The organism is Streptomyces sp. NPDC098781, assembly GCF_044759995.1.
In the GTDB taxonomy this organism is placed as follows: Bacteria; Actinomycetota; Actinomycetes; order Streptomycetales; family Streptomycetaceae; genus Streptomyces.
This window is the reverse complement of the sequence record NZ_JBIWAK010000001.1, coordinates 827387-882541: the sequence shown is the minus strand read 5'-3', so window position 1 is coordinate 882541 and position 55155 is coordinate 827387. Positions and strand designations below refer to the sequence as shown.

54 protein-coding genes and 1 pseudogene (2 of these 55 only partly in view) are annotated in these 55155 nt (G+C 71.8%); 25 read left to right on the top strand and 30 right to left on the bottom strand.

What is annotated here, in order from left to right; all coding sequences use genetic code 11:
- Window positions 1-720 carry the 3' portion of a polyphosphate kinase 2 gene (gene ppk2 / locus ACIQWG_RS03755; protein WP_404089813.1) on the top strand. The gene continues 84 nt to the left of window position 1, outside the view, so the window shows 720 of its 804 coding nt (coding positions 85-804); the start codon falls outside the window, past its left edge; the stop codon is at window positions 718-720.
- A gap of 9 nt (window positions 721-729) precedes the next feature.
- Here the strand turns inward: ppk2 and ACIQWG_RS03750 are convergent, their stop codons facing one another.
- The 4 genes from ACIQWG_RS03750 to ACIQWG_RS03735 form a co-directional block, all read right to left on the bottom strand.
- Entirely contained in the window at window positions 730-1611 is an 882-nt protein-coding gene (locus ACIQWG_RS03750) for a universal stress protein (protein WP_404089812.1), read from the bottom strand.
- Between the two features lie 123 nt (window positions 1612-1734).
- Entirely contained in the window at window positions 1735-4104 is a 2370-nt protein-coding gene (locus tag ACIQWG_RS03745) for a glycoside hydrolase family 65 protein (RefSeq protein ID WP_404090788.1), read from the bottom strand.
- Between the two features lie 49 nt (window positions 4105-4153).
- On the bottom strand, window positions 4154-4927 hold the full coding sequence (locus ACIQWG_RS03740; RefSeq protein WP_404089810.1) for an HAD family hydrolase: 774 nt from the start codon (window positions 4925-4927) through the stop codon (window positions 4154-4156).
- A 464-nt stretch (window positions 4928-5391) separates the two neighbouring features.
- Entirely contained in the window at window positions 5392-6246 is an 855-nt protein-coding gene (locus ACIQWG_RS03735; protein ID WP_404089808.1) for a LysR family transcriptional regulator, read from the bottom strand.
- Between the two features lie 157 nt (window positions 6247-6403).
- Here ACIQWG_RS03735 and ACIQWG_RS03730 point away from each other — a divergent pair, with 157 nt between their 5' ends.
- Complete coding sequence (locus tag ACIQWG_RS03730; RefSeq protein WP_404089806.1) at window positions 6404-7354, top strand: EamA family transporter; 951 nt, start codon at window positions 6404-6406, stop codon at window positions 7352-7354.
- A gap of 149 nt (window positions 7355-7503) precedes the next feature.
- Here ACIQWG_RS03730 and ACIQWG_RS03725 read toward each other — a convergent pair whose 3' ends face one another.
- Window positions 7504-9666 carry a SpoIIE family protein phosphatase gene (locus ACIQWG_RS03725; protein WP_404089805.1) on the bottom strand — a complete coding sequence of 721 codons (2163 nt, stop codon included), beginning with the start codon at window positions 9664-9666 and terminating at the stop codon, window positions 7504-7506.
- A gap of 332 nt (window positions 9667-9998) precedes the next feature.
- Here ACIQWG_RS03725 and ACIQWG_RS03720 point away from each other — a divergent pair, with 332 nt between their 5' ends.
- The 5 genes from ACIQWG_RS03720 (at window position 9999) to ACIQWG_RS03700 (ending at window position 13010) form a co-directional block, all read left to right on the top strand.
- Window positions 9999-10421 carry a CBS domain-containing protein gene (locus ACIQWG_RS03720; protein ID WP_404089803.1) on the top strand — a complete coding sequence of 141 codons (423 nt, stop codon included), beginning with the start codon at window positions 9999-10001 and terminating at the stop codon, window positions 10419-10421.
- A 25-nt stretch (window positions 10422-10446) separates the two neighbouring features.
- Window positions 10447-10668, top strand: coding sequence for a DUF6480 family protein (locus tag ACIQWG_RS03715; protein WP_404089801.1), 222 nt, complete (start codon window positions 10447-10449; stop codon window positions 10666-10668).
- Between the two features lie 300 nt (window positions 10669-10968).
- Window positions 10969-11961, top strand: a complete 993-nt coding sequence (gene dhaK, locus ACIQWG_RS03710) for a dihydroxyacetone kinase subunit DhaK (RefSeq protein ID WP_404089799.1) — start codon at window positions 10969-10971, stop codon at window positions 11959-11961.
- A gap of 46 nt (window positions 11962-12007) precedes the next feature.
- Window positions 12008-12607 carry a dihydroxyacetone kinase subunit DhaL gene (dhaL, locus tag ACIQWG_RS03705; RefSeq protein WP_404089797.1) on the top strand — a complete coding sequence of 200 codons (600 nt, stop codon included), beginning with the start codon at window positions 12008-12010 and terminating at the stop codon, window positions 12605-12607.
- Window positions 12600-13010, top strand: coding sequence for a PTS-dependent dihydroxyacetone kinase phosphotransferase subunit DhaM (locus tag ACIQWG_RS03700; protein ID WP_404089795.1), 411 nt, complete (start codon window positions 12600-12602; stop codon window positions 13008-13010). The genes dhaL and ACIQWG_RS03700 overlap by 8 nt, the downstream gene beginning before the upstream one ends.
- Window positions 13011-13090: 80 nt before the next feature.
- Here the strand turns inward: ACIQWG_RS03700 and ACIQWG_RS03695 are convergent, their stop codons facing one another.
- Window positions 13091-14293: an erythromycin esterase family protein gene (locus tag ACIQWG_RS03695; protein WP_404089793.1), complete on the bottom strand. Its 1203-nt coding sequence runs from the start codon at window positions 14291-14293 to the stop codon at window positions 13091-13093.
- A gap of 58 nt (window positions 14294-14351) precedes the next feature.
- Here ACIQWG_RS03695 and ACIQWG_RS03690 point away from each other — a divergent pair, with 58 nt between their 5' ends.
- Complete coding sequence (locus ACIQWG_RS03690) at window positions 14352-15131, top strand: MerR family transcriptional regulator (protein ID WP_404089791.1); 780 nt, start codon at window positions 14352-14354, stop codon at window positions 15129-15131.
- Window positions 15132-15141: 10 nt separating this feature from the next.
- Here ACIQWG_RS03690 and ACIQWG_RS03685 read toward each other — a convergent pair whose 3' ends face one another.
- Window positions 15142-15792, bottom strand: a complete 651-nt coding sequence (locus ACIQWG_RS03685; RefSeq protein WP_404089789.1) for a TetR/AcrR family transcriptional regulator — start codon at window positions 15790-15792, stop codon at window positions 15142-15144.
- A gap of 138 nt (window positions 15793-15930) precedes the next feature.
- Between ACIQWG_RS03685 and ACIQWG_RS03680 the strand changes: the two genes are divergently transcribed.
- The gene (locus tag ACIQWG_RS03680; RefSeq protein ID WP_404089787.1) at window positions 15931-16692 is read left to right on the top strand and encodes an SDR family NAD(P)-dependent oxidoreductase; all 762 of its coding nucleotides are present in this window, start codon (window positions 15931-15933) and stop codon (window positions 16690-16692) included.
- Between the two features lie 162 nt (window positions 16693-16854).
- On the opposite strand, the gene ACIQWG_RS03675 is transcribed toward ACIQWG_RS03680, so the two are convergent.
- Complete coding sequence (locus ACIQWG_RS03675) at window positions 16855-17550, bottom strand: glycoside hydrolase family 75 protein (protein WP_404089785.1); 696 nt, start codon at window positions 17548-17550, stop codon at window positions 16855-16857.
- A 502-nt stretch (window positions 17551-18052) separates the two neighbouring features.
- Here ACIQWG_RS03675 and ACIQWG_RS03670 point away from each other — a divergent pair.
- Both ACIQWG_RS03670 and ACIQWG_RS03665 read left to right on the top strand, forming a co-directional pair.
- Entirely contained in the window at window positions 18053-19039 is a 987-nt protein-coding gene (locus ACIQWG_RS03670) for a fibronectin type III domain-containing protein (protein ID WP_404089783.1), read from the top strand.
- 282 nt (window positions 19040-19321) lie between these two features.
- The gene (locus ACIQWG_RS03665; RefSeq protein WP_404089781.1) at window positions 19322-19858 is read left to right on the top strand and encodes a hypothetical protein; all 537 of its coding nucleotides are present in this window, start codon (window positions 19322-19324) and stop codon (window positions 19856-19858) included.
- Between the two features lie 69 nt (window positions 19859-19927).
- On the opposite strand, the gene ACIQWG_RS03660 is transcribed toward ACIQWG_RS03665, so the two are convergent.
- Together ACIQWG_RS03660 and ACIQWG_RS03655 are read right to left on the bottom strand one after the other, a co-directional pair.
- Entirely contained in the window at window positions 19928-20479 is a 552-nt protein-coding gene (locus tag ACIQWG_RS03660; protein WP_404089779.1) for a PadR family transcriptional regulator, read from the bottom strand.
- Between the two features lie 30 nt (window positions 20480-20509).
- Window positions 20510-22525, bottom strand: a complete 2016-nt coding sequence (locus ACIQWG_RS03655; protein ID WP_404089777.1) for an FAD-dependent oxidoreductase — start codon at window positions 22523-22525, stop codon at window positions 20510-20512.
- Window positions 22526-22684: 159 nt separating this feature from the next.
- On the opposite strand from ACIQWG_RS03655, the gene ACIQWG_RS03650 reads away from it, so the two are divergent.
- Entirely contained in the window at window positions 22685-23860 is a 1176-nt protein-coding gene (locus ACIQWG_RS03650; protein ID WP_404089775.1) for a M20 family metallopeptidase, read from the top strand.
- A gap of 28 nt (window positions 23861-23888) precedes the next feature.
- Here the strand turns inward: ACIQWG_RS03650 and ACIQWG_RS03645 are convergent, their stop codons facing one another.
- Together ACIQWG_RS03645 and ACIQWG_RS03640 are read right to left on the bottom strand one after the other, a co-directional pair.
- Entirely contained in the window at window positions 23889-24266 is a 378-nt protein-coding gene (locus ACIQWG_RS03645) for a hypothetical protein (protein WP_404089773.1), read from the bottom strand.
- A 121-nt stretch (window positions 24267-24387) separates the two neighbouring features.
- Complete coding sequence (locus tag ACIQWG_RS03640) at window positions 24388-25260, bottom strand: hypothetical protein (RefSeq protein WP_404089771.1); 873 nt, start codon at window positions 25258-25260, stop codon at window positions 24388-24390.
- Window positions 25261-25529: 269 nt separating this feature from the next.
- Between ACIQWG_RS03640 and ACIQWG_RS03635 the strand changes: the two genes are divergently transcribed.
- Window positions 25530-27608, top strand: a complete 2079-nt coding sequence (locus ACIQWG_RS03635; RefSeq protein ID WP_404089769.1) for a SpoIIE family protein phosphatase — start codon at window positions 25530-25532, stop codon at window positions 27606-27608.
- Window positions 27609-27756: 148 nt separating this feature from the next.
- Window positions 27757-28515, top strand: coding sequence for a hypothetical protein (locus ACIQWG_RS03630; protein WP_404089767.1), 759 nt, complete (start codon window positions 27757-27759; stop codon window positions 28513-28515).
- On the opposite strand, the gene ACIQWG_RS03625 is transcribed toward ACIQWG_RS03630, so the two are convergent.
- Complete coding sequence (locus tag ACIQWG_RS03625; protein ID WP_404089765.1) at window positions 28516-29340, bottom strand: putative protein N(5)-glutamine methyltransferase; 825 nt, start codon at window positions 29338-29340, stop codon at window positions 28516-28518. It lies immediately after the preceding gene.
- A gap of 354 nt (window positions 29341-29694) precedes the next feature.
- Between ACIQWG_RS03625 and ACIQWG_RS03620 the strand changes: the two genes are divergently transcribed.
- From ACIQWG_RS03620 to ACIQWG_RS03610, 3 genes are all read left to right on the top strand, one after another.
- Complete coding sequence (locus ACIQWG_RS03620) at window positions 29695-30300, top strand: sulfite oxidase-like oxidoreductase (protein WP_404089763.1); 606 nt, start codon at window positions 29695-29697, stop codon at window positions 30298-30300.
- A 10-nt stretch (window positions 30301-30310) separates the two neighbouring features.
- Window positions 30311-31066, top strand: coding sequence for a ferredoxin reductase (locus tag ACIQWG_RS03615; protein ID WP_404090785.1), 756 nt, complete (start codon window positions 30311-30313; stop codon window positions 31064-31066).
- Window positions 31067-31144: 78 nt separating this feature from the next.
- Window positions 31145-31729, top strand: coding sequence for a hypothetical protein (locus ACIQWG_RS03610; protein ID WP_404089761.1), 585 nt, complete (start codon window positions 31145-31147; stop codon window positions 31727-31729).
- Window positions 31730-31765: 36 nt separating this feature from the next.
- On the opposite strand, the gene ACIQWG_RS03605 is transcribed toward ACIQWG_RS03610, so the two are convergent.
- Window positions 31766-33145 carry an 8-oxoguanine deaminase gene (locus ACIQWG_RS03605; protein WP_404089759.1) on the bottom strand — a complete coding sequence of 460 codons (1380 nt, stop codon included), beginning with the start codon at window positions 33143-33145 and terminating at the stop codon, window positions 31766-31768.
- A gap of 103 nt (window positions 33146-33248) precedes the next feature.
- Between ACIQWG_RS03605 and ACIQWG_RS03600 the strand changes: the two genes are divergently transcribed.
- From ACIQWG_RS03600 to ACIQWG_RS03585, 4 genes are all read left to right on the top strand, one after another.
- Window positions 33249-34217: an acetylxylan esterase gene (locus tag ACIQWG_RS03600; protein WP_404089757.1), complete on the top strand. Its 969-nt coding sequence runs from the start codon at window positions 33249-33251 to the stop codon at window positions 34215-34217.
- 10 nt (window positions 34218-34227) lie between these two features.
- Entirely contained in the window at window positions 34228-34632 is a 405-nt protein-coding gene (locus ACIQWG_RS03595) for a nuclear transport factor 2 family protein (RefSeq protein WP_404089755.1), read from the top strand.
- A gap of 121 nt (window positions 34633-34753) precedes the next feature.
- Window positions 34754-35920, top strand: a complete 1167-nt coding sequence (locus ACIQWG_RS03590) for a serine hydrolase domain-containing protein (RefSeq protein WP_404089753.1) — start codon at window positions 34754-34756, stop codon at window positions 35918-35920.
- A gap of 130 nt (window positions 35921-36050) precedes the next feature.
- A complete protein-coding gene (locus ACIQWG_RS03585; RefSeq protein WP_404089751.1) occupies window positions 36051-36794 on the top strand; it encodes a GntR family transcriptional regulator in 744 nt (247 codons plus the stop codon).
- A 13-nt stretch (window positions 36795-36807) separates the two neighbouring features.
- Here the strand turns inward: ACIQWG_RS03585 and ACIQWG_RS03580 are convergent, their stop codons facing one another.
- Together ACIQWG_RS03580 and ACIQWG_RS03575 are read right to left on the bottom strand one after the other, a co-directional pair.
- Window positions 36808-37557, bottom strand: coding sequence for a class I SAM-dependent methyltransferase (locus ACIQWG_RS03580; protein ID WP_404089749.1), 750 nt, complete (start codon window positions 37555-37557; stop codon window positions 36808-36810).
- A gap of 5 nt (window positions 37558-37562) precedes the next feature.
- The gene (locus ACIQWG_RS03575) at window positions 37563-38120 is read right to left on the bottom strand and encodes a PadR family transcriptional regulator (protein WP_404089747.1); all 558 of its coding nucleotides are present in this window, start codon (window positions 38118-38120) and stop codon (window positions 37563-37565) included.
- Between the two features lie 70 nt (window positions 38121-38190).
- Here ACIQWG_RS03575 and ACIQWG_RS03570 point away from each other — a divergent pair, with 70 nt between their 5' ends.
- A complete protein-coding gene (locus tag ACIQWG_RS03570; protein ID WP_404089745.1) occupies window positions 38191-38589 on the top strand; it encodes a nuclear transport factor 2 family protein in 399 nt (132 codons plus the stop codon).
- Between the two features lie 73 nt (window positions 38590-38662).
- Here ACIQWG_RS03570 and ACIQWG_RS03565 read toward each other — a convergent pair whose 3' ends face one another.
- From ACIQWG_RS03565 to ACIQWG_RS03555, 3 genes are read right to left on the bottom strand one after another with little or no spacing between them, the layout of a single operon-like run.
- Entirely contained in the window at window positions 38663-39934 is a 1272-nt protein-coding gene (locus ACIQWG_RS03565) for an RNA polymerase sigma factor (RefSeq protein WP_404089744.1), read from the bottom strand.
- Window positions 39931-40272 carry a YciI family protein gene (locus ACIQWG_RS03560; protein ID WP_404089742.1) on the bottom strand — a complete coding sequence of 114 codons (342 nt, stop codon included), beginning with the start codon at window positions 40270-40272 and terminating at the stop codon, window positions 39931-39933. The genes ACIQWG_RS03565 and ACIQWG_RS03560 overlap by 4 nt, the downstream gene beginning before the upstream one ends.
- Complete coding sequence (locus ACIQWG_RS03555; RefSeq protein ID WP_404089740.1) at window positions 40269-41018, bottom strand: nuclear transport factor 2 family protein; 750 nt, start codon at window positions 41016-41018, stop codon at window positions 40269-40271. Before ACIQWG_RS03555 ends, ACIQWG_RS03560 begins: the two co-directional genes overlap by 4 nt.
- A 385-nt stretch (window positions 41019-41403) precedes the next feature.
- Between ACIQWG_RS03555 and rho the strand changes: the two genes are divergently transcribed.
- Window positions 41404-42558, top strand: coding sequence for a transcription termination factor Rho (gene rho, locus ACIQWG_RS03550; protein WP_404089738.1), 1155 nt, complete (start codon window positions 41404-41406; stop codon window positions 42556-42558).
- A 70-nt stretch (window positions 42559-42628) separates the two neighbouring features.
- Window positions 42629-43489, top strand: a pseudogene (locus tag ACIQWG_RS03545) (D-alanyl-D-alanine carboxypeptidase family protein); the annotation flags it as partial.
- Window positions 43490-43572: 83 nt separating this feature from the next.
- On the opposite strand, the gene ACIQWG_RS03540 reads toward ACIQWG_RS03545, so the two are convergent.
- The 11 genes from ACIQWG_RS03540 to crcB (ACIQWG_RS03490) all read right to left on the bottom strand — a co-directional run bounded on the left by ACIQWG_RS03540 (window position 43573) and on the right by crcB (ACIQWG_RS03490) (window position 54558).
- A complete protein-coding gene (locus ACIQWG_RS03540; RefSeq protein WP_404089736.1) occupies window positions 43573-44925 on the bottom strand; it encodes a glycosyltransferase 87 family protein in 1353 nt (450 codons plus the stop codon).
- Window positions 44922-46316, bottom strand: a complete 1395-nt coding sequence (gene mptB, locus ACIQWG_RS03535; RefSeq protein ID WP_404089734.1) for a polyprenol phosphomannose-dependent alpha 1,6 mannosyltransferase MptB — start codon at window positions 46314-46316, stop codon at window positions 44922-44924. The genes ACIQWG_RS03540 and mptB overlap by 4 nt, the downstream gene beginning before the upstream one ends.
- 218 nt (window positions 46317-46534) lie before the next feature.
- Window positions 46535-47476: a glutaminase gene (locus tag ACIQWG_RS03530; protein ID WP_404089732.1), complete on the bottom strand. Its 942-nt coding sequence runs from the start codon at window positions 47474-47476 to the stop codon at window positions 46535-46537.
- 51 nt (window positions 47477-47527) lie between these two features.
- Window positions 47528-48937, bottom strand: a complete 1410-nt coding sequence (gene aspA / locus ACIQWG_RS03525) for an aspartate ammonia-lyase (protein ID WP_404089730.1) — start codon at window positions 48935-48937, stop codon at window positions 47528-47530.
- A 116-nt stretch (window positions 48938-49053) separates the two neighbouring features.
- Entirely contained in the window at window positions 49054-50070 is a 1017-nt protein-coding gene (locus ACIQWG_RS03520; RefSeq protein ID WP_404090783.1) for an asparaginase, read from the bottom strand.
- 50 nt (window positions 50071-50120) lie between these two features.
- A complete protein-coding gene (locus tag ACIQWG_RS03515; RefSeq protein ID WP_404089728.1) occupies window positions 50121-51560 on the bottom strand; it encodes an amino acid permease in 1440 nt (479 codons plus the stop codon).
- Window positions 51557-52234 (bottom strand): FadR/GntR family transcriptional regulator, encoded by a 678-nt coding sequence (locus tag ACIQWG_RS03510; protein ID WP_404089726.1) that lies wholly within the window; start codon window positions 52232-52234, stop codon window positions 51557-51559. Before ACIQWG_RS03510 ends, ACIQWG_RS03515 begins: the two co-directional genes overlap by 4 nt.
- A gap of 179 nt (window positions 52235-52413) precedes the next feature.
- Window positions 52414-53253, bottom strand: coding sequence for an undecaprenyl-diphosphate phosphatase (locus ACIQWG_RS03505; protein ID WP_404089724.1), 840 nt, complete (start codon window positions 53251-53253; stop codon window positions 52414-52416).
- Between the two features lie 95 nt (window positions 53254-53348).
- The gene (gene crcB / locus ACIQWG_RS03500; protein ID WP_404089722.1) at window positions 53349-53723 is read right to left on the bottom strand and encodes a fluoride efflux transporter CrcB; all 375 of its coding nucleotides are present in this window, start codon (window positions 53721-53723) and stop codon (window positions 53349-53351) included.
- Window positions 53720-54100 (bottom strand): DUF190 domain-containing protein, encoded by a 381-nt coding sequence (locus tag ACIQWG_RS03495; protein ID WP_404089720.1) that lies wholly within the window; start codon window positions 54098-54100, stop codon window positions 53720-53722. The genes crcB (ACIQWG_RS03500) and ACIQWG_RS03495 overlap by 4 nt, the downstream gene beginning before the upstream one ends.
- The gene (crcB, locus tag ACIQWG_RS03490) at window positions 54097-54558 is read right to left on the bottom strand and encodes a fluoride efflux transporter CrcB (protein ID WP_404089718.1); all 462 of its coding nucleotides are present in this window, start codon (window positions 54556-54558) and stop codon (window positions 54097-54099) included. Before crcB (ACIQWG_RS03490) ends, ACIQWG_RS03495 begins: the two co-directional genes overlap by 4 nt.
- A gap of 255 nt (window positions 54559-54813) precedes the next feature.
- Between crcB (ACIQWG_RS03490) and ACIQWG_RS03485 the strand changes: the two genes are divergently transcribed.
- Window positions 54814-55155, top strand: partial view of an SRPBCC family protein gene (locus ACIQWG_RS03485; RefSeq protein ID WP_404089716.1) — the 5' portion only. Its footprint extends 138 nt past the window's final position; the window shows 342 of its 480 coding nt (coding positions 1-342); its start codon is at window positions 54814-54816; its stop codon lies beyond the right edge, outside the window.

The window sequence follows — 55155 nt, the reverse complement described above, 5'->3', positions numbered from 1 at the left end:
CAGGAGTGGGTGCGGGCGGAGGGTGCCCGGCTGGTCGTGATCTTCGAGGGCCGGGACGCCGCGGGCAAGGGCGGCACCATCAAACGCGTCACCGAACATCTCAATCCGCGGGTGGCACGGATCGCGGCCCTGCCCAAGCCGACGGAGCGCGAGCGCACCCAGTGGTACTTCCAGCGGTACATCGCGCATCTGCCGGCCGCCGGGGAGATCGTGCTGTTCGACCGCAGCTGGTACAACCGCGCCGGCGTCGAGCGCGTCATGGGCTTCTGCACGCAGGAGGAGTACCAGCTCTTTCTGCGCCAGTGCCCGATCTTCGAGCGGATGCTGACGGAGAGCGGGGTCCTGCTGCGCAAGTACTGGTTCTCGGTGAGCGACGAAGAGCAGCAGGAGCGTTTCCGCCGCCGGCTCGACGACCCGCTGCGCCGCTGGAAGCTGTCCCCGATGGATCTGGAGTCGATCACCCGCTGGGAGGAGTACTCACGGGCCAAGGACGAGATGATGGTGCACACCGACATCACCGAGGCGCCCTGGCACGTGGTGGAGAGCGACGACAAGCGCCGCGCCCGGCTGAACATGATCGCCCATCTGTTGAGTTCCGTCCCGTACCACGACGTCCACCCGCCGGTCATCGAGCTGCCGGAACGACCCGAGCCGAGCGGCTACCGGCGTCCCCCGCGCGACCTTCAGCACTACGTCCCGGACCACACGGCCGATCTCTGAACCCGAACGTCACTCGTGTCCGGAACGGACGACCGCCACCGGGCACTCGGCGTGGTGCAGCACCGCCTGACTGACCGAGCCCAGCAGCAGCCCGGCGAATCCGCCCCGTCCGCGCGCCCCGACCACCACGAGCCCCGCCTGCGCACTGGCCTCGATGAGGGAGTGCCGGACCCGGCCGCGCACCAGCCTGCGGTCCACCGCGACATCGGGGTACCGGTCGCGCAGCCCGCCCAGCGCCTCGGCGAGCACGCGTTCCTCCTCGTCGTGCAGCCGGCCCTCGTCGTACGTCACGAAGGGCGGGTCGGCGGGCGACTCGTAGGCGCGCTCGCTCCGGGTGCTCCAGGCGTGCAGGGCGACCAGGCCGACGCCGTGCAGGGAGGCGTGGGCGAAGGCGAACTCGACCGCCCCGCGGGCGGCGGGTGACCCGTCGACGGCCAGGAGGACGGGACCGGCGGGGTCGGGCCGGCGGCGCACCACCAGCACGGGGCAGGCGGCGTGCGCGGCGAGATGCCCGGCCGTGGAGCCGAGCAGCAGGGCGCCGAAACGGCTCAGGCCCCGACTGCCGACCACCGCCAGGGACGCGGTGCGCGACTCGATCTCCAGCACTTCCACCGGCTCCCCGACGACGATGTCGCGCGTGATCTCGACGCCGGGTGCCGTGTCGTGGGCGCTGCGCTCGGCCTTGACGAGCGTGCCGTCGATCAGCTCGCGCACCCCGGCGTCGCTCGGCTCCCAGGGCCGCCCGCCGGGCGGTATGTGCGCGAGCGGCCGGCCGAAGGCGTGCACCAGCCGGAGCCCCACCCCGCGCAGCCCTGCCTCGCGCGCCGCGACTTCCACGGCCGCCGTGCTCGACGGCGAACCGTCCACCCCTACGACCACCGGGCCCGTCATCGCGTTCCCCTTTCCGGACAGGATCCGCGAGCGCCGCACGGCTCCCCGCGGCCGTCCCGCCGCGGACCGCCGATCGCTGTCCTCCCAGCCTCCACCCACCGGCCGTGTCGCGCACCGGGCGGGTCAGTCGGGAAGGACCAGCCGGCCCTTCTCCCCCGGCTGGAGGAAGACCTCGCGCTCCGGGAGCCGTACGTCGATCGGTGAGGCGTCGGAGGAGGGGACCTCGATCTCCAGCAGTCCCCGCTCCAGGCGCAGCCGTACACCCCAGTTCCCCTGGTAGCGCAGGGCGAATCCGTAGGTGGACAGCTCGGGCAGGGGCACGGGGTCGAGCCACAGCGCCCCGTCGCGGGTCTCCAGGCCGGTCAGTCCGCGCTGCACCAGGTCGAGGGTGCCGGCCATCGCGCCCAGATGGATGCCCTCGCCGGTGGTGCCGCCCTGGACGTCGGCGATGTCGCCCTGGAGGGCCTCCTGTACGAACTTCCACGCCTCGGAGCGTCGGCAGCGGGCCAGCACCCAGCCGTGGACCAGGCCGCTGAGGGTGGAGCCGTGGCTGGTGCGGTGCATGTAGTAGTCGACGGTGCGCCGCCACATGTCCTCGTCGAGCGGGTAGCCCAACCTGTGGAACAGGTCGCGTAGTTCGGCGGGTGCGAAGAGGTAGCCGAGCATCAGGACGTCGGCCTGTTTGGAGGCCTGGTAGCGGTTGACGGTGTCGCCCTCCGCCTCCAGGATGCGGTCGAGCCGCCGGATGTCGCCGTACCGCTCGCGGTATCCGTTCCAGTCGAGCTCGGCGAGGTCGCCGTAGCCCGCGAACTGGCTGATCACGTCGCGGTGGAAGGGGACGTGGAGGGTGTGCGCCACGTCCTCCCACAGGGTGAGTTCGCCGCCGTCCAGGCCGGTGCGTTCGACGAGTTCGCGGCGGCGGGGCTCGGGCAGCGTGTCCAGCAGTTCCAGGGTGCGGGCGAGCACCCAGGACGCGGTGACGTTGGTGTACGCGTTGTCGTCGAGGCCCGGGTTCCCGGCGTCCGGGTACGCCTCGTGGTATTCGTCAGGGCCGACGACGCCCTTGATGCGGTAGCGGCCCAGGCTGTCGTCGTAGACGGCCTTGTCGGCCCAGAAGCGCGCGATCTGCAACAGCATCTCGGCGCCCTTGGTGTGCAGGAACTCCATGTCGCCGCTCGCCTCGCTGTACTGCCACACGTTGTAGGCGATGGCCGATCCCACATGGTGCTGGAGGTGGGAGTGGTCCGGCAGCCAGCGTCCCGAGCGCGGGTTGAGATGGAGCTGCTGTGTCTCCTCGCGTCCGTCGCTGCCGCTCTGCCAGGGGTACATGGCACCTCGCCGGCCGGCCGCGGCTGCCGTCGTGCGGGCCTGTTCGAGGCGGCGGTGGCGGTAGTGGAGCAGGGCCCGGGAGACCTCCGGGAAGTGCAGGTTGAGGAAGGGCAGGACGAACAGCTCGTCCCAGAAGACGTGGCCACGGTAGGCCTCGCCGTGCAGTCCCCGGGCTGGCACGCCGACGTCGAGGTCGGCGGTGTGCGGAGAGAGGGTCTGAAGGACGTGGAAGAGGTGCAGCCGCAGGATGAGGCCCGACTCGCCGGGGACGTCGAGCTCGGCGCGGCGCCAGAGCTGGCCCCAGGCGGTGCGGTGCGATCGGGCCAGCGCCTCGAAGCCCGGGGCCCGGCCGACCCGGTCGACGGCGGCGTGCAGCGGGTCGCTGATCGCCGGGTCGTGGGAGGTGTGCAGGGCGACGGCCTTGTCGACGGTGACGGTACGGCCGGGCACCATCTCGATCGTCAACCGCTGGATGACGGCTGGCAGTTCATGGCGGATCTGGACAGGTACCTCCGCGGTGAGCCGGGCCGCGAGGCCGATCCGGACGTCGGAGGTACGGGTGCGGCAGCGCAGCCAGACGGTGTCCGGGGCGGAGGCTCCGGTGTGGACGTGGGTCACATGGCGGCCGTCGAGGTCCCTATAGCGGGCCACACCGGAGTTGGTCACGCCGCCATCCAGGGCCGCCTCCACCTCCAGGGGTCCGGAGTATCCCTCGGAAGTGAACTCGGTACGTAGCGCGGCCATATGTGGGTCCGCCATATGCACCATGCGCTGCTGACGTACCGTCAACACACACTCGTTGCCGAGGTCGTAGCGCGTCCGGCGCTCCAACAGACCGTCGGGCAGGTGCAGCATCTGCCGGTGTTCGAGCACGGTCGCCGTGTCGGGGTCGATCCAGGGACCCTCGGGCAGGCGGAAACGCAGGGGCAGCCAGTTGGGGACGTTGACCATGTCCTCGTTCTCCACATGGCGCCCCGAGACATTGGAGATGAGCCGGTTGTAGATACCGGCCACATAGGTTCCCGGATAGTGGATGTCGTCAGCGGCACACTCGGGCAGCGCACCCCGGGTGGCGAAGTAACCGTTGCCGAGGGTGCACAGCGATTCACGAAGGCGTTCGTCGGCCGGCGTGTAGCCCTCGTACTCCCAGCTCCAGCCCGCCACCTCGGCCTCCGGGCCCGGCTCGTCCGTCACTTCGGCTCTCCTCCCGCCGTCACTTCGGCTCTCCTGACGCGCAGAGTTCTCCGAGGTCGCGTACGACGATGTCGGCGCCGTGCCGCAACAGCCGCGCACCCGTGTCCGCACCGGCGGCCCGGTCCACGCCGACCACCAGGGCGAACCCGCCACGCCGCCCGGCTTCCACGCCCGCGAGGGCGTCCTCGACCACGGCGGCCCGGTCGGCGGGCACACCGAGCCGGCCGACCGCCTCCAGGAAGAGATCGGGTTCGGGCTTGCCCGCGAGGCCCAGCCGGGCCGCCTCGCCGCCGTCGACGAGGGCGTCGAAGAGATCGAGCACCCCGGCCCGGCTCAGCAACTCTCCGGCGTGCCTGGAGGCGGAGGCCGCCGCGCGGGGCACTCCCTCGTCGCGCAGCGCCTGCACCAGCCGTACGGTCCCCGGGTAGGCGTCGACGCCGCGCTCGCGCAGCCGCTCGGTGAAGAGACGTTCCTTGTCCTGGGCCACGGCCCGCACCGTCTCGGGCGTCGCGTCGATGCCGCGCGAGACGAGGAAGGCCGCGGCGCCGTCGAGCCGGGACTTGCCGTCCACGTGACGCAGGTAGTCGTCCCGCACGTCGAAGGGTCGGCGCCGGTCGGGGTCGTCGGGCGGGTGGGCGCGCAGGAAGTCGTCGAAGGCGACCTTCCAGGCGGCGGCGTGCACCTTGGCCGAGTCGGTGATGACCCCGTCGGTGTCGAAGACGACGGCCCGCACGGCGCGCAGGGCGTCGGCGAGCGGCGTTCCGGCCAGGTCGGGGTCGAGGGGGCGACGCATGGTCACACCCGCCGCTCACGACGGACGGCGATCGGGCACGACGCGGTGTGACGTCGCGTGTGTTCGGCATGCGGTACGGCATCCGGGGGACGCCGGGCCGGGACGGCACCGCGGAACGCGAGGCGCACGGCCTCCTCACCTCCAGTCGACGGTCTCCCGCGCCCGGCGGGATCCGCTCATGGGTACCCGTCAAGCGTGCCTTGTTACCTCTCTGCCCCTGAAGTGCCGAACGGCCCTGGCGCGCCCGCCGCGCGCGTGGTCTGCTGGAGGTGACGGGAAGGACCCACACAGGCGCGGGGAAGCGGCTAGCGGCCGCGCACCGCGCAATCCGGATCCGCGAGAAGTGGATGGGGCCCTTCCCGCCCCCATGCGCCGGCGTTCCCGCTTTCCCGCGCCGGGCACCCCTCCTCACGCGCCGGTCTACCCCGCCCCCATGCGTGCGACCAGGCCTTCCTGGACCGGCTTCAGTCCCCCCGGTAGAGCGCTGTGAGCAGTTCGATCACGGCCTGGGCGCCAGGCGGTGGATCGTCGCGCCACCAGGCCAGCCGTACGGCGATGGGTTCGGCGTCGCCAAGCGGCCGGTAGACGACGCCGGGGCGCGGGTACTGGTGGGCGGTGGCCTCGGCGGTCACTCCGACGCAGCGGCCGGTCGAGATCACCGTGAGCCAGTCGTCGACGTCATGGGTCTCCTCGGTTGCCGGGCGGGCGTCGGGCGGCCACAGGTCGGTGGTCGTGGTGCCGGTGCGGCGGTCGACCAGGAGGGTACGACCGCTGAGCTCGGCGAGTCGGACCGAGCGGCGCCGGGCCAGCCGGTCGTCGGCGGCCACCGCGCACAACCGCCGCTCCAGTCCCACGATGGCGGAGTCGAACCGCCGGTCGTCCACCGGCCGCCGTACGACCGACAGGTCGCAGGCGCCCTCGGCAAGTCCCGCGGTCGACGAGTTGACCCGGACGAGCTGGAGGTCGGTCCCGGGGTGGGCGGCGGCCCAGCGGCGCTGGAAGGCCGGGGTGTGCCGGCCGAGCGCGGCCCAGGCATAGCCCATCCGCAGCCGGGCATGCCCGGAGGACGCTTCCCGGACCAGTTCGTCCACCTCGCCGAGCACCCGCCGCGCGTGGGCCAGGACGCGCAGCCCGGTCCCGGTCGGGGTCACCTGGCGGGAGGTCCGCCGCAGCAGTCGGACGCCGAGAGCGCGTTCCAGCGAGGCCAGCGAGCGGGAGACGGCCGCCTGGGAGACGCCGAGGGCTATGGCGGCGTCGGTGAAGGTCCCCTCGTCGACGATCGCGACGAGGCAGCGCAACTGTCTCAGCTCCACGTTCATGACCAACCCCGTCCGTGACCCGGCCAACCGGGACTCCATGACCCCATGACGGCGGATTCATGACCCCGTATCCATGACCGCGAATCTATGAGTACAGCGTATAGATCGACTCACCCTCGCATTTTGTGCAAGGACCGACGCCGCAGACGATCGCCACATGCGCACTCGCCCCGCACCCGCGCCCGCATCTGCACCCCACGCCGTCCCCGTCCCCGCGACCGCACCCGCACCCGCACCCGCACCCGCACCCGCGGCGCCGGACACCCCCGAGCCGACCGGCGGACGCCTCGCAGGCGTGGCCACGATGCTCGGCAGCGGTCTGTCCAACCAGACCGGCGCCGCCATCGGCTCGCTCGCCTTCCCCGTGCTGGGCCCCGTCGGCGTCGTCGCCGTACGCCAGTACGTCGCCGCCCTCGTCCTGTTCGCGGTCGCCCGGCCGAGGCTGCGGTCGTTCACCTGGCGTCAGTGGTGGCCGGTGATCCTGCTGGCCCTGGTGTTCGGCACCATGAACCTCTCGCTGTACTCGGCGATCGAGCGCGTCGGCCTGGGCCTGGCGGTGACCCTGGAGTTCCTCGGCCCGCTCACCATCGCCCTGGCGAGCTCGCGCCGCCGGGTGGACGTGTGCTGCGCGGTGATCGCCGCGGCGGGCGTCCTGACGCTGATGCGCCCGCAGCCGTCGGCCGACTACCTCGGGATGGCGCTCGGGCTGCTGGCGGCCGTCTGCTGGGCGTCGTACATCCTGCTCAACCGAACCGTCGGCCGGCGTGTCCCCGGAGCTCAGGGGGCGGCGGCCGCGGCCGGCATCTCGGCGGTGATGTTCCTGCCGGTGGGCATCGCGGTGGCCGTACAGCACCCGCCCACCGCCGGCGCCGTCGCCTGCGCGGTCACCGCCGGTGTGCTGTCCTCGGCCGTGCCCTACCTCGCCGACCTGTTCACGCTGCGCCACGTCCCGCCCCGGGCCTTCGGCCTGTTCATGAGCGTCAACCCGGTCCTCGCGGCAGTGGTCGGCCTCGTCGGTCTCGGTCAGGGCCTGGGCTCGCCGGAGTGGGCGGGCATCGGCGCCATCGTCGCCGCCAACGCACTGAGCCTTCTGACGTCCCGGAGCTGATCGTCCCGGAACTGATCGTCCCGGCCGCGGGCGGACTGCCAGCCCCGGTGGGCGTCCAGCCGACACCCCGGCGTTCAGCCGACACCCCGGCGCGGCGAACCCCGCCCGTGGCGCGCCAGGACCCGCGGCGCATCAGCACCCGCGACGGATCAAGACCCACGGCGGATCAGGAACAGGGCGACGTCGTCGACGGGCTCGCCCGCGTGGCGGACGAGACGGTCGGCCATGTCGTCCAGGTCGGTGGGGTCGGCGCGGGCGACGAGTTCGGCGAGCGCGTCGACGGCGACGTCCGGGTCGAGTCCGGGGCGTTCGATCAGACCGTCCGTGTACAGGACGAGCACGGCGCCGGGCCTGAAGGCGACGTCGACGGCCGGGTACTCGGCGGTGCGCTCGATGCCGAGGAGCAGCCCCGGCGGGACCCGCAGCACCTCGGTACGGCCGTCCGGGTGGCGGAGCACGGCCGGCGGATGTCCCGCGCCCGCGAGGCACACCGACTCGCGCGCAAGGTCGATTCGTGCGTACAGGCAGCTGGCGAACCGGCCCGAGTCGAGGTCGTCCAGCAGCCGGTTGGTCGTGCCGAGGACATCGCCCGGTGCCGCGCCGGCGGCCGCGTGTCCGTGCACGGCGGCGCGTACCTGGCCCATCAGGGCCGCGGCGTCGACGTCATGTCCCTGGACGTCTCCGATCGCGGCCGCCGCGCTGGTGTCGCCCAGCCGGATCAGGTCGTAGAAGTCACCGCCGACCTCCAGCCCGTGGCCGGCCGGACGATAGCGGGCGACCGCGCTCAGGCCGGGGATCTCGGGCAGCCGCCGGGGCAGCAGGGCGGCCTGGAGCCGATGGGCCACGGCGTACTGGGTGTCGTAGAGCCGACCGCGTTCGAGGGCCTGGCCCACCAGGCCGACCAGGGCGGTGAGCGCGGCGCGTTCGGAGGGCGGGAAGTGCTGTGGGCGGTCGTAGGCGAGCACGAGGGATCCGACGGCGTGGCCGGAGGCGACCAGTGGGAGGAACGCCCAGGAGCACTTGTCGTCCAGGTGCACGGCGTGCGGGTAGGTCCCCTGGAGTTCGTCGAAACTCGCGAAGAAGTGCGGGCTACAGGTGTCCAGCACACGCACGGCCGGGGTGTCGGCGGTGAGCGGCAGGTCGTCGAAGTGCTGCATCAGATCCGCGTCGTAGCCGCGGTGGCAGAGGATTCTCAGCCGTCCGTCCCGCGGCGCCATCAGCGCTATCGCCGTCGCGCCGAGCGCCGGCATGAGCTGATCGGCGGTCTGGTTGACCACGTCCCGGACGCCGACGGCCTCGGTGAGGCTTCCGGCGAGGTGCATGAGGTGGTAGAGCAGGCCGGCGCGGCCCGGTCCGGCCGCGGGTTCGGCCGTTCCGGACGTCGACCGGGACGGTTCCGAGGAGAGTGCCTGCGACGGGGCTCCCGGGGTGATGCGCACGCTGATGCCGGACGGGTCGGGGTAGAGCTCGAAGAGCAACGGGCGGTCGGGCGGGCGCAGGGCCGAGAAGGCGGTGGGCTGTTCGCTGAGCAGGGCGCTCCGGTAGCGGTCCTCGATCTCGGGAACGTCCATCCAGGGCAGTGCCTCCCAGGGCAGGGTTCCGATCAGATCGGCCGCCTCCGCCCCCAGCAGCCGCGCCGCCTCGGGCGTGACGAAGGTGAACCGGCCCGTCACATCCAGCGCGCAGGCCCCTCCTGGCAGCCGCGCGATGAACGCGGTCAGTTCGCCCGCCTCGGCCGGCGGCACCCGGGTGTACGAGGGGTGCGGCAGGATCCGCGGCTGTTCCGGCGCGTGGACGTCCTCGCCCGCGTCACCCAGCAGCTCGCCGAGCCGGTGGCAGCCGGCGTCGAGGGCGGCGCGCTCGTCGTCGCTGAGCCGGGGCGGATGCGAGCCCGGCCACAGCAGAGCCAGCCCGCCCACGGGTGCCCCCGCCGCGTGGAGCGGCGCGGCCGCCAGCGCGAAGGCGTACGGCAGCACGAGTGCCGTACGCGGGTATCGACGGGCCATCTCCTCCATGTCGGCGATCCACACGAACCGGTTCTCGCGTACGGCGTCCGCCACCGGAACCTGGTCGGACAGGACGACCCGGGTCCACGGTGTGGCCATTTCCCGCGGCGCGCCGGTCAGCGTCCGCAGCCGCAGGGCGTCGCCGGAGCGCGGCAGGACGTAGAGCAGCCCTCGGGCGGCACCGCAGTCCCGGACCACGTCCAGCAGGGCCGCGTCAACGGTTTCTGTCGTGGTCGAGAGCCGCGTCGTCCGTCGCGTCAAGCCACCTCCCGGGAAAGGTCCGACATGAGACCGCTTCGTACCCATCTCCGCCCATCAATCACATTTCATGCCACGATGGTCTTGTAGCGGGGGTCGTTCGCTCCTCCGTCGGCCGCCCGGTCACTGAACGGCGTTCAAGGTTCGGGGCGGTGGTGTGCATGGATCTGCCGGTCGATCGCACGCGTGGCGCGGGGCCGCCTGTGGGTGCCGCGACCTGCGCGGCGGCTGCCTCACCGCGTGTACATCCTCTCTCCGAGGGCCTCCTGCGGGCAAGCACGAGGCCGGCGCGACGGCGGCCGCACAGCCACACGCCGGCTGCGGGTACTCGGGCCGGAGCGGCGGTGAAGGGCGCCGTCGCAGGACGAGGGGACGTTTCCATGGCTCAGCTTGTCCGTGACGTCATGACCACGCACCTGGTGACAGTCGAACCGCTGGCCTCGGTGGCGGTCGTGGCCCGGATCATGCGTGACGAGAACATCGGGACCGTGCTGGTCACCGAGGGCGACCGGCTGCGTGGCCTGGTCAGCGACCGGGATCTGGTGGTCCGCTCGGTGGCAGCGGGCCGTGACCCCGGCAGCACGACGGTGGCCGACGCGTGCAGCGAGGAACTGGTCACCGTCGGACCCGACGACGCTCTCGACCTGGCGGTCGACGTGATGCGTGAGCATTCCGTGCGCCGTGTACCGGTCGTCGACCAGGAGCGGCACGCGGTGGGCATCGTCTCCATCGGTGACCTGGCCATCGAGCGCGACCCCGACTCGGCGCTGGGCGACATCAGCGCCGCCCGGCCCGACCAGTGACTCCCATCCGAGAAGAGGGTGCGTCATGACCACTCCCGACCCCGAACCCGCCCGGACCCCCGGCCTCGAACCGGGCGGTGAGGTCCGCCCCGGTGACACCCCGCCCGCCGAAGGTGGCTACTTCGGCATCTCCTACAACGAGCCGCCCAGCATGCGCAAAGGGTGGGCTGCGATGCCGCTGATCGTGATCATGCTTGTGGTGGTCCTGGTGGCGGTCGGACTGGTGGGCATGGCCTGGGTGCTCTGAGGGCCGAGGCCGGGCGGCCTGTTCGTCGGTGCCGCCCGCCTTCCCACCGCCGCGCGGCACTCACCCGACGTACCGCCGGGTCCCTCCGCGCGGTGGAAAACGCGTCGCGCACGTGTCGTTCGCCGTCCTCGCACGTGACCCACGCGTGATCAGCGTCGATACTTCGAGAGCACACGTCGAGAACACCGAGCAGCACGGCAGCGCACGCCTGACGAGCCGTCATCGATGTCTGCGCTGGGTCATCTGACCTGCGTAAACACGGGTCAAAGGCTAGCCTGTCAGTGTCACCAGGAGGCACTCATGAAGATGCTGATCAACGTCGCGGAGACCGTCGTCGCCGACGCGCTGCGGGGGATGGCGGCCGCCCATCCCGAACTGGTCGTCGATGTGGAGAACCGGGTGATCGTACGGCGGGACGCGCCCGTGGCGGGCAAGGTCGCCCTGATCTCCGGAGGCGGTTCGGGGCACGAGCCGCTGCACGGCGGCTTCGTGGGTCCGGGGATGCTGTCGGCCGCGTGTCCGGGCGAGGTGTTCACGTCGCCCGTGCCCGACCAGATGATGCGGGCCGCGGCCGCCGTCGACAGCGGGGCGGGCGTGCTGTTCATCGTGAAGAACTACACCGGCGACGTGCTGAACTTCGACATGGCCGCCGAACTCGCCGAGGACGAGGGCATCCAGGTCGCGAAGGTGCTCGTCAACGACGACGTGGCGGTGACCGACAGCCTCTACACGGCCGGGCGGCGCGGTACGGGCGCGACGCTGTTCGTGGAGAAGATCGCCGGCGCGGCGGCGGACGAGGGGCAGCCGCTGGAGCGGGTCGAGGCGATCGGGCGTCAGGTCAACGAGAACTCCCGCAGCTTCGGCGTCGCCCTCAGCGCCTGCACCACGCCCGCCAAGGGCAGCCCCACCTTCGATCTGCCGCCCGGCGAGCTGGAGTTGGGCATCGGCATCCACGGCGAGCCCGGTCGGGAGCGGCGGGCGATGATGACGTCGGGCGAGATCGCCGACGCCGCGGTGGGCGCGATCCTGGACGACATGCCCCCGCGCAATCCCGTCCTCGTGCTCGTCAACGGCATGGGCGGGACACCGCTGTTGGAGCTGTACGGCTTCAACGCCGAGGTCCAGCGGGTGCTCACCGAGCGCGGTGTCGCTGTCGCCCACACCCTCGTCGGCAACTACGTCACCTCGCTCGACATGGCCGGCGCCTCCGTCACCCTGTGCCAGGTCGACGAGGAGCTGCTGCGGCTGTGGAACGCTCCCGTGGGCACACCGGGACTGCGCTGGGGTATGTGATCCGGAGCCGGACGACCACAACGCACCTGCCACGCAAGGAGATCCAGTGCTCGACGCCGATTTCTTCCGCCGTTGGATGACGGCCACCGCCGCGTCCGTCGACCGTGAGGCGAAACGGCTCACCGCTCTCGACTCGCCCATCGGGGACGCCGACCACGGCAGCAACCTCCAGCGCGGGTTCACCGCCGTCATGCAGGCGTTGGAGAAGGAGGCGCCGCAGACACCCGGCGCGGTCCTGACGCTCGCCGGACGGCAGCTCATCTCGACGGTCGGTGGGGCGTCCGGCCCCTTGTACGGGACGCTGCTGCGCCGGACCGGCAAGGCACTCGGGGATGCCGGGGAGGTCAGCGAGGACGAGTTCGCCCAGGCGCTGCGGGCCGGGGTGGACGCGGTCATGACGCTCGGTGGCGCGGCGCCGGGCGACAAGACCATGATCGACGCCTTGGCGCCGGCCGTGGACGCGCTCGGTGACGGTTTCGGCGCGGCCCGGGCCGCCGCCGAGGAGGGCGCGCTGGCGACGACGCCGTTGCAGGCCCGCAAGGGGCGGGCGAGTTATCTCGGGGAGCGCAGCATCGGGCACCAGGATCCGGGTGCCACGTCCTCGGCGCTGCTGATCGCGGGCCTTGCGGAGGCGAACGGTGAGTGACGACAAGGTGGTCGGCATCGTGCTGGTCTCGCACAGCGCGGAGGTCGCCGCGTCCGTGGCGGAGCTGGCGCGTGGGCTGGCGGGCGGCGGTACGGCGGTTCCGGTGGCCCCGGCGGGCGGCACCGAGGGCGGCGAGCTCGGCACCAGTGCCGAACTGATCGCCGCGGCGGCCGCGTCCGTGGACCGTGGCGCCGGGGTCGCCGTCCTCACCGACCTCGGCAGCGCGGTCCTCACCGTGAAGGCCCTGCTCGCCGAAGGGGACGAACTCCCGGAGGGCACACGCCTCGTGGACGCCCCGTTCGTCGAGGGCGCGGTGGCGGCGGTCGTCACGGCCTCGGCGGGAGCCGACCTCGCGGCGGTGGAGGCGGCGGCCTCGGAGGCGTACACGTATCGCAAGGTGTGACCCGCCGGCCCCTGAGCCCGCGGCTTGAGGCGCGCCACGCGCGGGTGGCGCGCCTCAAGTGCCGGGCGCCGTCGGCGGCACTAGCTCTCCAGGACGTCCTTCACGAACACCATGCCGTCGCTGTCAGGCAGATGTGCCGGATCGAGCGGGGCGTAGCCGAACCAGGGGGACACCCGAGGCTCGGGCAGTCGGTCGCCGAGGGCGGCGGCCAGTTGCCGGGCGTCGATGACGCAGCGGTCCTGCGGAAGTGCGTACAGCAGTCCTTCGACGGTGTCCGAGGGCGGTGTGTCCACTCCCCGGTGCCGGATGGTGCCGAGGGCCGTCGCCACGAAGGCGTACTCCGGACCCAGTCGGGCGTCGACGAGCGCGCCGGCGCTCCACCACTCGACGCGCGTCGCGCCCATCCGCATCGAGCTCTTCTGCCGCTGGAGATGGGCGTTGTGGGCGTGGACCAGCGCCGGGCCCCGAGCGGCCAGGGCGAGGAGGTTGTCGGCCATCATCTGGTCCCGTACGCCGGTCAGCCGGCTCATGCGGGCCGGTGAACCGTCGGCCATCCCGTGGTGGTAGCGCAGCAGGCCGATCGCCGTGCGCCCGTAGAGGCGCGCCCGGTCCCAGTCGTCGCGCGAGGTCGTCGTGAGCAGGTGCGGTGTTTGCGCTTCGAGCAGCGCCACCAATTCATCGGCCACCAGCCGCAGTTGCAGGGCGTCGGCCGACCGCCCGACGGACTGCGCCGGGTCCATCATCGCGGCGGGCTCGGTCCACCGCTCGTCGGCGCCGAGCAGACGGTCGAGCGTCTCGGCGGTGCAGGGGAGCAGGTCCGCCCGCGTCCATGTCGAGAGGTAGTCGTGGAGTTCGGTGAGGGCCTGGCGGGGGCTCGCGGCGGCGGTGATCTCCAGCGGGCCGTCGAAGCCGGCGAAGCGGAGTCGCTCGGACGGCGGCCGGCCGTCGTTGTGGGCGCGCATCCAGCGCACGAGCTCGCGGTTGGCCGCGTGGACGCCCCAGCCGTGGCTGAATCCGCGCTCCATGACCTCGTCGAGAGTGCCCGTGCCCGAGGTGACGTAGTCGTCCACGACCAGACCCATGAGGCAGTCGCTCTCGATCGCGATCGTCCGATAGCCCTCCTCCTCGACAAGCTGCCGGAACAGCTCGTTGCGCAGTTCGAGCAGCGTGCCCTCGCCGTGGGTGGGCTCGCCCAGGCCCAGCAGCCGGGGCCGGGTCGGCAGCAGCCTCATGAGGGCGGCGGCCTCGACGGCATGGGTGGTGTCCTTGATGTGGGTCGGCATGCCTTCAACGGTATCGTTGAACCTCCGGTGGAAACTTTTCCGCGATATCGTCGGCTTCATGGGGCAGAACCTTCAAAGGGGCGTGCGGCTCAGGCCGGTTGATCTGGCGCGCGGACATGATCTGTCCACGCAGGCGATCCGGAACTACGAGGAGGCCGGCATCCTCCCGCCCGCCGCCCGCACCCCTTCCGGCTACCGCACCTACACCCCTGTGCACGCGGTGGCCCTGCGCGCGTTCCTCGCCCTGTTGCCGGGCCATGGCCACCGGACGGCGACGGCGATCATGTGTGCGGTGAACCGGGGCGCGGCCGACGAGGCGTTCCGGATCATCGACGAGAGCCACGCCGAGTTGCTCGACGACCGGCGGACCCTCCAGGCCGTGGAGAACGCGCTCCGTGACCTGGGACCTCTCACGGCACCCGAGTCCGACGCCGGGTCCGAACCGGCTGCGGCAGCCGGGTCCGGCGGCACGTTCATCGGTCCGCTGGCGGGGAGGCTCGGAGTCCGGCCGGCGACGTTGCGCAAGTGGGAGCGCGCCGGACTGGTCCGCCCCGGCCGCGACCCGCACACCGGGTACCGCGTCTACGACGAGGCCGACGTACGTGACGCCCGGCTGGCCCACCAACTCCGGCGGGGCGGCTATCTGTTGGAACAGATCGCCCCGCTGATCGCCCAGGTGCGGACCGCCGGCGGGCTGGAGCCGCTGGAGGCCACGTTGCACGACTGGCAGGGCCGGTTGTCGGCCCGGGGACGGGCGTTGCTGATCGGAGCAGCGGAGTTGGAGACGTACCTCCGCGAGCGCGAACGAGACGGCGTCGAGACCGGCAACCCTCCCTAGAAGCCGCCCCCTACACGACTCCCTCCCCCACGACCGTCAGCGCCGAGCGCAGTGTCGCCGCCAGTTCGGTCTGTGCCGTGTCCCGGTCGGCGTCGATGCCCGCGGTGTGCCACGCGTAGTGCTCGACCGCGGCGCGCAGGGCCGCGTTGAAGATCGCCGCCTGGATCGTCGGACGCAGATCGTCGGCGGACAGACCGGCCCGTTCGGCGAGGGCACGGGCGAACGCCGGCTCGGCCTCGTCGTAGGTCTGGAGCCAGATCGCGCGCAGGCCGGGTTCGGTGCGGGTCAGGCGGACCAGCGCGCCGACGGTCGCGCGGTCGGGGCCGGCGAGGAGGTGGTCCTCGTCGGCGAGTTCCTGGTCGAAGAGCTCGGCCACGGGCTGCCCGGGGCGCCACCGGCGCAGACAGTCGGCGATCATGTCGATCCCGGCCGAGAACAACGGCCGGACGCAGCTCTCCTTGCTGGGGAAGTAGCGCCACACGGTACGTGCCGAGACGCCGACCGCGGCTCCGATCTGCTCGCCCGTCGTCGCCGTCACGCCCTGGGTGACGAACAGGTCCACCGCGGCCCGCGCGATCTCCAGCCGGATCTCGGCCTTGCGCTCGTCGGTCAGCGGCGGCCGGCCCGTCGGGCGGCTCGTGCGTCCACGGGTTGTGCTCATGGTGTCCCTTCCGGCCGGCGCTGATCGCTCTCCCGGAATTCTCCACGAAGACTTTATGTCACTCAGAGACATAAAGTCGCTAGGGTGACCCCGGGCGCGTTCGAACACCGCCTTCGGACCCACGGATGGGAGAACCTCATGAGCGGCGGACTGGACGGACGCAGCGTGATCGTCACCGGGGCGGGCTCGGGCATCGGGCGCGCGGCGGCCCTGGCCTTCGCCGAGCGGGGGGCCAAGGTGGTGGTGGCCGACCTGAACGCGGAGGGCGCGCAGGAGGTCGTCAAGGAGATCGAGCAGTCCGGCGGCGCCGCGGTCGCGGTGGTGGGCGACCTGAGCGAGCAGGCCGTCGTCGACCAGGTGGTCGACACCGCCGTACGGAGCTTCGGCGGCGTGGACGTCCTGGTCAACAACGCCGGGATCATGGACCGGATGTCGGCACTGGCGGACGTCTCCGACGCCGAGTGGGAGCGGGTCGTCCGGGTCAATCTCACCGCCCCGTTCCTGCTCACCCGCGCCGTGCTGCCGCACATGCTGGCGGCGGGCCGCGGGGCCGTCGTGAACACGGCGTCCGAGGCCGGTCTGCGCGGCAGCGCGGCGGGCGCGGCCTACACCGCGTCGAAGCACGGGGTGGTGGGCCTGACCAAGTCCCTCGCGGTGATGTACCGCAAGCAGGAGATACGGGCGAACGCCATCGCCCCCGGCGGCACTCGGACCGGCATCGTCGTGGACGCCGCGCAGGACGCGCACGGACCGGCGACCATCGGGCCGCACTTCGTCAACGTCGGCACGCTGGCCGAGCCCGAGGAGCAGGCGGCCGCCATCGTGTTCCTGGCCTCGGACGACGCGAGCAACATCAACGGCGCGATCCTGCCCGTCGACGACGGCTGGTCGGCGGTCTGACGCCCCCTCAGGAGGCTATGCGGGCCGCTTGCCCGGCCTGCGCCAATTCCGCTTACCCGGCCTGCGTGAATCCCGCTCGCCCGCACCTCAACGAGCCTCGCTTGCCCGTGCCTGGACGAGTCCCGCCCACCAGGCCTGGGCAAGCGGTGTCAGGCCACCACCTCACCCACCGCCGACGAATTCCCTCGCCAGCCGCTCCCCCGCCGCCACCGCCGCCTCGGGGTCCTCGATCGGCGTCACCCGCGAGTCCTTGAAGACGATGTAGGTGACACCGGAGGCCGTGCCACCGGTGCGCGGATCCGGCGGGATGCCCAGGGCCTCGGCGGTGGCGTACGACGCTTCGCCGATGATGTCGCTCGGCCCGACATCGCCGACGACCGCGTACTGCACCCGGTCCCCGTACACCACGGCGGCGACCGAGCCGCCACGGACACCGTGGGCACGGTAGTCCCAGATGCCGCTCGGGGTGGGGACGACGATGTACGGGAGATGCTCGGCGCTCAGTTGGCGGCCGTCGGACTGCTGGAAGGCCGTCGTGTCGGAGAAGTACGGATCGGTACTGCTGTTGCAGCGCTCGGTGGGCTGACCGTCGCAGTCGATGTCCATGTCGGCCTTCCAGAACACCACGTCGGGCGTCCCGCAGACCGGGATGGTCGCCGACGCACCGCTGTCGCTGCGAAAGCGCCCCTGGGACACGGCCTTGCACGCGCTCACCTTCGACAGCAGGTCAGCGGCGCTGACGTCGGCCTCACGGCGCACCTCGGGCCCGTTCGGCAGGGCGTGCGAGTCGGCGGGTGGTGCCGTCGGGGCAAGCAGGGCGGCACCTGCCGCGGCCAGCGTCAGCGACTGTAGACGCACGACAGGGGGACCTCTCGCCGGAGACAGGGACGCATACTCATCGGGCACTGGCGAACACTCATCGGGTACTGACGAACGCTCATCAGGTCCTGACGAACACCCAGCTCAATCTGCCGGGGTTTCGATCATGCTGCCACCACAGGCGTCCGTACGACGCACATCCGGGCGACACGTCATCCGCTCCGCGGAGCTCCGCCAGGGGCCGGGGGCCTGGGCCCGCATCGGACCCGGCCTCCCGGCCACCCGCGTCCGGCGCCGGATCAGCGACGACAGCGGCCCGCGCCGGGCGGCACGAACTGCCCCTCCCCCAAGAAGAGTTCGCCGCGAGGAACTTCAGCATACGTAATCAGCCGGGCGGCTCACCAACGTCCGGGAAGTCACCGACGGCCGACCGGTCACCGGCGGCCCACCCGTCTCCGACCCGCCCTCTTGATGTGATCGCGTCATCCGCGTCATATTGGTCCGGACCATTGCCGCGAGGCCGCCCCCGGGAGGCACAGTCGTGCGACGCGTTCCCGTTCTCCTGTCCGCCGTCGTCTGTACGGCACTCGCGCTGCTGCTCTCCTCCTGCGCCTGGGGCGCCGCGGACGGAGAGGGCGGCGGACGGCTGCCCGGGGCGCCCACGGGTGTCACGGCCGACGCCGGCAGCGCGACCAGCGTGCACGTCATGTGGAACGCGGTCTCTGCCGAACGCGACATCCAGGTCTACGAGGTGTATCGGGGCCCCACAAAGGTCAAGGAAGTACCGGGCTCGGCCCACATGGTGGATGTCACCATGCTCAAGCCCGCGACCACGTACGCGTTCACCGTGCGGGCCCGGGACACCGACGGCCGTCTCGGCCCGCCGAGCAAGCAGGTCCGGGCGACGACTCCCCGGGCCGTGGCCGCCGACCGGTCCGCCCCGACGCGCCCCGGGAAGGCGGACGGCCGTGCGGTCGGCAGCCGGGCCGTCCAGCTGTCGTGGTCGCGGTCGACGGACGACCGGGACGTGGTGTCCTACGACATCTACCAGGGCGAGGCGAAGATCCACAGCGTGGGCGGGAACCAGACGGCGACCGTGGTCACCGGGCTCAGGCCGGGCACTCGCTACTCCTTCACCGTCCGGGCCCGCGACGCGGCCGACAACCTCTCCCCGGCCACGGCGGCCGTCCCCGTCACGACCCCCGGCACCGACGACGGGCGCGGCACCGCGCCGACCGGTTTCCGCGCCTCGACCCATCGCGCGGACGGGGCCTACCACCTCGATCTGAGCTGGGTGCCGCCGCGCACGGACGGCATCGTCACGGAGTACCAGGTCCAGCTCGACGGCCGTGCCGCGACCTCGCTCGTGTACGGCGGGAGCGCACCCCGCGACAAGGCCACGTACAGCTTCTACCTGGGCCCGGAGAGCGGGGTGAGCCACCGGGTCCGGATCCGGGGGCGGTTGCCGGACGGCACCTGGGGCGGCTTCTCGGCCGAGCGGACCGTGACGACCGGCGAGCAGGACTGACCGACGGCGAGCGGGCGCAATAGCGGAGATCGGGCTGACCACCTGCGAGCGGTCGCGCGAGCGGCGAGCGGGCTGACCACTTGGGTGCCGCCGCGCGAGCGGCGATCGGGCTGACCGCCGGCCCGAAGTCCCCCGGATGCAGCAGGGAGTCACCTGTCCGGGGGGTGCCCGCATGCGGGACGGCTCCGGGGCGCGTTGGCTACCCCTGAGGCAGCACGGGCGTTCCCGACCCTCGGCGGCGCAACGGACGTACCGCCGACCGTGCCGCCGGAGGGCATCCACATGCGCAACTCATCGCTCTTCCTCCGCTCGGGCCTGACCGTGGCAGCCGCCTCACTTCCCTTCCTCGCGGCCGTCGTCCCGGCCGCCGCGCAGTCGGGGATCTCCGTGAGCACCACCGGGTCCACGGTCTCCGTCACGACCCGCGCGTGCACCAACGTCAACGGCAGCTGGGGCAACGCCTCGCTGCTCAACAGCCGGCAGGCGAACTTCGCGCAGGGCCGCCAGGTCTCCCTGTCGGGGACGGCCGCGCTTCAGTCGGCCGCCTGGGCGAACGTGAGTCCGGGCACCTACACGGTCATCGTCGTGTGCTCCAACGGCACCACCGCTGGCACCCAGTCCGTCGTCGTCTCGGGGGCCACCCCCACCCGCACGATCTCCGCCACGGCCTCGCCGTCGCGCGGTGTCATGGGCGGTGTGGGCGGATCCTCCAGCGACTTCGGCACCCTGTCGCTGGTGGGCGGCGGGGTGCTGGTCGCCACGGCGGTGGGAGGCACGGCCTGGTACCTGCGGCGCAAGTCGAAGCCGTACCGGCTCTGAGGCCGGCGCGTCGAGCGGCGGCAGCCGCAGGGCGGCCCGGAGCTCAAGCACCGGACAGGCCCCCGGAGCTCAAGCCGTCTCGTGTCCCGGCAACTCCGCGAACTCGTCCAGCGCGCGCGTGAGCCACTGGATCCAGAAGGTCTCCAGATCCAGGCCCGCGCGCAGCACCAGGTGCCGCAGCCGGTCCTGGGAGCTGTCCCTGCCGGGCGGGAAGTCGCGCTTCTCGATCTCCTCGTACTCGGTCAACTGCCGCCGGTGCAGGTCGAGATGGCGGCGCAGGTCCGCCTCGATGCCCTCGGTGCCCACGACCGCCGCGGCGCGCATCCGCAACAGCAGCGTGTCGCGGTGCGGCCGGGGGTCCTGGGACGTGCCCGTCCAGCGGGCCAGTTCGGCGCGGCCCGCGGGCAGGACCTCGTAGCTCTTCTTCTGCCCCCGGGCCGGCTGCTGCGACGGCAGGGTCCGGATGAAGCCCTCGGCCTCCAGTTTCCCCAGCTCGCGATAGATCTGCTGATGCGTCGCCGACCAGAAGTAGCCGATCGACTTGTCGAAGCGGCGGGTCAGCTCCAGCCCTGACGACGGCTTCTCGAGCAGGGCGGTGAGGATCGCGTGCGGGAGTGACATGCGGTCATCCTAGGGACGCGCTCGGGCGCCCTAGAGGCTCGCCGCCAGCTCGGTGCCCTGCTTGATGGCCCGCTTGGCGTCCAGTTCGGCGGCCACGTCGGCGCCGCCGATGAGGTGCGCGCTGCGGCCCGCGGCGAGCAGTGCCTCGTACAGGTCGCGACGCGGCTCCTGTCCGGTGCACAGCACGATGGTGTCGACGGGGAGGACGGTGCTCTCCTCGCCGACGGTGACGTGCAGTCCGGCGTCGTCGATACGGTCGTAGCGCACGCCCGGGACCATGGTGACGCCCCGGTGCTTGAGCTCGGTGCGGTGGATCCAGCCGGTGGTCTTGCCGAGGCCGGCGCCGACCTTGCTGGTCTTGCGCTGGAGCAGGTGGACGGTGCGCGGCGGGGCGGGCCGCTCGGGTGCGGCGAGGCCGCCGGGGGCCGTGTAGTCCATGTCGACGCCCCACTGGCGGAAGTACGTCGCGGGGTCCTCGCTCGCCTTCTCGCCGCCGTCGGTGAGGAACTCGGCTACGTCGAACCCGATGCCGCCCGCGCCGAGGACGGCGACGCGCCGGCCGACGGGGGCTTCCTCGCGCAGGACGTCGAGATAGCCCACGACACTCGGATGGTCGACGCCGGGGATGTCGGGGGTGCGGGGGGTGACGCCGGTGGCGACCACCACCTCGTCGTAGTCCGTGAGGTCCTCGGCCGACACCCAGGTGTTCAGCCGTACGTTCACGTCCTGCCAGTCGAGCTGGTGGCGGTAGTAGCGCAGGGTCTCGTCGAACTCCTGCTTGCCGGGGACCTTGCGGGCGACGTTCAGCTGGCCGCCGACCTCGCTCGCGGCGTCGAACAGCGTGACCTCGTGGCCTCGTTCGGCGGCACTCACGGCACAGGCGAGTCCGGCCGGTCCGGCGCCGACGACCGCGACGCGCTTGCGCAGACGGGTCGGGGACAGCGTCAGCTCGGTCTCGTGACAGGCGCGCGGGTTGACCAGGCAGGATGTGATCTTGCCGCTGAAGGTGTGGTCGAGGCAGGCCTGGTTGCAGCCGATGCAGGTGTTGATCGCCTCCGGTTTCCCGGCGGCGGCCTTGGCGACGAAGTCGGGGTCGGCGAGCATCGGGCGGGCCATTGACACCATGTCCGCGCAACCGTCCGCCAGCAACTCCTCGGCGAGTTCGGGGGTGTTGATGCGGTTCGTGGTGACGAGCGGGACCGACACCTCACCCATCAGCCGCTTGGTGACCCAGGTGTACGCGCCGCGCGGCACGGAGGTGGCGATGGTCGGGATGCGCGCCTCGTGCCAGCCGATGCCGGTGTTGATGATCGTCGCACCGGCGGCCTCGATCGCCTTCGCGAGCGTGATCACCTCGTCCAGCGTGGACCCGCCCGGGACGAGGTCCAGCATGGACAGCCGGTAGACGATGATGAAGTCCTCGCCGACGGCCTCGCGCACCCGCCGGACGATCTCGACCGGGAAGCGCATGCGGTTCTCGTACGAGCCGCCCCAGCGGTCGGTGCGGTGGTTGGTCTGCGTGGCGATGAACTCGTTGATCAGGTAGCCCTCGGAGCCCATGATCTCCACGCCGTCGTACCCGGCCTGCCGGGCGAGACGGGCGGCGCGCGCGTAGTCGTCGATGGTCCGCTCGACGTCGGCGTCGGTCAGCTCGCGCGGCGGGAAGGGGCTGATCGGTGCCTGGAGCGGGCTCGGCGCGACGAGGTCCTGGTGGTAGGCGTACCGGCCGAAGTGCAGGATCTGCATGGCGATCCGGCCGCCCTCGCGGTGCACGGCGTCGGTGATGACCCGGTGCTGCTCGGCCTCCGAGTCCGTGGTGAGCTTGGCGCCGCCCTCATAGGGCCGGCCCTCGTCGTTGGGGGCGATGCCGCCGGTGACGATCAGGCCCACTCCCCCGCGGGCCCGTTCGGCGTAGAAGGCCGCCATGCGCTCGAAGCCGCGCTCGGCCTCCTCCAGGCCGACGTGCATGGAGCCCATGAGGACGCGGTTGGGCAGCGTGGTGAAGCCCAGGTCCAGCGGGCTCAGCAGGTGCGGGTAGCGGCTCATCGGGTCCTCCGTCGCGGTGTCGTACCTGACGTAGTTGTAGAGGACCGCGCGACGTTTATGCAACTAGTTGCACAACCGAGGGAGGGTGACACGGGCCACTGCCCTCGGCGGGCGACGGTCCGCCGCCGACACCGGTCGCCGTCGGGCACAGTGGCCCCCATGACCGCATACGCCGATGTGATCGACCTCGCCCAGCGGCTGGTCCGCTGCCCCAGCCGTGCCGGGATCGACAGCTACGGCCCCGTCATCGGCGTCCTGGAGGACTGGCTGACGGGGCGGGGACTGCCGTACCGCCGCCTGCACGACGGCGAGGGCGTCACGGTCGGCCTGCTGATCGAGGTCGCGGGCGGCCGACCCGGCCCCTGGTGGGCCCTGGACGCCTGCGTCGACACCGCGCCCTACGGCGACGAGGGTGCGTGGTCCTTCCCTCCGGACTGCGGCGAGGTCGTCGACGGCTGGCTGCTCGGCAGGGGCGCGGCGGACTCCAAGCTCGCCGCGGCGATGTTCTGCGGCATCGCCGCCGAGCTGCACGGCCGGGCCGACGACCTGTCCGGCGGCCTCGCGGTGCTCCTCGACGCCGACGAGCACACCGGCACCTTCGGCGGGGCCCGCGCCTACCTGGCCGACGCACGGGCGATCCGGCCGGCCGGCGTGCTGATCGGCTACCCGGGGCTCGACGAGGTCGTGGTCGGCGGGCGCGGACTGTGGCGGGCCACGATCGCGGTGCACGCGGCCTCCGGCCACTCGGGCTCCCGGCGTACGGCGCCGGGAGCGGTCTCACGCGCGGCACAGCTCGTACGACTCCTGGAGGAGGCCGAACTTCCGGGAGCCGAGGGCGAGTTCCCGCTGCCGCCGAAGCTGACGGTGACCTTCTGCCACGGCGGCCAGGGCTTCTCGGTCGTGCCTGACCGGTGCGAACTGGGCGTCGACATCCGCACCACCCCCGGCTTCGACGCTCGCGCCGCCGAGCGGCTGGTCGGCGCGGCGGTGCGGGAACTCGACCTGCGCCTGCCCGCGCCCCGGCCGACCGCGATCACGCCGGTGGCGTCCTGGCCGCCGTACCGGCTCGGCGAGGGCCGGCAGCCCGCGGCCGCGCTGCTGGAAGCGGCCTCCGGGGAGGGCCTCACCGTGCGCCCGAAGACGGCCGGCCCGTCGAACATCGGCAATCTGCTCGCGGGCCGGGGCATCCCGGCCACGGCGGGCTTCGGGGTGCGCTACGCGGGCCTGCACGGCGTGGACGAGCGGGCCTGCCTGGAGGACCTGCCCGTCGTCCACGCCGTCTACCGGCGCGCCGTTCTCGGCCTGCTGGGTTCGCCCGGGCCGGATTCACCTTGACCGAGCCCGCCCTTGCCGGACTCGGCCGTCACAGGCCGGGACGGCTCCTGAGCACCACGTGCAGCTCCCGCTCCTGGTCACCCGAGGCCGAGGTGAGGTCGTGCACCGTGAACAGGGAGTCCAGCGTCGTGCGGAGCCGTTCGATGGCCCAGTAGCCGCCCTGCGCGTCGGCCTCGACGGTCGACGAGAGCCGGGCGGGGGGCGCGCACTCCTGCGCGTCCGTCACCTCGAACGTGCCGAGCCACACCATGGGGCGGGTCTCGTGGAGCTGCTGCGGCACGTCTTCGGGTCCCCGGTCGGACTCGAAGCACTGGTTCAGCGCGTCGAACACGATCCGGGCGTCTTCCTTGCTGCATCCGCTGATCTCGACGGACACGGGCTCCTCGTGCAGTCGTTCACGATCCATCGTGATCGCTCCTCTCGTGGCCACACCGCGGTGCCACGGGTAGCCCGCGGAACCGGACCCAACCCCAAGAAAAGCACCACGTGAGCCGGAGCACTACCGGCGGAGCCGTGCCGCGCGCGCCTCAGCTCCGGGTGAACCGGTACGTCTTGCTGTCGGTCAGCACACAGAATCCCGGCGAGATGACGATCACCCGGAGGGTGCCGGTACGGCGGTCGTAGTCGATGCCCTCCGTCTCGAACTCGCCGGAGCAGGAGCTGCGCAGCGGGAGCTGGCGCAGGGCGGTGACATGGCCGGTCACGTCGGACGAGCCGGGCTCCGCGGACAGGTCGATCTGGAGCAGCGGCTTGGTCATGCCGAAGAGGGTGCCCGCCGGGTCGTCGGAGGCGCACAGCAGGGTCGTGGCCGTCAGGAAGTCGCAGCCCTGCACATCGCGTACGGCGTGGTCGAGCCGGATGCTGGAGGTCCACGGCAGGTTCGCCGAGGGGGACGTGCTCGGGTTGACGCCGGGCGTGGGGTGGACCAGCAGGCGGGTCATGGTGCCCCACTCGCCGGAGACCATCCACTGGCCGCCGGGCGAGACGGCGGCGAAGGAGTTGTTCAGCGCCTCCCCCGAGCCGAGCGTGTGGACGTACTCGGACCAGGTGCCGTTCGGCGCCTGCACCCGGAACATCTTCGCGGTGCCCGAGTCCGCCTGGTACGGCTCGATGTAGTAGCCGTTGTACGAGGCGTCGGGGTCACCCACGTGGTTCCAGCCGCGGCTGCTGACGGAGACGGGGATGGTGCCGATGCCGGTGTAGCGATTCGGGCTGTTGGCCGGGACCTCGACGGAGGTCAGACCCTGGCTCTCGGTGAGCGGGTCGGCCCGGTCGGAGCCGACCTCCGTCCAGGTGTCGGCGGCCTGGGCGGGTGCCGCGGTGCTCAGGACGACGGCGGAGGCGAGGGCGACGAGGCCGGTGAGAGCGGCATGACAACGTTGCCGGGCACGCAGGGTCATGGAGCGACTCCTTGGGGGGTGGGGTGCGTGTCGGCGGACAGTCTGGCGGGCCCGTGTGGTCATGTACAGACCAAGCAGACGAACGGTCGCTGTCTGATCGGCCACAGTCACGTGCCCCGGTCCTGACTTCGGCGGACGTCCACCGCTGTGTTGAGGGATGGTGGAGGTGAACGACCGAGGGGGCCCGGAGACGGTTGAACGCGGTAGAACAAGGGGAGTCGGCACGGGGGAACGGCGTGCCGCGAGGAAGGGCGAAGGCGGTGCGTGCCATGTCTCCAGCCGAATCACCCGGCGCCGACGGCGGCGAGCCGGTGCGCGGGCCCATGGGTCCGAGCGGGCTGCTCGACGTGCTCGGCGTGGCCTCGGTCGTGCTGGACGCCGGGGGGCGCATCGTGCTGTGGAGCCCCCAGGCCGAGGAGTTGTTCGGGTACTCCGCACAGGAGGCGCTGGGCGAGTTCGCCGCCCGGATCATGGTCCACGAGCAGCACGTCGACCTGGTGGTCAAGCTGTTCGCCGACGTCCTGGAGACCGGTGAGGGCTGGGCCGGGGCGTTCCCGATCCGCCGCAAGGACGGCACCACGCGTCTGGTGGAGTTCCGCAACATGCGGCTGCTCGACGACCAGGGCGACGTCTACGCGCTGGGCCTGTGCGCCGACCAGACGACCGTGCGCCAGGTGGAGCGCGACGTCGCGCTGTCGAACCGCACCATCGCGCAGGCGCCGGTCGGCCTCGCCGTGCTGGACACCGAACTGCGCTACGTCACGGTCAACCCGGCGCTCGCGCAGCTCAACGGCATCCCCGCCGAGGACCACATCGGGCACACCCCGCGCGAGCTGCTGCCCGACGTGGACGCCGACGCCATGGAGGCGGCTCTGGTCGAGGTGCTGCGCACCGGTCGTCCGTTCGTCGACCAGCACATCGTGGGCCGCACCAAGGCGGATCCCGACCGGGAGCACCACTGGTCCGTCTCGCTCTACCGGCTGGAGGACTCCACGGGGACGGTGCTCGGCGTGGCCGGGATGGCCGTGGACATCACCGAGCAGCATCAGGCCGCCCTGGAGGCCGAGACGGCACGGCGGCGCCTGGCACTGATCGCCGACGCCTCCGCGCGGATCGGCACCACGCTGGAGCTGGACCGCACCGCGCACGAGCTGGCCGACGTCGCCGTACCGGAACTCGCCGACATCGCCGCCGTCGATCTGCTCCAAGCCGTGGTGGAGGGCAGACGCAGTGCCCTAGGCCCCACCGAGCCGGCCGTGATCCGCGCTCTGGCGGTCAAGGCCGAGCACGCCACCGAGGCCCTGGACGCCGCCGATCCGCCCGGCGGGGTCGCCCGTTACGGCCCGGACCGCCTCGTCACCGAGTGTGTGCGCACCGCGAACCCCGTGATGATCGCCCACGTCGACGAGAGGGACCTCCCCCGGATCGCCCGCTCCCCCGAGGCCGCGGTGCAGTTGGGTCGCGCGGGCGTGCACTCCTATCTCGCGGTGCCGCTGATCGCGCGCGGCGAGGTGCTCGGTGCGCTCGACCTCAAGCGCACCCGCAATCCGCTGCCGTTCAGCGAGGACGACCTGCTGCTGGCCCGGGAACTGGCCGCCCGCGCGGCCGTGCAGATCGACAACGCCCGCTGGTACCAGAACGCCCGCGACACCGCCCTGACGCTCCAGCGCAGCCTGCTGCCCAGCCACCCCGCGGTGACCGGCGGTCTGGAGGTCGCCTCCCGCTACCAGCCGGCGGGCGCGAGCGCCGAGGTCGGCGGCGACTGGTTCGACGTGATCCCGCTGGAGGGCGACAAGACAGCGCTCGTCGTCGGCGATGTGATGGGCAGCGGCATCGACGCGGCCACCACCATGGGCCGACTGCGCACCGCCACCCACACGTTGGCCTCACTCGACCTCGAACCGACCCTGCTGCTGGAACACCTCGACAGGATCACCGAGGGCCTGGACCACTCCATCGCCACCTGCGTCTACGCCGTCCACGACCCCCGGCTGCGGCAGTGCCGGATCGCCAACGCCGGCCATCTGCCACCCGTCCGCGTCCGCCACGGACACGCCCCGGAGCTCCTTGATCTGCCCACCGGAGCACCTCTGGGTGTGGGCGGTGTCGCCTTCTCCACCACGACCGTGGACCTGGAACCCGGCGACCAGCTGGTCTTCTACACCGACGGGCTCGTCGAGACCCGCCAGCATCCCCTCGACGAACGCCTGGACGCGCTGCTGGAACTCCTCGACGACCCCGGCCGCGACCTGGAGGAGTGCTGCGACCTCCTCCTGCGCACACTGCACCGGCCCGACAACTCCGACGACGTCGCGCTGCTCATCGCGCGCGTGCTGCCGCCGAGTTGACCGTTGCGACACCGGCGACGCGAGGGCGCCGTGTTCACCCGTATTCACAGGAACCGATTACTCGTTCCTTACCGTCCGCAGCCCAGAATCACAGCAAGGTAGGGCATGGCATGGGAATGCCGGGTGCCGGGACCGAGGGGAGCGAGCGGTGACACACGATCCGGATCACGAACACCACGTCGGCGGCGAACCGCCCGGCATCGACTTCGAGCTTCTCTCCGGGCCCGGCGGCCCGGAGCGCGCGCAGCCACGCGGTGCGGCCCTGCGCGGACTGTGGCAGCGGCACTCCGTCCGCGCCCGGACCGTGACGGCGGCGGCCACGATGGCCGCGTTGGCCCTCGGCGGTACGGTCGCCTTCGCCGCGACCTCGTCGGGCTCGGGCGACGGGGCCTCACCGTCGGCCTCCGCGTCGAAGGCGCCGGGGCCGGACTCCCCCGGTGAACGCCACGGTCCCGGCCTGCGGTTCGGCCTCGGCGGAGGCGGTGTGCACGGCGAGACGACCGTCAAGGACCCCGACACGGACGACTGGGTCGTACGGACCTGGCAGCGCGGCACCGTCGAGACGGTCGACGGCGACCGGGTGACCGTCAAGAGCGAAGACGGCGCGCAGTGGACCTGGACCGTCGACTCGGACACCACCGTCCGGCGCGAGGGCGACAAGAGCACCGGCGCCGAAGCCCTGAAGAAGGGCGACGACATCTTCCTCGTCGGCACCCGGTCCGACGGCGACACGAGGACGGCGTCGCGAGTGCTGGCGGGCGACTGGGAGAAGTGGAAGAAGGACAAGGGCAGGAAGCGGGGCCCGGAGGGGTGGCGCGACCGGTTCCCCGGTCCGCGCCACTGGGACCGGGGAAACCCCGACCCCGACCCCTCCGCGAGCCCTTCGAAGGGCGGCGCGGACACCTGATCAGGGCTGCAGCCTGAGGCCGATCACGACGTTCGCGTACAGCTCCTCCGACGCGACGAGCCGCGCGGCCAACCCGGCACCGGTGAACGCCTCCAGGGCCGCCGGCGCCTGGCGTTCGCTCGTCTCGATCAGCAGACAGCCGCCGGGCGCCAGCCAGTGGGGAGCCTCGGCGGCGACCCGGCGCAGCACGTCCAGGCCGTCCGGACCGCCGTCGAGGGCGACGCGCGGCTCGTGGTCACGCGCCTCGGCGGGCAGTAGGCCGACTTCGTCGGTGGGTACGTACGGCACGTTCGCCGCGAGGATGCCGACCCGGCCACGCAGGCTGCCGGGCAGCGCCTGGAACAGATCGCCGGTGTGCACCTGACCGCCGTAGGGGGCCACGTTGCGGCGGGCGCAGCGCACAGCGGCCGGGTCGATGTCGGTGGCGTGCAGCTCGATCGGGGCGCGTGGGCCGAGTACGGCGGCGAGGGCGGCGCCGACCGCTCCCGAGCCGCAGCACAGGTCGACGACGACGGACGCGTCGGGCGCGAGGGCGAGGGCCTGCTCCACCAGGAATTCGGTACGGCGGCGGGGGACGAAGACGCCGGGTTCGACGGCTATGCGCAAGCCGTGGAACTCGGCCCAGCCGACGACGAGTTCGAGGGGGAGGCCGGCGACGCGCCGGGCCACCATGGCGGCCAGTTCGTCCGGGGTGCGGGCGGCGGCCAGGATCAGCCGGGCCTCGTCCTCGGCGAAGACACAGCCGGCGGCGCGCAGCGCGGACACGACTCCGTCGGGCGAGAGCGGTGAAGGCGAGGCGGGCGAGGAGGGAGACAGCGGGAGCATGGAAAGCCGAGAGCCTTTCGGAAGCCGAAGGATGCTCTATCGGTCGTCTACCGGCGGTGATCCGCGCCGATCCGAGAGGAGAGCACCCGACCTGACACAGCGGTAATGGGTCTCACCTCCCGGGCCTCTCCACGACCAAGGCTGTCCCGGCCGGACGGCCACCCTACCCCAACGATCACGAACGCTCACACGCAAAGAGGGAGGTCGGCCGGGGCACGCTCGCTGAGCCGCTCGGCCTGGTGACACGGCCCGCGCTCGGCTCGGGTCACCGGAGCACGTACGGTTGTACGAAGCAGGTACAGAACACGCTCGAACCGCGGGCCGTCGCCACGACGGCCTGGAGGCGCCACCCCCATGAACGTCACCCGAGGCTTCACCGGCCGCCCACGCGTCCGGAACGCCGCGCTGCCGCCCGGCCAGTACGACGCGGGCGACGACTGGCCCGTGCTGTCCGCCGAGGTCACGCCCGACCTGTCGCCCGACGAGTGGTCCTTCCGCGTCGACGGCCTGGTCGAGGAACCGCGGGAATGGAACTGGCAGGAGGCACACGATCTGCCCACGTCGGTGTACGAGGGCGACATCCACTGTGTGACCGGCTGGTCGAAGTTCGGTGTGCGGTTCGGTGGTGTGTCGTTGGACGCCTTCCTCCGTGTGGTGCGGCCCCATGTGTCCGCCACACATGTGGTCGCCTACGCACACACCGGATACAGCACCAATCTGCCGCTCGCCGATGTGACCGGGGGACGCGCCTGGATCGCCTGGGAGTACGACGGGCAGCCGCTCGCACCGGAGCACGGTGGCCCGGCACGGCTGCTGGTGCCGCATCTGTACTTCTGGAAGAGCGCGAAGTGGATCGCGGGTCTGCGGGTCGTCGACCAGGACGAGCCGGGCTTCTGGGAGCGGAACGGCTACCACGCCCGTGGCAATCCGTGGGAGGAGCAGCGGTACTCCGGTGACTGAGACGACCGAGGTGACAGGTACCTTCACGCCGCCGACGCGCTTCGCCGTGCCCGGCCGGATCGCCGTGAGCGAACAGGCCGCCACGGTGTGGCAGCGGGCCACGATCACCGAGATCCGCCGGGAGACCCGGCACGCCGCCACGTACCGGCTCGCCGTGCCCGCCTGGGCCGGCCATCTGCCCGGCCAGCACCTGGCACTGCGGCTCACCGCGGAGGACGGCTATGTGGCGCAACGCCACTACTCGATCGCGTCCGCACCCGACGACTCCGGGCACATCGAACTCACTCTCGACCATGTGGAGGGCGGTGAGGTCTCGGGCTGGTTCCACTCGGTGGCGAAGCCCGGTGACACGGTCGAGGTGCGCGGCCCGCTCAGCGGCTTCTTCGCCTGGCCCGGGGACCGGCCCGCGCTGCTGGTCGGCGCCGGCTCCGGTGTGGTGCCCCTGATGTCGATGGTCCGGCACCACCGGGCCCGGGGCCTGGACGTGCCGCTGCGGCTGCTGGTGTCGGCGCGCAGCCCCGAGGAGCTCATCTACGCGCGGGAGTTCGGTGCGGAGACGACGCCGGTGTTCACACGAAATGCGCCGGAGGGTGTGCTCGTGGGACGTATGGCCGCCGCACATGTGGCGCCGCTCCTGGCCGAACCGCCTTCTGGTGGGTGGGAAGTCTATGTGTGCGGCTCCAATGGGTTCGCCGAACATGCCTCACGGCTGCTTGTGGCGGCCGGTCAGCCCGTGGACCGTATCCGGATCGAACGCTTCGGCTGACCGTTCGTAGGGCACGGGCAGGCGTATCCGTCCCGGATTGTCAGGAACGATGTCCGCCGTGCGGGGTACCTGAACGGCATGCGAACCCAGGTGCGTGGCTGGCGTCGGCGGCCAAGTCCGCTGCGGCGCCGGTCGGATGTCGTGGAGGCGTGGACCCTACGAGCCGTGGCACTCCTGCTGGTCGTGGTCGCGCCCCTGGTCGGGGTGGTCGCGGCGTGGTGGGCCCATGACGGGGCGACGGCCACGGTGCAGGAGCGGCGCGACGATCGCCGTCAGGTCCGGGCCGAGGTGGTCGGCCGGACCTCCAAGGCGGTTCCCATGGCCTATGGCGGGCGGCAGCCGTCCGCCAACGTCACCGTCCGCTGGACGGACCCGGCGCACGGCACCCGTACGGCCACGGCCCACGTGCCGGCGGGCACCCGGGCGGGCGAGACCGTCGACGTCTGGCTGGACGCCCAGGGCCGTGGCGTTGCCCCGCCGCCGGACGGCACGGCGGTGTGGCAGCACACCATCACCATCGGCGTGTGTGTGACGGCCGGCGTGGTCGGTGTGATCCTCCTCGGTCACACCCTCGTACGGCACAGCGCCATGAGCCGCCGCCTCGCCGAGTGGGAGCAGGAGTGGGCGCGGACGGAGCCGGAGTGGACGGGCCGCCGGGCCTGAGCGGAGCGACACCGTAGGCCTGTCCCTCCGTCCCGTCTATCCCGGGTCCTGCATCCGTCGCGCGATCCCGCCATGTGTCCGCAAGGCGTCCGCCAGCCCGGAGAGCCTGGGCTCGCCGCGGTCGACGAGGATCCGGCCCGCCACCACCGTCGTCCACGCCCGGGCGGGCCCGCACCGCAGCCACGCCTCCACGGGGTCGCTCAGCGCACCGGCCAGTGCCACCTCGTGCAGGTCCCAGACGACGAGGTCGGCGCAGGCACCGGGCCGCAGATGACCGAGTTCGTCGTCCCGGCCCAGACAGCGCGCCGAGCCGCGGGTCGCGATGTCGAGGGCGTCACGGGCGGTCATCGCGCCCGGTCCGCCACGGTACCGGCCCAGCAGCAGCGCGGCCCTGGTCTCCATCCAGAGGGAGGCGTGGTCGGTGGAGGCGGAGCCGTCGCAGCCGATGCCCACGGGCAGGCCCAGCTCGCGCATCTCCTTCACGCGCGCGGTACCGCCGCCGATGAGCATGTTGGAGCTGGGACAGTGCGCCACGCCGACGCCCGCCGCGGCGAGGCGGCGCAGTTCGTCGCCGGTCGGGTAGATGCAGTGCGCGACCCAGCTGCGGTCGCTCATCCATCCCGTCTGCTCGAAGTACTCGACGGGGCGACAGCCGTACGTCTCAAGGCAGTAGACGTCCTCGTCGTGGTCCTCGGCGAGGTGGGTGTGCAGGCGTACGTCGTGCCGCTCGGCGAGTTCGGCGGTCGCGGTCATCAGCTCCTTGGTCACCGAGAAGGGTGAGCAGGGCGCCAGGGCGACCCGGACCAGCGCGCCCGGTTCGGGGTCGTGGTACACCGCGATCAGGCGCTCGCTGTCGGCGAGCACCTCCTCCTCCGTCTGTGTGACGCTCCGCGGCGGCAGCCCTCCGTCGTCGACGGAGCGGGTCATGGAGCCCCGGGTGGCGTGGAAGCGGAAGCCGATGTCGCGGGCGGCGCGGATCTCAGCGTCGACGAGGCGCGGGCGGGGATGGACGTAGAGGTGGTCGGAGGACGTGGTGCAGCCGCCCATGAGCAGTTCGGCCAGGCCCACGTACGCCGACACGTACGCGGCCTCCTCGTCGAGGCGGGCCCACAGCGGGTAGAGGGTGGTCAGCCAGTCGAACAGGGAGCCGTTCACGGCGGGCGCGTAGGCACGGGTGAGGTTCTGGTAGATGTGGTGGTGGGTGTTGACCAGGCCCGGGGTGACCAGCCGGCCGGCCGCCGAGACGGTGGTGCGGGCCTCGGGTTCGCTTCCGGCGGTGCCGGCGGCGGTCACGCGACCACCGGTGACGGCCAGCCAGCCGCCGGGGATCTCCCGCTCTGTGTCCACGACGAGCAGTTCGGCGTCCCTGATCAGTAGTTCCGCGGTCCTGACCGGATGATCGACGGCAGACGTCATGACGTCATCGTAGGGCCGTTGACCGGCAGAGATCTGGCGAGTCCTCCGATCATCCACGTACGGTGTGATCATCCGCGGTCACTCTTCGAAAAGGCGGTCCTCCATGGCTCTGTTCGACCTTCCGCTCGACGAACTGCGCGAGTACCGCAGCGAGTCCGTCGAGCCCGAGGACTTCGACTCGTTCTGGTCCAAGACCCTCGGGGAAGCGCGCGAGCACGATCTGGACGCCCGTTTCGAGCCGGTCGACACGGGGCTGTCCACGGTCGAGGTCTACGACGTGACCTTCGCGGGGTTCGGCGGTCACCCGGTGAAGGGCTGGCTGCGGCTGCCGGCCGGCGCCACCGAGCCGCTGCCGCTGGTGGTGGAGTTCCTCGGGTACGGCGGCGGGCGCGGTCTGCCGCACGAGAACCTGCTGTGGGCCTCCTCGGGCCGGGCGCACTTCATGATGGACACGCGGGGCCAGGGCAGCGCGTGGGGCGCCGGCGGCGGCACGCCCGACCCCGTGGGGGCGGCACCGGCGTATCCCGGCTTCATGACCCGGGGCGTCGACGCACCCGAGAACTACTACTACCGCCGGGTGTTCACGGACGCCGTCCGTGCCGTCGAGGCCGCCCGTTCGCACCCCCTGACCGACGCCTCGCGCACGATCGCGCTGGGCGCGAGCCAGGGCGGCGGCATCACCATCGCGGTCGGTGGTCTGGTGCCCGACCTCGTGGCGATCGCGCCGGACGTACCGTTCCTGCTCGACTACCCGCGCGCGGCTACCCTCACGGACCGGCACCCGTACCGCGAGATCGCGCTCTACCTGAAGACCCACCGGGGCCGCGCCGAGGACGTGCTGCGCACCCTGTCCTACTTCGACGGCGTCCACTTCGCGGCCCGCGGCCGGGCGCCCGCCCTGTTCTCGGCGGCCCTGGAGGACCAGACCTGCCCGCCGTCCACCGTGTTCGCCGCCTTCAACGCCTGGGCCCACGACGAGAAGGCCATCGAGGTCTACGACTTCAACGACCACGAGGGCGGCGGCCCCTTCCACGAGGCGGCCAAGCTGGACTGGCTGCGCTCGCACGCCTGAGGAGGCCGGGGTGGAGACGCTTGAGGCCGCCGAGCGGTTCGTCCGGGTCTGGCGGCGCGCGTGGGCCGAACACGATGTGGAGGCGCTGGTCGGGCTCTACGCCGAGGACTGTGTCCACCGCTCGATGCCGTTCCGGGAGCCGCATCGGGGGCACGCCGAACTGGCCGCGTATCTGCGCCGGTCCTTCGATGGGGAGCGGGTGTCGGACGTGCGCTTCTCGGCACCGGTGGTGGGCCGGGACGGCGTCGCGGTGGCGGAGTTCCGGGTGCTCGGTGAGGAGGACGGCGGGCCGACCACGCTCGCCGGATGTGTCTTCGTGCGTTTCGACGCCGCGGGCCTGGCCGTGGAGACGCGCGACTACTGGCACACGGTCGAGGGCCACCGCGAGCCGGAGGGCGCGCTGTTCTTCGCGTGAGACGCGTGAGACGGGGATGCCCGTCACCTTCCGGCCGGTCCGACCAGTCGGTACGTTCAGGGAGCCCGGGGCGTGGTACAGCAGCCCGGGTTCCCGGTGGACGACGAGGGGTGGGTGGCTCATGGCGGAGCACGAGGCAGAGGTGCGGGGGAGTTGCGATCCGCGGTTCGCGGCGGTGCGGGCCGCGTTCGAGGCGAACTTCCGCGAGCGCGGGGAACTGGGTGCCGCGGTCGCCGTCACGGTCGGCGGCCGGACGGTGGTGGACCTGTGGGGCGGGTGGGCCGACGCCGCCCGCAGCCGCGCCTGGGAGCGCGACACGCTGGTCAACGTGTGGTCGACGACCAAGGGCCCGACGGCGCTGTGCGCGCACATCCTCGCCGACCGGCGCATGCTGGACCTCGACGCCCCGGTGGCCACCTACTGGCCGGAGTTCGCCGCGGCGGGCAAGGAGCAGATCCTTGTACGGCATCTGCTGTCGCACCGGGCCGGCCTGTCCGGTCTGCGCGAGCCGCACTCCTTCGAGCAGCTCTGCGACTGGGAGTTGACGACGCAGCGGCTCGCGGCGATGGAGCCGTGGTGGGCGCCGGGGACGCACTCCGGGTACCACGCGTTCACCTACGGCTTCCTGGTGGGCGAGGTCGTGCGGCGGGTCACGGGACTGCTGCCGGGGGCCTTCCTGGAGCGTGAGGTGACCGGACCGCTCGGGATCGACTTCGCGATCGGGTTGCCGGAGAAGGACTCCGGGCGGGTGGCGGAGCTGGTGCAGCCGCCGATGGAGCGGACCAGTGAACAGGCGGCGATCTTCAGCCAGTTGAGCCCGGCCGCCCTGGCCGCGCTGACCAACCCCGTCCTCGGGGCGGCCCAGGCCAACTCGCCGCAGTGGCGGGGCGCCGAGATCCCGGCGGCGAACGGGCACGGCACCGCACGCGCGGTCGCCGCGCTGTACGGGATCTTCGCGGGGCAGGGGTCGTACGCCGGCCATCGCGTCCTGTCACCCGAGGCGGCCGAGCGGGTGCGCGAGGGGCAGGGCAGCTGCCGTGATCTGGTGCTCGGCGCCGGGTTCGCGAAGGACACCGAGGTCGGCCTCGGCCTGTGGCTGAGCGGGGCGAACGGCTCGTACGGACCGAACCCGCGGGCTTTCGGACATGACGGCTTCGGCGGCTCGTGCGGGCTCGCGGACCCGGAGGCAGGGGTGTCCCTGGGGTACGCGATGAACCGGATGGGGCCTCATATCGCCGACGACCCACGGAAGATGGCCTTGGTCGACGCCCTGTACAGCGCCCTGTGAGCCTCCGCCCGGCACGGGTCGTTTCGGCCGAAGTGAGCGATCACCCTTCCCTGGTGGTTTAGACCAATGCTAGATCTGGTGACGCAAGGAGCCCGCACGGCTACGACACGTCACCAACAGGAGGCGCGGCATGGCCCGCACCACCCCGCACGACCCTCCGCTCACCGAAGCGCAGCCGCTGTACCGGAGGATCGCCACCCGGCTGCTCGACGAACTGCGCGACGGGACCGTCCCACCCGGTGAACGGCTGCCGGGGGAACGGCAGTTGGCGGAGCACTTCGGGGTGAGCAGGGAGACCGTACGGCAGGCTCTGGAGGTGCTGCGGCGGGGCGGTCTGGTCTCCACCGACCGGCGGGGCAGCCATGCCACGCTGCCCGGTGCGCCGGTCGAGACCGCCGCGTCGCTCACCTTTCCGGTCGGCGCCAGGACCGCGGGCACCGGCGCCATGGACCGGGCCACGGTCGCCTGGGAGACACCGCCCCCGGAGCACGCCGAGGCCCTGGGGCTCGCCCCGCACCGGCCCACCCTGGTACACCGCTACGAGTCCGCGGACGCCGACGGACGCGGCCGGCGTACGGCGGTGACGTCCTTCTCCCCCGTGGCACTCACCGAGGTGGCGGAACTGGGCCGCTATCGCGAGCGCACCGACTTCTCCGGTTCGGCCCAACTGCGCCGCACCTACGACTGGATGCGCAAGGCGGGCCTCACGCTCCACCACCGGGACACCATCACCCGTTTCCCGGGGGGCTCGGCGGTGCGGGTCACCCGTTGGGTCCACGACCAGCACGCCCGCCCGCTGGAGATCACGGACCTTGTCGTCGACGCCCAACAGGACGCCCTGGTCTACGAGTTCACACTGCCGGCCGCCGGCTGAGCGCGGGGGCCCGTCACCGGTCCGGTTTGCGTGCCACGACCATCCGCACGCGCGGGCTCCCGTCCCGCCGTCGTCCGAACTCGGGCAGGGCCTGGAGTTCCACCTGGAACCCGGCGCGAGCCAGTTCGCCGCGAACCTCGCCGAGCCGGAAGGCCCGGTAGTACATGACGAACCGCGGCCGCCACAGGGCGTTGCGTACGCGCATCACCGCGTCGAAGCCCAGCAGCATCCAGTAGCCGAGGGAGGCGGGACGGGGCGGGGCGACGACCGGGAAGGCGAAGTGTCCGCCGGGCCGCAGGACGGAGTGGACCTGGGCGAACAGGCCCGGCAGCTCACGGGGCAGGAAGTGCCCGAACGCCCCGAAGCTCACCACGAGGTCGAAGGCCGGGCCGAAGGGCAGCGCACGGGCGTCCGCACGGACCAGGTCCACATACGGCTTCCCCGCACGCCCCTCCCCCTCCCCCACCCGCACCCGCCGCCGCGCGACGTCCAGCATCCCGGCGCTGAAGTCCACACCGGTGACGCTGCGCCGGCACACCTCGGCCAGCACCTCCACCCCCGCGCCGGTTCCGCAGCACAGGTCGAGCCCGTCGTCGTACGGGCCGGTCCGGGCGAGCGCCGAGGCGACGGCGGTCAGGACCGAGTCGGGCGTACGGAACGGCGTGTGGTCGAACTTCGGGGCGAGCAGGTCGTATCCGCGCTCGACGGACGACAGGGCCTGGACGGCGAGTTCGCGCAGCGAGGGGCCTTCGGGGCTGAACATGCGCGTCACCCCTGCGCCACGCGCTGCTTGAGGACCGTGAGGACGCGCTCGCACCAGCGCAGGATCTCCTCCTCGAAGGAGATTCCGGCGAGCAGGGTCAGATACGGCCCGACGCGGTCGTACTCGCGCAGGTACTCGTCCTCGGTCCGCCCGTCGAGCATGCGCTCCCGTAGGCGTTCGTAGCGACCGAGCTTGCCGCGCGCCCACGCCATGCGCTCCTCGACCATGGCGCGGGTGGCCTCGGGGTCCTCCATGGCCTGGAGCTTGACCATGAGCTCGTCACGGATGGCCGTGGGCCGGCGGGGCGGCTCCGCGGCGAAGGCGCGCAGGTCCTCCCGTCCTGCCTCGGTGAGCGTGAACATCCGCTTGTTCGGCCGCCGTTCCTGCCGTACGAACCTGGCCTGGACGAGGCCGTCCTGCGCGAGGCGTTCCAGCTCCCGGTACAGCTGCTGCGGGGTCGCGGGCCAGAAGTTGGCGAACGAGATGTCGAAGACCTTGGACAGTTCGTAGCCCGAGGCCTCGCCTTCCAGGAGCGCGGCCAGGACGGCGTACTTGAGGGACATGTGGACACGTTAACAGCAGGTGATTATTGTCATCCGCACCTACTCAACAAATTGACTATGGGGTGATCCGATGCGCGCGTTCCGTGAGGCCGTCGAGGCAGGCGACGTCGAGGCGATCGAGACGCTGCTGGCGGAGGACGTCGTCTTCACCAGCCCGGCCGTGTTCAAGCCGTACGCCGGCAAGCCGATCACGGCGGCGATCCTGCGTGGTGTCATGCGGGTCTTCGAGGACTTCCGCTATGTGCGCGAGATCAACGACCCGAACGGCCGGGATCACGCGCTGGTCTTCACCGCGCGGGTGGGCGACCGGCAGATCACCGGCTGCGACTTCCTCCGGGTGAACCAGGACGGACTGATCGACGACTTCATGGTCATGGTCCGCCCGCTGTCGGGCCTTCAGGCGCTGTCCGACGCGATGGGGGCGCAGTTCGACCGGATCACGAAGGAGGCCGAGGCCGGGGCGGTGTGAGGGCCGCGCCCGGTCGGCCGGAACGCCGTGTGCCGGTCCGGAGGGGACACGCGATTCCCGCGTCCGACAGCCTCTACCGGGATCGGCACTGGGCCAGCCTCCGTTCCAGGAACCTTCGTTCCGCCTCGTTCTCCACCAGTTCCAACGCCCGCCGGTAGGCGTCGGCCGCCTCGTCCATGCGGCCGCTGCGGCGCAGCAGGTCGGCTCTGGTGGCGGGCAGCAGGTGGTACCCGGCCAGCTCCCCCTCCTCCTCCAACCGCGCCACCACGGCGAGGCCCGCCTCCGTACCCTCGGCCATGCCGACGGCCACCGCCCTGTTGAGGCGGACCACGGCCGAGGGGACGAAACGGCTCAACTCGCCGTACAGAGCGGCGATGTCGGCCCAGTCGGTGTCCTCGGCGGTGGCCGCGTCGGTGTGGCAGGCGGCGATGGCGGCCTGGATCTGGTACGGCCCGGCGCGGCCACGCCGCAGCGCGGTCTCCAGCAGGGCGATGCCCTCGTCGGCCTTCGCGCGGTCCCAGGCCGAGCGGTCCTGGTCCTCCAGAGTCACCAGTTCGCCGGCCGCGTCGACCCGCGTGTCCCGGCGGGCGTCGTGCAGCAGCAACAGCGCGAGCAGGCCCAGCACTTCGGGCTCGTCGGGCATGAGGCGGGCGAGGACCCGGGCCAGCCGGAGCGCCTCCGCGCAGAGGTTCGCCCGGAGGAGATCGGCACCGGCGGTGGCCGCGTATCCCTCGTTGAACAGCAGGTAGATCACGCCGAGCACACCGGTCGTGCGCTCGGGCAGGAGGTGGGCGGGCGGCACCCGGTACGGGATCCCGGCATTGCGGATCTTCCGCTTGGCACGCACCAGTCGCTGCGCCATGGTCGCCTCGGGGACGAGGAAGGCACGGGCGATCTCCGGCGTGGTCAGTCCCGCGAGCGTGCGCAGCGTCAGGGCGACCCGGGCCTCGATGGGCAGCGCCGGATGGCAGCAGGTGAAGATCAGCCGCAGCCGGTCGTCCTGCACGCCACTGTCGTCATCACCGTCTTCGGGGTCGTACGACGAGCCGTCGCGGGCCAGCACCGCCACCTCCCTGAGTTTGGCCGCTCCCACCGCCTCCCGGCGCAGTACGTCGAGGGCACGGTTACGGGCCGTCGTGGTCAGCCAGGCACCGGGGCGGCGCGGCACTCCGTCGCGCCGCCACCGGTCGAGGGCCTGGGTGAAGGCGTCCTGGGCGCACTCCTCGGCGAGGTCCCAGTCGCCGGTCACCCGGATCAGGGTGGCGACGACCTGGCCCCATTCCTCGCGGAAGGCGGCGTCGACGGCCTTCTCGACGTCGTTCCCGGCGTCGTTCGTGGCGTTCACTCCCAGACCGGCCGTACTTCCACCGAGCCGCCGCCGAGGGCCGCGGGATGCCGGGACGCGAGGGAGATGGCCTCGTCGAGGTCGGCGACCTCGATGATGTCCAGCCCGGCGACATACTCCTTGGACTCCACGAAGGGCCCGTCGCTGAGCAGCACCTCGTCGCCCTGGACCCGCACGGTGGTGGCGTCGGTGTGCGGCCGCAGTCGTGCGCCGCCCTTGACGATGTCGCGGCTGCGGACCTCGTCGATGTAGTCGGTGAAGCGCGGGTCGGCGGCGATCTCCTCGGGGCTGAGTTCCTCACCGCCGACGGGGGTGCAGATGAACAGGACGTACTTCATGACCGCTCCTCGGTTGTGGAAGAGATGTGGCTGGTGGGAGAGGTGGGGGTGGTGGGAGACACGTGCTCGTGCGCGATCAGCCAGCGCGGACCGACGTTGCGGTAGCCGGTGGTCACGTGCATCAGGTCGTCGATCCTGGCGCCGTCCACGCGGGTGGCGCGCAGCCGGACGAGGGCCTGGGCGAAGGCGACGCTCTCGTCGAGCTGGAGGTGCGACTCCAGTACCTCACGGGTCACGGGACCGGTGAGGTGACCGAGCCCTTCCTCCATCGACTTGCGCAGCGCGCCGACCCCACGGTGCACCTGGCCGTCGCGGAACTCCGCCACGTCCGGTGTGTAGCAGGCGGCCATGCGGTCGACGTCCCGTTCCCGCAGCGCCGAGGTCAGTTCGGCGTCGAGCGCGCGGATCTCCGCCTCGGCGTCCTCGTCGTCCCAGAACGGCCGCACCTCCAGGGCGCCCACGGCGGCCACGGGATGCCGTGCGGCCGCCTCGATCGCCTCCTCGATGCCGTCGCACTCCAGGACGTCGAACCCGGCGACGTACTCCTTCGTCTCCGCGAACGGACCGTCGGCACGCAGCACCTCACCGTCCCGCACGCGCACGGTGACGGCCCGGTCGGGAAGCGCCAGGCGATGCCCGTGCAGGCGTACGCGGCGGTCGCCGAGGTCCTCCACCCAGGGCTCGACGGGAGCCATACCCGAGGCGTCGGCGGTGTCGTCGCCGCAGACGAGCAGCATGTACTTCATGGATCCTCCCGGTCCTCATGAGCTTCCTACACCCCACCGACGAACGGGACCGGCGCGAATCGACACCCGGCTGAGCGGACGCGTGGAATAGGGGATGCCCGGGGTGCGTTCCCCCATATGCGGACTGCTCGCCACGCGCCGAACGACCGTGGTACCGTCCCGTTAAGCACCTGTGTACGCCCAGTCCTGGGCGCCGGTGCGGTTTCTCCTCAGATCGCCGGTCGATGTACCGGCTTCTCATCACCACCTCGTGACCAGCGGTTCTTTCGCGGTCGAGGTGCTGTTTCCCGCCGCCGGAAGCGCGCTGTGCGCCTCCCCGAAGTCCGCGGCTCATCCCTTCCCTCCGCATGTCCCATGCCTTCCGTCCGCGAAAGGACCGACCACCATGACCACCACACTCGAACACCCCCCAGTCCAGCAGCAGCCCCAAGCCCAGGCCCAGGCCCAGGCCCAGGCCGTCACCGGTGTCCTCGACATCGACGCGGGCGGGAAGGGGCACCTGCGCGCCGGGAACCTGCTGCCGTCGACCGCCGACCTCCAGGTCTCCCCCGCGCTGATCCGCCGGTACGGCCTGCGCAAGGGCGACCACGTCGACGGCGTACGCGGCGACCGGCGCGCGCTCACCGAGGTCGCCCGTGTCAACGGGCGCGCCCCCGACAAGAACCGGCGCCACTTCGGCGAACTGACGCCGCTTCACCCGCGTGAGCGAATCCGTCTCGAACACCCGGCGTCCGGCCTGACCGGCCGGGTCGCCGATCTGATCGCCCCCGTGGGCAAGGGTCAGCGCGGTCTGATCGTGGCCCCGCCCAAGACCGGCAAGACGGTCCTCCTCCAGCAGATCGCGGCCGCCGTGACCGGCAACCATCCCGAGTGCCGGCTGATGGTGGTGCTCCTCGACGAACGTCCCGAGGAAGTCACCGACATGCGGCGCTCGGTGCGGGCCGAGGTGTACGCCTCGACCTTCGACCGGACGCCCAAGCAGCACATCGCGCTGGCCGATCTGGTCATCGAGCGGGCCAAGCGGCTCGTCGAGGCGGGCGAGGACGTCGTCATCCTGCTGGACTCTCTGACCCGGCTCTGCCGGGCGCACAACAACGCCGCGTCCTCCGGTGGCCGCACCCTGAGCGGCGGTGTCGACGCGGCGGCGCTGCACGGGCCGAAGCGGTTCTTCGGTGCCGCGCGCCTCGCCGAGGAGGGCGGTTCGCTCACCATCCTGGCAACCGCCCTGGTGGAGACCGGCTCCCGGGCCGACGACTATTTCTTCGAGGAGCTCAAGAGCACCGGCAACATGGAGCTGCGGCTGAGCCGGGAGCTCGCGCAGCGCCGTGTCTTCCCCGCCGTCGACATCAACCCCTCCGGCACCCGACGCGAGGAACTCCTGCTGACCCCGGCGGAGTTGACGGGCGTACGCGGACTTCGCCGGGCCCTACAGACCCGGGACGGCCAGTCCAGCCTGGAGACGCTTCTGGAGCGGCTGCGCGAGGCGCCCGACAACGCCGGCTTCCTTCGGCGGATCCAGCCGACGCTGCCCGGCGCGTGAGACGTCACGGGCATCGCCCGTCCGGGTGCACGCCTGCCCCGACCGGCCCGGCCAGCGCGTTCCAGGACCGATGCCTTCCTACGTTGGCGGTATGAAGATCGGATTGACTACCCGGGCTGTCGTATCCACCTGTGCGCTCTGCGCGGCCGGACTGCTGGCGCTCGCGCCCGCCACCGCCGTCGCCCGCAACGGGCGCGACCCCGGCCTGTCCGGCGAACCCCGGCCGGCCGGAACCCCGGGGCCCGCGCTGCTGTACCGGTCCGGTACCCAGGTGCGGCCGCTCCCCGGAGCACCCGCCGCGCCGGAACTCTCGGCCCTGTCGTGGCTGGTGGCCGACGCCGACACCGGCGAGGTGCTCGCCGCGCACGAGGCGCACCGCAAGCTCCCGCCCGCCAGCACCCTCAAGACGCTGTTCGCCCTGACCCTGCTGCCCACCCTGCCCGCCGGCGTCCCGCACACCGTGCGCGAGGAGGAGCTGGCCGGGATCGGCGCCGGCAGCAGTCTGGTCGGGGTCGCCGAGGGACGTACGTACCGGATCGCCGATCTGTGGCGCGGGGTGTTTCTCAGCTCCGGCAACGACGCCGTGCGGGTGCTGGCCTCGCTCAACGGCGGCTGGCGCGCCACCGCCACCCGGATGCAGGCCAAGGCACGGGGCCTGGGCGCCCTCGACACGCGCGTGATGTCGCCCGACGGCTACGACACGCCCGGCCAGGTGTCATCGGCGTACGACCTGGCGGTGTTCGGCAGGGCGGGGCTGCGCAACGCGGAGTTCGCGCGGTACTGCGGCACGGCCGTGGCGACGTTCCCGGGCGGGGGCGGCTGGGAGTACCCGATCCGCAACACCAACCGGTTGCTGACCGGTGCGGACGGGGTGACCCGGTACCCCGGGGTGATCGGCATCAAGAACGGCTACACCAGCGAGGCGGGCAACACCCTGGTCGCCGCCGCCCGCCGCAACGGTCGCACTCTCGTCGTGACCGTGCTCAATCCCCGTGCGGGCGGCGGGCACGCCGTCTACGAGGAGGCCGGTGAACTGCTCGACTGGGGGTTCGGCGCGGCCGGCCGGGTCGAGCCGGTGGGGTCGCTCGACGGCTTGCGGGCCAGACCGAGCCCGGGGCCCGAGACGGTGCCCGTGGTGGCCGCGGTCGCGCCCGAGGGCGAGACGGGCTGGGCCGAGGCCTGCGCCGTCGCCGGCGCCGCCGGAGTCGGGGCCGGAGCCGTCTCGCTCGTGACCCGCGGCAGGGTCGAGCGGTCGACGCCGAGCTGACCCACCGGCAGCCGGAGCAGCAGACCGAGGGTGATCCAGGCGTAGATGTTGCTGCCGAGGAAGCCGTCCACGCCGGACGCGTCGTCGAACCACAGCCACACCACACTGGTGCACAGCACCGCGAACAGCACGCCCGCGACGCGCCGGTGCCCCTCGCGGACCAGCACGGCGAAGGACGGCAGCAGCCACACCAGATGGTGGACCCAGGTGATCGGGCTGACCAGACAGGCGGTGAGCCCGGTCAGCGCGAACGCCGCCGTCCAGTCCCCCGCGACGACCGCCCGGCGGGTGCGGGCCACCCAGACGCCCAGGACGAGCAGTACCAGCACCGCCCAGACCGCGCGGCTGTCCACGTCCAGCCGGGCCAGGATGCCTTGCAGCGACTGGTTGGAGACGTAGTCGAGCCGGCCCACCCGGGTGGTGTCCCACATCGCGTGCGTCCAGTAGAAGCGGGACGCTTCCGGCGCCACCCACGCCGCCACCGCCGTGGCCGCCGCGGCCACGGCCGTCGCCACGGCCGCGGCCCGCCAGCGCCGGGCCACCAGCAGCAGGCCGATGAATGCCGCCGGCGTCAGCTTGATCGCCGCCGCGAGTCCGATGCCCACGCCGGCCCAGCGTTCCCGGCCGCTCGACAGCAGCCAGCAGTCGAGGAGCACCAGCGCCAGCAGCAGGATGTTCACCTGGCCGAAGCTGAAGGTGTCCCGCAGCGGTTCGAACAGGGCCAGCGCGCAGACGGCCAGCGCACAGCCGTACCAGCCATGGCGCCGCCAGGACCGCCCGGCCAGCACGCGCAGCACGAAGGCCAGCGCCGCCAGGTTGAGCAGCAGCGCCACCGCGATGGCGACGTGCAGGTCCACCAGCGCCATGGGCAGCATGACGACCGCGGCGAACGGCGGGTAGGTGAAGCCGTACGTGGTGCCGGGCACCCGGTAGTCGTAGAGCCGGCCGCCGTGGTGCATCCAGCTGTCGACGGTGCCGTAGTACACGCGCAGGTCGAACCAGTCGCGCAGCAGCGGCACGGTGGCCGTGAACACCGTCACGGCGACGACGAGCACGACGACGAGCGCGAGCCGCCCGCGATCGGTGCGGGGCAGATTCATGCGGTGCGCTCCAACGCCGGGGCCTGCGCGGCCATGTGTGCCTGCCACAGGACGACCACGGCGAGCACGCCGCCGGAGACCGCCAGCACCAGCTGGCCGACGTCCGCGGGGCCGCCGCTGGGCAGTACCGCGAGGGCGAGCACTCCGGTGAGTGCGGCCACGCGGTGCCGTACCGAGGTGCTGGGCGCCGCGGCGGCTATCAGGAACAGGCCCCATAGCGCGTACCAGGGGCGGATCGCCGGTCCGAAGGCGGCCACGGCCGCCAGGCTCAGACCCAGCGCGTATACGGGACGCGGACGCCAGCGCCACCATATGAGGATCACCAGGACGCCGGTGAGCACGAGTCCGAAGGCGTGCCACACGGGGACGGCCAGGGGTGCCAAATCGCTGCCGGCCTGCTCCAGCAGCGAGCCGGTGGCCCGGCCGAGCAGGCTGGTGAGCGCCCAGTTCTGTGAGGAGACCGGTGTGTCCAGGGCGCCTATCCAGCCGTATCCCGTGCCCGCGACGGCCGTGGCGGCGACCGTGGTCGCGGCGGACGCGGCAGCCGTGGTCAGGACGGCCTTCACCGGGTGGTGACCGGAGCGCATCTGGAGCAGGACCACCGCGACGAGGCCCAGTGCGGCGGGCGCCTTGACGAGCGCGGCCAGCGTGACGAGTACGGCCCCCAGCATGGGCCACCTGCCGAGCGCGGCGACCAGGCCGGCGCCGAGCAGGCCCAGCATGATGGCGTCGTTGTGGGCGCCGGCGACCAGGTGCAGCAGCACCAGCGGGTTGAGGGCACCCAGCCACAGGGCTGCCGACGGGTCGGCTCCGCTGTGCTGGGCGAGCCGGGGCAGCGCGGCAGCCATCAGCGCCACGCCGAGCAGCGCTATCACCCTCATGCCGAGCAGCCCCGCGGGCAGTTCGCCGCGGGTCACGCCGGACAGCACGGAGGCGACACCGAGGAACACCGGCCCGTAGGGGGCACCCGTGTGCCGCCACAGCGGCGCGACCTCGTCCGCGAGGGGGCCGCCGAGGTGGGAGGGGCCGTACGCGTACACGTCGATGTGCGCGTCGACCATGGCCCCTTGGGCCAGATAGCTGTACACGTCCCGGCTGAACAGCGGCGGCGCGATCAGCAGCGGGGTGGCCCAGACGGCCAGGACCAGCAGCAGGGCGCGCGGGGTCGGCGGGTCGGCGCTGCGCACCAGCCTGCCGAGCAGCAGCCACGCCGCTATCAGCAGGACGACGCCGAAGTACACGCCGACCAGGCCGAGGGCGGCGTGAACCGAGCTCGGGGCCAGGAGTTCCCGGACCGGCAGCGCGCCGGACGTCTCACCGCCCAGGGCGAGAAAGGCGGTACCGGCCAGACCGAGTATCTGGCAGCGGCGGAGATCGACGGGGAAAGCCATGGCCAACACTCGGTCAGCGTGTCAACACCGAGTGGCCGTAAGTTGACGGGGTTCCCTCCGGGGGGAAGCCGGGGTATGACCGCCCGGTGATCGATTGTGGCCGTCGGTTGAAGGCTGCGACGCGTCTGCCTGGTGCGGTGAATGGCAGACCGCGGGACTGTTGTGGCTGGTCGCGCAGTTCCCCGCGCCCTTGCGGGGGCGCCTCAGCGGCCCCCCTCTCAGAACACCGACAGGCCCGTCAGCGTGGTGAATCTGTCCAGGGCCGCCACCCCGGCCACCGAATTGCCCCGTTCATCCAGACCCGGGCTCCACACGCACAGCGTGCACCGCCCCGGGACCACCGCGATGATTCCGCCACCCACCCCGCTCTTGCCGGGCAGGCCCACCCGGTGCGCGAAGTCGCCCGCCGCGTCGTACGTTCCGCAGGTCAGCATGACCGCGTTGATCTGCTTGGCCTGACTGCGGGTGAGCAAGCGGGTGCCGTCCGCGCGGACGCCGTGGCGGGCGAGGAAGGACGCGGCCAGGGCCAGGTCGGCGCAGGAGGCCATGACGGAGCACTGGCGGAAGTACTGGTCGAGCAGGGCCGGTACGGGGTTGTCGATGTTGCCGTACGACGCCATGAAATGGCCGAGGGCGGCGTTCCGGTCGCCGTGCGCCGACTCGGAGGCGGCGACGTCCTCGTCGAAGTCCAGAGCGGGGTTGCCGCTCTCGGCGCGCAGGAAGGCGAGGAGTTCGCCGGCCGCGTCACCGGTACGGGTCTGGAGGCGGTCGGTGACCACGAGGGCGCCCGCGTTGATGAACGGGTTGCGCGGGATGCCGTTCTCGTACTCCAGCTGAACCAGGGAGTTGAAGGGGTTGCCGGAGGGCTCGCGGCCCACGTGCTCCCAGAGTTCGTCACCCTCGCGGGCCAGGTCGAGCGCGAGGGTGAAGACCTTGGTGATGGACTGCGTGGAGAAGGGCTCACGCCAGTCCCCCACGCCGTACACCGTGCCGTCGAGTTCCGCGACGGCCATGCCGAAGCGCCGGGGGTCGCAGGCCGCGAGCGCGGGGATGTAGTCGGCGGGCCGGCCGCGGCCGGGGGTTCGCTCGATCTCCTCCGCGATGCGCTCCAGGACCGGCTGGAAGGTCAGTGACGACGTCGACGCTGCCATGATCACCATTGTGCCTCCCGGCCGGTCCCCGCGCGCCGTCGAGGCGCCTGATCGTGCTGCTCAGACGAGACTCCGGCCGCTGCCCGCGATCACCTCCGGCCGCAGCAGGTCGGCCAGCCGCTCGGCCGGCAACAGCCCCTTCTCCAGGACGAGTTCGGCCACGCCCCGGCCGCTGACCAGGGCCTCCTTGGCGATGTCGGTCGCGGCCGTGTACCCGATGTGCGGGTTCAGGGCGGTGACCAGGCCGATGGAGTTCTCCACGGTCCGGCGCAGCGCCTCGGTGTTGGCGGTGATGCCGGCCACGCAGCGCTCGGCGAGGGTCACGCAGGCGTTGCGCAGATGGGTGATGCTCTCGGACAGGGAGTGCAGGATGACCGGCTCGAAGGCGTTGAGCTGGAGCTGTCCGGCCTCGGCGGCCATGGTGATGGCGACGTCGTTGCCGATCACCTCGAAGGCGACCTGGTTCACCACCTCGGGAATCACCGGGTTGACCTTGCCGGGCATGATCGACGAACCGGCCTGCACCGGCGGCAGGTTGATCTCGTTGAGGCCGGCGCGCGGCCCGGAGGACAGCAGGCGCAGGTCGTTGCAGCTCTTGGAGAGCTTCACGGCGACGCGCTTGAGGACGCCGGACATCTGCACGAACGCGCCGCAGTCCTGGGTGGCCTCCACCAGGTTGGCGGCGGTGACCAGCGGCAGCCCGGTGATCTCGGAGAGGTGACGGCGAGCCGCCTCGGCGTACCCGGGCGGGGCGTTCAGGCCGGTGCCGATGGCCGTGGCCCCCAGGTTGATCTCCTGGATCAGCTCGACCGCCTCGGCGAGCCGGGCCCGGTCCTCGTCCAGCATCACGGCGTACGCGGAGAACTCCTGCCCGAGCGTCATGGGCACCGCGTCCTGCAACTGCGTACGGCCCATCTTGAGCACGTCGCGGAACTCGACGGCCTTGCGGGCGAACGCGTCCTGGAGAACCGCCATCGCCTTGAGCAGCCCGCGCACCGCGAACACCGTCGCGATCTTGACGGCGGTCGGGTAGACGTCGTTCGTCGACTGACCGAGGTTGACGTCCTCGTTGGGGTGCAGGTACCCGTACTGGCCCTTCTCGTGACCGAGCAGCTCCAACGCCCGGTTGGCGACGACCTCGTTGGCGTTCATGTTGGTCGAGGTGCCGGCACCGCCCTGGATGACGTCCACGACGAACTGGTCGTGCAGCTCACCGGCCCGGATCTCCCGGCAGGCGGCGACGATCGCGGCGGCCTTGTCCAGCGCCAGCAGCCCGAGCTCCTGGTTGGCGAGCGCGGCGGCCTCCTTGACGGCGGCGAGGGCGTCGACGAGGTGCGGGTAGGCGGAGATGGGCGTGCCGGTGATGGCGAAGTTCTCGGTGGCGCGCAGGGTGTGCACACCCCAGTAGGCGTCGGCCGGAACATCGCGGTCGCCGAGCAGATCGTGCTCGCTACGGGTGGCGGCGTTCATGAGGGAACGGTTCTTCTTTCGGAGAGGGTGCGTGTCGCGCCCCTTCAGGGGCGCGGGGAACTGCGCGACAAGCCAGATACGGCCGTCAGTCGCCAATCAAGAAATCCGGCACATCCTTAGGCGCAAGCCGAAACCCCAACCGGCTCCAGTGATCGAACGGGCCGCACACACCCGACCTCACGTCCGCCACCCAGTAGCGCCTCCCCCTGAAACTCGATGAGCAACTCGGGATCGACGCCGGCCCACGCGAGCGCCGCCGCGGCGACGGGCACCCGCGCCCGGTTCGCCCCGTCGGCGATCTTCACGGCGACGGCACGGCCGTCGGGCAACGCGGCGACCTGGACGCCCTCGAACCCGTCCTTGGCCAGCAGCCCCGGCACGGCCCGCATCAGCGCGGCCACGTCCCGCCCCGAACCGGAGGCCATCTCGGCATGCTCGCGCATCGCGTCGGCGACCCGGGCCTCCGGCGTGCCCGGCACCGCGGTGGTGATCCGAGCGGCGGCGCGGGCGAGCCCGTGAAGCGAGACGGAGAACAACGGCGCCCCGCACCCGTCCACCGTCACCCGGGCGATCCGCTGACCCGTGAGGTCCTCGACGATCTCGGCGACGGCCTGCTGGAGGGGGTGCCCGGGATCGAGGTAGTCCTCCAGGGACCAGCCGTTCAACCGGCAGGTGTACAGCATCGCGGCGTGCTTGCCCGAGCAGTTCTGGGCGAGCCGGGACGGCAGTCGCCCCTCCCGCACCCAGGCGTCCCGGACGACCGGGTCGAACGGCATGTCCGGGACATTGCGCAGGTCGTCCTCGGTGAGCCCGGCGAGTTCCAGGATCCGCCGGGTCCCGGCGAGGTGGCGTTCCTCGCCGGAGTGGCTGGCGGCGGCGAGGGAGAGCAGCTCGCCGTCGAGCGGGAGCCCGGCCCGGGCCATGGCGACGGCCTGGACCGGCTTCAGGGCGGAGCGCGGGTAGAACGCCGCCTCGATGTCACCGAGCTGGAACCGGACCTCGCCGTCGTCACCGAGGACGACGACGGAGCCGTAGTGGATGCCTTCGATCATTCCGCCGCGTACGAGGTGGGCGACGGGGGCGTGGAGGGGTTCGCGGACAAGGGGTGCGTCCGCCATGGAGCTGCTGTACATCACTGCCTGGTTGTCCTGGGTCGATGAGGGGTCGTCGACCGACACGGGTGTCACGCGTCGGCCTCGGTCGTGGTGCGCCCGGCCCGGCTGCGGATGCCGTACCAGCCCGCGACCAGCGCTGCGACGATCAGCGGCAGGCACAGCACGGTGGTGCGGCCGGCGCCTCCGTCGGCGTACATGAGGACCAGGACGCAGGCCAGGAAGGCCAGCGTCACGAGTTCGGTCCAGGGGGAGCCCGGCAGTCGGAAGCCGGGGCGGGTGAGTTCGCCCTTCTGGGTCTTCTGCCAGAAGAGCAGGTGACAGATCATGATCATGCCCCAGGTGGCGAGGATGCCGATGGCCGCGAAGTTCAGCACGATCTCGAAGGCCTCGGCGGGGACGACGAAGTTGAGACCGACGCCGAGGACACAGATACCGCTGGTCAGCAGGATGCCGCCGTACGGGACCTGGCTGCGGCTCATCACCGAGGTGAACTTCGGGGCGGAGCCGTTCATGGCCATGGAGCGCAGGATGCGGCCGGTGGAGTACAGACCGGAGTTGAGCGAGGACATGGCCGCGGTCAGCACGACCAGATTCATGATGCCGCCGGCCGCCGGGACGCCGATGTTGGACAGCACGGTGACGAAGGGGCTCTCGCCCGCCTTGTACGACGACCAGGGCAGCAGCATCGAGAGCAGGACGACCGAGCCGACATAGAACAGGCCGACCCGCCACATGATCGAGTTGATCGCCTTCGGCATGATCTTCTCGGGGTTCTCGGTCTCACCGGCGGCGACGCCGACCAGCTCGACGGAGGCGTAGGCGAAGACGACGCCCTGGACGATCAGCAGCATCGGCAGCAGGCCGTTGGGGAAGACACCGCCGTTGTCGGTGATCAGGGACGGGCCGGGGGTGTGGCCGTCCACGGGCTGCTGGGTGACCAGCAGGAAGATGCCGATGAGCATGAAGACGACGAGGGCGCCGACCTTGATGATCGCGAACCAGAACTCCAGTTCGCCGAAGAACTTCACCGAGATCAGGTTCACCGTGAGGACGACGGCCAGGGCGATCAGCGCGATCACCCACTGCGGGATGTCGGAGAACATGCCCCAGTAGTGGGTGTAGGTGGCGACCGCGGTGATGTCGGCGATGCCGGTGGTCGCCCAATTCAGGAAGTACATCCAGCCCGCGGTGTAGGCGCCCTTCTCCCCCATGAACTCCCGCGCGTACGACACGAAGGCGCCGGAGGACGGGCGGTACAGGACGAGTTCGCCCAGGGCGCGGACGACGAGAAAGGCGAACAGGCCGCAGACCGCGTAGGCGATGAACAGGGACGGGCCGGCGTCGGCGAGCCTGCCGCCGGCGCCGAGGAACAGACCGGTGCCGATGGCGCCGCCGATGGCGATCATGTTGACGTGCCGGGCCTTGAGCGACTTGCTGTAGCCGTGGTCACCGGCGTCGACATGGCCGGAACGTTTCTGCACGCCCTCGCGCAGGGACTGCTCACTCACGCCTCGGGTCCGCCTTCCGTGGTGCTGTCCGTGCGCGGGGGACGCACGATGTCGGTGAGGGTCGTCTCGACGCGGTCCAGGTGGTGGGCCATGGCGTCGGTCGCGTCGAGTTCGGAACCGTCGGTCAGCGCCTCGACGATCGCCCGGTGCTCGCGGTTGGACTGCTCGCGGCGGCCGCCCAGCTCGTTGAGGAAGGCCGACTGACGCGCCAGAGCGTCCCGGATCTCCTCGATGACCCGGCGGAACACCGGGTTCTGGGCGGCCTCTGCCACGGCCAGGTGGAAGAGGGTGTCCATCGCGACCCACGCGGTGGTGTCCGTCTCCCGCTCCATGCGGTCCAGCAGATGAGCCAGGTGGTCGAGGTTCTCCGGGGTGCGGCGCAGTGCCGCGTACCCGGCGACCGGGATCTCGACGTGCCGGCGCACCTCCATCAGGTCGCTCGCCGAGTAGTCGCCGAAGGTGGGGTCCTCGACGGTGGCGGCGACGACGAAGGTGCCCTTGCCTGTCTTGGAGACGGTCAGCCCCATGGTCTGGAGGGCCCGCAGGGCCTCGCGCAGCACGGGCCTGCTGATCTCCAGCGTGCGGCACAGCTCCGCCTCGGAGGGGAGCTTGTCGCCGACGGCGTACTCGCCGCGCTCGATGGCGTCGCGCAGATGCGCCAGCACCGCTTCCATGGCGCTGACTCGACGCGGAGGCTGTCCGGCTGTCCGGCTGTCTGACAGGTTCACGAGAGCGATACTCCGGGTGCGCCGTGGGTGCTGTCAAGGGCGGCGAATGGAGAGATTCACCGGGCGTGACACCTGAATGCCGGCATCACACCCGGCCCCGGTCAGCGATCACGCGCCGGTCCGGGTCAGCTGTTGATCACCCCCGCCCCCAGCAGCCCGAACAGCAGCAGCCCGACGACGATGCGGTAGATCACGAAGGCGTCGAACGAGTGCTTGGCGACGAACCTGAGCAGCCAGGCGATGGAGGCGTAGGCGACGACGAAGGAGACGGCGGTGCCGACCGCCAGCGGCAGCGCGCCCGTGCCCGTCGTGCCGAGGGCGTCCTTCAGCTCGTAGATGCCGGCGCCGGTCAGGGCCGGGATGCCGAGGAAGAAGGACAGCCGGGTGGCGGCGAGGCGGTCCAGGTCGAGCATGAGCGCCGTGGACATCGTGGCGCCGGAACGCGAGAAGCCCGGGAAGAGCAGGGCGAGGATCTGGGAGCTGCCGACGAGCATGGCGTCCTTGAAGGAGGTGTCGTCCTCCCCTCGCTTGTGCCGTCCCGTGCGGTCGGCCGCCCACATCACTCCACTGCCGACGATCAACGAGCCCGCGACCACCCACAGGGAAGCGAGCGGTCCCTGGATGAGCGGTTTGGCCGCCAGGCCCACGGCGACGATGGGGATGGTCGCGAAGATGACCCACCAGGCGAACTTGTAGTCGTGGTGGTAGCGCTCCTCCTTGTCCCGCAGCCCGCGCACCCACGCGGTGAGGATCCGCACGATGTCCTTGAAGAAGTACACGAGGACGGCGGCGATGGCGCCGACCTGGATGACGGCGGAGAACCCGACGACCGCGTCGTCTTCGACGGGGATGCCCATCAGCCCTTCGGCGATCTTCAGATGGCCGGTCGAGGAGACGGGCAGGAACTCGGTCACCCCCTCGACGGCTCCGAGGACGAAGGCCTGACCGACGCTGATGGCGCTCATGGGATCCAGTTCCGGGGGTCGGCGGGACAGCTGGTGCGCACTGTCCTACCAGGTACGGGTGTGGTCCCGTGGCCCACGACGCCGTCGGAGGCGCCCTATGACCACAGTGCCTGGGCGACCGACACGCCGAGGAACGCCGCACCGAGGCCCACGACGACGCTCCCCACGACGTTGGCGAAGGCGTAGAGCCCCGCTCCCGTCTCGGTCAGCCGCAGGGTCTCGTAGGAGAAGGTCGAGTACGTGGTCAGGGCCCCGCACAGCCCGGTGCCGAGCAGCAGTTGGAGGTGTGAACCGGCCGCGCCCGCCGCGACCGAGCCGGTGAGCAGGCCGAGGATCAGACAGCCGGTGGCGTTGACGACGAAGGTGCCCCAGGGGAACACCGAATCGTGCCGGGACTGCACCGCGCGGTCGGTGAGGTAGCGCAGGGGCGCGCCGACCACGGCGCCCGCGACGACCAGGAGCCAGTTCACGGCGACTTCTTACCCTTCCGGGCCGTTCCACCCGGCGTGTCGTCGCGGCCGACGTACCGGATGACCTCGCAGTCGTCGAGGGTGACGAGCCCTTCGGTGACGAGTTCGTCGAGCTGCGGCAGGAACGCCCGGACGCGCTCCTCGGTGTCGACGATCACGATCGCGACGGGCAGGTCCTCGCTCAGGGACAGCAGCCGGGCGGTGTGGATCAGCGAGGAGGCGCCGAAACCCTCGATGCCGCGGAAGACGCTGGCGCCCGCGAGGCCCGCCGCGTGCGCGCGGTGCACGATCTCGGCGTAGAGGGGCTTGTGGTGCCAGGTGTCGTGCTCGCCCACGAAGACGGTCAGGCGCAGGGCCCTGCCGGTCAGTCTGGTCATGTCTGCCTCCGCTTCAGCACCCGGCGGGTGGCCGCCGCGGCGAGCCAGACCGCGGTGAGCGCCGCGATCAGGGTGGCGGCCAGGTAGGCGAGCCCCGTGCGCGGGTGGCCGCCGTCCATCAGCCGCTGGATGTCCACGGCGTACGTGGAGAAGGTGGTGAAGCCGCCGAGCACTCCGGTGCCGAAGAAGGGACGGACGAGTCGGTGGGCGGCCCATACGTCGGTGATCACCACCATGAACACGCCGATCACGGCACAGCCGACGACATTGGTCCAGAAGGTCGCCCAGGGGAAGCCGCCCGGCTGGACCGGCAGCCACAGCGACATCGCGTACCGGGCCGTGGCGCCGACGGCTCCGCCGAACGCGACCACCCCGACGACCGGCGCCTGCGTCCGCCAGGCCCGCGGTCGTGGGGTGCCGGCGGGTGCGCGAAGGCTCTCGGTGTCCGGGGCTCTCATGACCGTGCGTCTCCTACTCGCCTGGACCCGGGTGTGCGGGCCTCGCGGATGCAAGTAGGGACCGTTGGCGGCACCACTGCCGCGGTTCGGGTACGGCGGGCCCCACCGCCGCGCCGCGAGGGTGATCGCGGCTGATCAACAGGGTAACGGTCCGGTCGGCCCATCGTCCCGCCGGTTCACTGCGGATGCCCGCACGGCACACCGCGGCTAGTGTCGAAGAGCCCGCGGAGCGGCCGAGGTGAAGGAGCGTGGGGCGTGGCCCGGAACCGCCGTCTGATTCTGAGCTCGCCGTCCGAGGTCTGGAGCCTGCTGTCCGACGGCCGTCGCTACGGGGAGTGGGTCACCGGGACCCAGCAGGTCCTCGCCGTGGACCCCGACTGGCCGGACGTGGGCGCCCGGCTGCGGGTGCGGGTCGGGGTGGGCCCCGCGACCCTGGACGACACCGTCGTCGTCCGCATCAGCGAACCGCGGCGGCGGCTGGAACTGGAAGCCAGGGCCGACCCCTTCGGCGCGGCCCGCATCGCCATGGAACTGGTTCCCTGGGGCGAGCACACCCTGTTCGTCATCGACTGGCATCCGCTACGGGGCCCCGGGACC

Bases quoted from the DNA above. Each gene is read 5' to 3' on its own strand.
- ACIQWG_RS03750 (WP_404089812.1), bottom strand. From the start codon at position 1,611: ATGACGGGCCCGGTGGTCGTAGGGGTGGACGGTTCGCCGTCGAGCACG.
- ACIQWG_RS03740 (WP_404089810.1), bottom strand. From the start codon at position 4,927: ATGCGTCGCCCCCTCGACCCCGACCTGGCCGGAACGCCGCTCGCCGAC.
- ACIQWG_RS03735 (WP_404089808.1), bottom strand. From the start codon at position 6,246: ATGAACGTGGAGCTGAGACAGTTGCGCTGCCTCGTCGCGATCGTCGAC.
- ACIQWG_RS03730 (WP_404089806.1), top strand. From the start codon at position 6,404: ATGCGCACTCGCCCCGCACCCGCGCCCGCATCTGCACCCCACGCCGTC.
- ACIQWG_RS03725 (WP_404089805.1), bottom strand. From the start codon at position 9,666: ATGGGTACGAAGCGGTCTCATGTCGGACCTTTCCCGGGAGGTGGCTTG.
- ACIQWG_RS03720 (WP_404089803.1), top strand. From the start codon at position 9,999: ATGGCTCAGCTTGTCCGTGACGTCATGACCACGCACCTGGTGACAGTC.
- ACIQWG_RS03715 (WP_404089801.1), top strand. From the start codon at position 10,447: ATGACCACTCCCGACCCCGAACCCGCCCGGACCCCCGGCCTCGAACCG.
- dhaK (WP_404089799.1), top strand. From the start codon at position 10,969: ATGAAGATGCTGATCAACGTCGCGGAGACCGTCGTCGCCGACGCGCTG.
- ACIQWG_RS03695 (WP_404089793.1), bottom strand. From the start codon at position 14,293: ATGCCGACCCACATCAAGGACACCACCCATGCCGTCGAGGCCGCCGCC.
- ACIQWG_RS03690 (WP_404089791.1), top strand. From the start codon at position 14,352: ATGGGGCAGAACCTTCAAAGGGGCGTGCGGCTCAGGCCGGTTGATCTG.
- ACIQWG_RS03685 (WP_404089789.1), bottom strand. From the start codon at position 15,792: ATGAGCACAACCCGTGGACGCACGAGCCGCCCGACGGGCCGGCCGCCG.
- ACIQWG_RS03680 (WP_404089787.1), top strand. From the start codon at position 15,931: ATGAGCGGCGGACTGGACGGACGCAGCGTGATCGTCACCGGGGCGGGC.
- ACIQWG_RS03665 (WP_404089781.1), top strand. From the start codon at position 19,322: ATGCGCAACTCATCGCTCTTCCTCCGCTCGGGCCTGACCGTGGCAGCC.
- ACIQWG_RS03660 (WP_404089779.1), bottom strand. From the start codon at position 20,479: ATGTCACTCCCGCACGCGATCCTCACCGCCCTGCTCGAGAAGCCGTCG.
- ACIQWG_RS03655 (WP_404089777.1), bottom strand. From the start codon at position 22,525: ATGAGCCGCTACCCGCACCTGCTGAGCCCGCTGGACCTGGGCTTCACC.
- ACIQWG_RS03650 (WP_404089775.1), top strand. From the start codon at position 22,685: ATGACCGCATACGCCGATGTGATCGACCTCGCCCAGCGGCTGGTCCGC.
- ACIQWG_RS03645 (WP_404089773.1), bottom strand. From the start codon at position 24,266: ATGGATCGTGAACGACTGCACGAGGAGCCCGTGTCCGTCGAGATCAGC.
- ACIQWG_RS03640 (WP_404089771.1), bottom strand. From the start codon at position 25,260: ATGACCCTGCGTGCCCGGCAACGTTGTCATGCCGCTCTCACCGGCCTC.
- ACIQWG_RS03635 (WP_404089769.1), top strand. From the start codon at position 25,530: ATGTCTCCAGCCGAATCACCCGGCGCCGACGGCGGCGAGCCGGTGCGC.
- ACIQWG_RS03625 (WP_404089765.1), bottom strand. From the start codon at position 29,340: ATGCTCCCGCTGTCTCCCTCCTCGCCCGCCTCGCCTTCACCGCTCTCG.
- ACIQWG_RS03620 (WP_404089763.1), top strand. From the start codon at position 29,695: ATGAACGTCACCCGAGGCTTCACCGGCCGCCCACGCGTCCGGAACGCC.
- ACIQWG_RS03610 (WP_404089761.1), top strand. From the start codon at position 31,145: ATGCGAACCCAGGTGCGTGGCTGGCGTCGGCGGCCAAGTCCGCTGCGG.
- ACIQWG_RS03605 (WP_404089759.1), bottom strand. From the start codon at position 33,145: ATGACGTCTGCCGTCGATCATCCGGTCAGGACCGCGGAACTACTGATC.
- ACIQWG_RS03600 (WP_404089757.1), top strand. From the start codon at position 33,249: ATGGCTCTGTTCGACCTTCCGCTCGACGAACTGCGCGAGTACCGCAGC.
- ACIQWG_RS03590 (WP_404089753.1), top strand. From the start codon at position 34,754: ATGGCGGAGCACGAGGCAGAGGTGCGGGGGAGTTGCGATCCGCGGTTC.
- ACIQWG_RS03585 (WP_404089751.1), top strand. From the start codon at position 36,051: ATGGCCCGCACCACCCCGCACGACCCTCCGCTCACCGAAGCGCAGCCG.
- ACIQWG_RS03580 (WP_404089749.1), bottom strand. From the start codon at position 37,557: ATGTTCAGCCCCGAAGGCCCCTCGCTGCGCGAACTCGCCGTCCAGGCC.
- ACIQWG_RS03575 (WP_404089747.1), bottom strand. From the start codon at position 38,120: ATGTCCCTCAAGTACGCCGTCCTGGCCGCGCTCCTGGAAGGCGAGGCC.
- ACIQWG_RS03570 (WP_404089745.1), top strand. From the start codon at position 38,191: ATGCGCGCGTTCCGTGAGGCCGTCGAGGCAGGCGACGTCGAGGCGATC.
- ACIQWG_RS03560 (WP_404089742.1), bottom strand. From the start codon at position 40,272: ATGAAGTACGTCCTGTTCATCTGCACCCCCGTCGGCGGTGAGGAACTC.
- ACIQWG_RS03555 (WP_404089740.1), bottom strand. From the start codon at position 41,018: ATGAAGTACATGCTGCTCGTCTGCGGCGACGACACCGCCGACGCCTCG.
- rho (WP_404089738.1), top strand. From the start codon at position 41,404: ATGACCACCACACTCGAACACCCCCCAGTCCAGCAGCAGCCCCAAGCC.
- ACIQWG_RS03540 (WP_404089736.1), bottom strand. From the start codon at position 44,925: ATGAATCTGCCCCGCACCGATCGCGGGCGGCTCGCGCTCGTCGTCGTG.
- mptB (WP_404089734.1), bottom strand. From the start codon at position 46,316: ATGGCTTTCCCCGTCGATCTCCGCCGCTGCCAGATACTCGGTCTGGCC.
- ACIQWG_RS03530 (WP_404089732.1), bottom strand. From the start codon at position 47,476: ATGGTGATCATGGCAGCGTCGACGTCGTCACTGACCTTCCAGCCGGTC.
- aspA (WP_404089730.1), bottom strand. From the start codon at position 48,937: ATGAACGCCGCCACCCGTAGCGAGCACGATCTGCTCGGCGACCGCGAT.
- ACIQWG_RS03520 (WP_404090783.1), bottom strand. From the start codon at position 50,070: ATGTACAGCAGCTCCATGGCGGACGCACCCCTTGTCCGCGAACCCCTC.
- ACIQWG_RS03510 (WP_404089726.1), bottom strand. From the start codon at position 52,234: ATGGAAGCGGTGCTGGCGCATCTGCGCGACGCCATCGAGCGCGGCGAG.
- ACIQWG_RS03505 (WP_404089724.1), bottom strand. From the start codon at position 53,253: ATGAGCGCCATCAGCGTCGGTCAGGCCTTCGTCCTCGGAGCCGTCGAG.
- ACIQWG_RS03495 (WP_404089720.1), bottom strand. From the start codon at position 54,100: ATGACCAGACTGACCGGCAGGGCCCTGCGCCTGACCGTCTTCGTGGGC.
- crcB (WP_404089718.1), bottom strand. From the start codon at position 54,558: ATGAGAGCCCCGGACACCGAGAGCCTTCGCGCACCCGCCGGCACCCCA.